At 62.6% G+C, this 57,671-nt stretch carries 48 protein-coding genes and 1 riboswitch (1 of these 49 running past the window's edge); of the genes, 35 read left to right on the top strand and 13 right to left on the bottom strand.

Features of this window, described 5'->3' with window-relative positions; translation table 11 throughout:
* The 8 genes in view from glnE to IB241_RS10210 are tightly spaced (at most 54 nt apart) and all read left to right on the top strand, a layout consistent with a single transcriptional unit that may run on beyond the window.
* Positions 1-1,010, top strand: partial view of a bifunctional [glutamate--ammonia ligase]-adenylyl-L-tyrosine phosphorylase/[glutamate--ammonia-ligase] adenylyltransferase gene (gene glnE / locus IB241_RS10245; protein WP_192298295.1) — the final stretch only. Its footprint begins 1,930 nt before the window's first position; the window shows 1,010 of its 2,940 coding nt (coding positions 1,931-2,940); the start codon falls outside the window, past its left edge; its stop codon occupies positions 1,008-1,010.
* 54 nt (positions 1,011-1,064) lie between these two features.
* Positions 1,065-2,099 carry a lipopolysaccharide heptosyltransferase II gene (gene waaF / locus IB241_RS10240; RefSeq protein WP_192298294.1) on the top strand — a complete coding sequence of 345 codons (1,035 nt, stop codon included), beginning with the start codon at positions 1,065-1,067 and terminating at the stop codon, positions 2,097-2,099.
* Position 2,100: 1 nt separating this feature from the next.
* Positions 2,101-3,162: a lipopolysaccharide heptosyltransferase I gene (gene waaC / locus IB241_RS10235; RefSeq protein WP_192298293.1), complete on the top strand. Its 1,062-nt coding sequence runs from the start codon at positions 2,101-2,103 to the stop codon at positions 3,160-3,162.
* Complete coding sequence (locus IB241_RS10230) at positions 3,162-4,286, top strand: glycosyltransferase family 4 protein (RefSeq protein WP_192298292.1); 1,125 nt, start codon at positions 3,162-3,164, stop codon at positions 4,284-4,286. The genes waaC and IB241_RS10230 overlap by 1 nt, the downstream gene beginning before the upstream one ends.
* Positions 4,283-5,089 carry a lipopolysaccharide core heptose(I) kinase RfaP gene (gene rfaP / locus IB241_RS10225; protein ID WP_192298291.1) on the top strand — a complete coding sequence of 269 codons (807 nt, stop codon included), beginning with the start codon at positions 4,283-4,285 and terminating at the stop codon, positions 5,087-5,089. The genes IB241_RS10230 and rfaP overlap by 4 nt, the downstream gene beginning before the upstream one ends.
* Positions 5,089-5,823, top strand: a complete 735-nt coding sequence (locus IB241_RS10220) for a lipopolysaccharide kinase InaA family protein (RefSeq protein WP_192298290.1) — start codon at positions 5,089-5,091, stop codon at positions 5,821-5,823. Before rfaP ends, IB241_RS10220 begins: the two co-directional genes overlap by 1 nt.
* Positions 5,820-6,572 (top strand): lipopolysaccharide kinase InaA family protein, encoded by a 753-nt coding sequence (locus IB241_RS10215; protein WP_192298289.1) that lies wholly within the window; start codon positions 5,820-5,822, stop codon positions 6,570-6,572. Before IB241_RS10220 ends, IB241_RS10215 begins: the two co-directional genes overlap by 4 nt.
* Complete coding sequence (locus IB241_RS10210) at positions 6,572-8,011, top strand: lipopolysaccharide kinase InaA family protein (RefSeq protein WP_192298288.1); 1,440 nt, start codon at positions 6,572-6,574, stop codon at positions 8,009-8,011. The genes IB241_RS10215 and IB241_RS10210 overlap by 1 nt, the downstream gene beginning before the upstream one ends.
* Positions 8,012-9,588: 1,577 nt before the next feature.
* Here IB241_RS10210 and IB241_RS10205 read toward each other — a convergent pair.
* Positions 9,589-11,676, bottom strand: coding sequence for a TonB-dependent receptor (locus IB241_RS10205; RefSeq protein ID WP_192298287.1), 2,088 nt, complete (start codon positions 11,674-11,676; stop codon positions 9,589-9,591).
* Positions 11,677-11,944: 268 nt separating this feature from the next.
* Here IB241_RS10205 and IB241_RS10200 point away from each other — a divergent pair, with 268 nt between their 5' ends.
* From IB241_RS10200 to IB241_RS10170, 7 genes are read left to right on the top strand one after another with little or no spacing between them, the layout of a single operon-like run.
* Entirely contained in the window at positions 11,945-13,702 is a 1,758-nt protein-coding gene (locus tag IB241_RS10200; protein ID WP_192298286.1) for a carbamoyltransferase, read from the top strand.
* The gene (locus IB241_RS10195) at positions 13,686-14,816 is read left to right on the top strand and encodes a glycosyltransferase (protein WP_192298285.1); all 1,131 of its coding nucleotides are present in this window, start codon (positions 13,686-13,688) and stop codon (positions 14,814-14,816) included. The genes IB241_RS10200 and IB241_RS10195 overlap by 17 nt, the downstream gene beginning before the upstream one ends.
* Positions 14,816-15,712 carry an antimicrobial resistance protein Mig-14 gene (locus IB241_RS10190; RefSeq protein ID WP_192298284.1) on the top strand — a complete coding sequence of 299 codons (897 nt, stop codon included), beginning with the start codon at positions 14,816-14,818 and terminating at the stop codon, positions 15,710-15,712. Before IB241_RS10195 ends, IB241_RS10190 begins: the two co-directional genes overlap by 1 nt.
* Positions 15,709-17,082 carry a PIG-L family deacetylase gene (locus tag IB241_RS10185; protein WP_192298283.1) on the top strand — a complete coding sequence of 458 codons (1,374 nt, stop codon included), beginning with the start codon at positions 15,709-15,711 and terminating at the stop codon, positions 17,080-17,082. Before IB241_RS10190 ends, IB241_RS10185 begins: the two co-directional genes overlap by 4 nt.
* Before the next feature lie 17 nt (positions 17,083-17,099).
* Entirely contained in the window at positions 17,100-18,056 is a 957-nt protein-coding gene (locus IB241_RS10180; protein WP_192298282.1) for a glycosyltransferase, read from the top strand.
* Between the two features lie 46 nt (positions 18,057-18,102).
* Entirely contained in the window at positions 18,103-18,864 is a 762-nt protein-coding gene (locus IB241_RS10175; protein ID WP_192298281.1) for a glycosyltransferase family 2 protein, read from the top strand.
* A gap of 46 nt (positions 18,865-18,910) precedes the next feature.
* A complete protein-coding gene (locus IB241_RS10170; protein WP_192298280.1) occupies positions 18,911-19,996 on the top strand; it encodes a glycosyltransferase in 1,086 nt (361 codons plus the stop codon).
* On the opposite strand, the gene IB241_RS10165 is transcribed toward IB241_RS10170, so the two are convergent.
* Positions 19,985-20,551, bottom strand: coding sequence for a toluene tolerance protein (locus IB241_RS10165; protein WP_192298279.1), 567 nt, complete (start codon positions 20,549-20,551; stop codon positions 19,985-19,987). The genes IB241_RS10170 and IB241_RS10165 overlap by 12 nt on opposite strands.
* Positions 20,552-20,701: 150 nt before the next feature.
* Between IB241_RS10165 and IB241_RS10160 the strand changes: the two genes are divergently transcribed.
* From IB241_RS10160 to IB241_RS10145, 4 genes are all read left to right on the top strand, one after another.
* On the top strand, positions 20,702-21,880 hold the full coding sequence (locus IB241_RS10160) for an O-antigen ligase family protein (protein ID WP_192298278.1): 1,179 nt from the start codon (positions 20,702-20,704) through the stop codon (positions 21,878-21,880).
* A gap of 8 nt (positions 21,881-21,888) precedes the next feature.
* The gene (gene msbA, locus IB241_RS10155; RefSeq protein ID WP_192298277.1) at positions 21,889-23,697 is read left to right on the top strand and encodes a lipid A export permease/ATP-binding protein MsbA; all 1,809 of its coding nucleotides are present in this window, start codon (positions 21,889-21,891) and stop codon (positions 23,695-23,697) included.
* Between the two features lie 147 nt (positions 23,698-23,844).
* Positions 23,845-25,269 (top strand): bifunctional D-glycero-beta-D-manno-heptose-7-phosphate kinase/D-glycero-beta-D-manno-heptose 1-phosphate adenylyltransferase HldE, encoded by a 1,425-nt coding sequence (gene hldE, locus IB241_RS10150; RefSeq protein WP_192298276.1) that lies wholly within the window; start codon positions 23,845-23,847, stop codon positions 25,267-25,269.
* On the top strand, positions 25,262-26,188 hold the full coding sequence (locus IB241_RS10145; RefSeq protein WP_192298275.1) for an NAD-dependent epimerase/dehydratase family protein: 927 nt from the start codon (positions 25,262-25,264) through the stop codon (positions 26,186-26,188). Before hldE ends, IB241_RS10145 begins: the two co-directional genes overlap by 8 nt.
* A 140-nt stretch (positions 26,189-26,328) precedes the next feature.
* Here the strand turns inward: IB241_RS10145 and IB241_RS10140 are convergent, their stop codons facing one another.
* The 4 genes from IB241_RS10140 to IB241_RS10125 are packed head-to-tail and all read right to left on the bottom strand — an operon-like array spanning position 26,329 to position 29,705.
* Positions 26,329-27,288 (bottom strand): metal ABC transporter ATPase, encoded by a 960-nt coding sequence (locus IB241_RS10140; RefSeq protein WP_192298274.1) that lies wholly within the window; start codon positions 27,286-27,288, stop codon positions 26,329-26,331.
* 41 nt (positions 27,289-27,329) lie between these two features.
* Positions 27,330-28,142 (bottom strand): aldo/keto reductase, encoded by an 813-nt coding sequence (locus IB241_RS10135; RefSeq protein WP_192298273.1) that lies wholly within the window; start codon positions 28,140-28,142, stop codon positions 27,330-27,332.
* Positions 28,139-29,314 (bottom strand): NAD(P)/FAD-dependent oxidoreductase, encoded by a 1,176-nt coding sequence (locus tag IB241_RS10130; protein WP_192298272.1) that lies wholly within the window; start codon positions 29,312-29,314, stop codon positions 28,139-28,141. Before IB241_RS10130 ends, IB241_RS10135 begins: the two co-directional genes overlap by 4 nt.
* A 55-nt stretch (positions 29,315-29,369) precedes the next feature.
* A complete protein-coding gene (locus IB241_RS10125; RefSeq protein WP_192298271.1) occupies positions 29,370-29,705 on the bottom strand; it encodes a DMT family transporter in 336 nt (111 codons plus the stop codon).
* 102 nt (positions 29,706-29,807) lie between these two features.
* Between IB241_RS10125 and IB241_RS10120 the strand changes: the two genes are divergently transcribed.
* Positions 29,808-30,698, top strand: a complete 891-nt coding sequence (locus IB241_RS10120) for a LysR family transcriptional regulator (RefSeq protein WP_192298270.1) — start codon at positions 29,808-29,810, stop codon at positions 30,696-30,698.
* Positions 30,699-30,721: 23 nt separating this feature from the next.
* Entirely contained in the window at positions 30,722-31,999 is a 1,278-nt protein-coding gene (gene waaA / locus IB241_RS10115) for a lipid IV(A) 3-deoxy-D-manno-octulosonic acid transferase (protein ID WP_192298269.1), read from the top strand.
* Positions 32,000-32,136: 137 nt separating this feature from the next.
* On the opposite strand, the gene IB241_RS10110 is transcribed toward waaA, so the two are convergent.
* Positions 32,137-33,576, bottom strand: a complete 1,440-nt coding sequence (locus IB241_RS10110) for a TolC family outer membrane protein (RefSeq protein ID WP_192298268.1) — start codon at positions 33,574-33,576, stop codon at positions 32,137-32,139.
* Positions 33,577-33,770: 194 nt separating this feature from the next.
* Positions 33,771-33,876, top strand: a riboswitch (TPP riboswitch).
* A 152-nt stretch (positions 33,877-34,028) separates the two neighbouring features.
* Here IB241_RS10110 and thiC point away from each other — a divergent pair.
* Both thiC and cytX read left to right on the top strand, forming a co-directional pair.
* Positions 34,029-35,918 carry a phosphomethylpyrimidine synthase ThiC gene (gene thiC / locus IB241_RS10105; RefSeq protein WP_192298267.1) on the top strand — a complete coding sequence of 630 codons (1,890 nt, stop codon included), beginning with the start codon at positions 34,029-34,031 and terminating at the stop codon, positions 35,916-35,918.
* A 103-nt stretch (positions 35,919-36,021) separates the two neighbouring features.
* Positions 36,022-37,299 (top strand): putative hydroxymethylpyrimidine transporter CytX, encoded by a 1,278-nt coding sequence (cytX, locus tag IB241_RS10100; protein WP_225595416.1) that lies wholly within the window; start codon positions 36,022-36,024, stop codon positions 37,297-37,299.
* On the opposite strand, the gene IB241_RS10095 is transcribed toward cytX, so the two are convergent.
* Entirely contained in the window at positions 37,268-38,014 is a 747-nt protein-coding gene (locus IB241_RS10095; protein WP_192298266.1) for an RsiV family protein, read from the bottom strand. The genes cytX and IB241_RS10095 overlap by 32 nt on opposite strands.
* A gap of 191 nt (positions 38,015-38,205) precedes the next feature.
* Between IB241_RS10095 and IB241_RS10090 the strand changes: the two genes are divergently transcribed.
* The 8 genes from IB241_RS10090 to IB241_RS10055 all read left to right on the top strand — a co-directional run bounded on the left by IB241_RS10090 (position 38,206) and on the right by IB241_RS10055 (position 47,160).
* Positions 38,206-38,823 carry an NUDIX domain-containing protein gene (locus IB241_RS10090; RefSeq protein ID WP_192298265.1) on the top strand — a complete coding sequence of 206 codons (618 nt, stop codon included), beginning with the start codon at positions 38,206-38,208 and terminating at the stop codon, positions 38,821-38,823.
* Positions 38,814-39,263 carry a DUF1249 domain-containing protein gene (locus tag IB241_RS10085; RefSeq protein WP_017734937.1) on the top strand — a complete coding sequence of 150 codons (450 nt, stop codon included), beginning with the start codon at positions 38,814-38,816 and terminating at the stop codon, positions 39,261-39,263. Before IB241_RS10090 ends, IB241_RS10085 begins: the two co-directional genes overlap by 10 nt.
* Positions 39,264-39,360: 97 nt before the next feature.
* Positions 39,361-40,176 (top strand): 3',5'-cyclic-AMP phosphodiesterase, encoded by an 816-nt coding sequence (cpdA, locus tag IB241_RS10080; protein WP_192298264.1) that lies wholly within the window; start codon positions 39,361-39,363, stop codon positions 40,174-40,176.
* 206 nt (positions 40,177-40,382) lie between these two features.
* The gene (locus tag IB241_RS10075; protein WP_192298263.1) at positions 40,383-40,991 is read left to right on the top strand and encodes a YqiA/YcfP family alpha/beta fold hydrolase; all 609 of its coding nucleotides are present in this window, start codon (positions 40,383-40,385) and stop codon (positions 40,989-40,991) included.
* 45 nt (positions 40,992-41,036) lie between these two features.
* Positions 41,037-42,944 (top strand): DNA topoisomerase IV subunit B, encoded by a 1,908-nt coding sequence (parE, locus tag IB241_RS10070; RefSeq protein ID WP_192298262.1) that lies wholly within the window; start codon positions 41,037-41,039, stop codon positions 42,942-42,944.
* On the top strand, positions 42,944-43,939 hold the full coding sequence (locus IB241_RS10065) for an esterase-like activity of phytase family protein (protein ID WP_192298261.1): 996 nt from the start codon (positions 42,944-42,946) through the stop codon (positions 43,937-43,939). Before parE ends, IB241_RS10065 begins: the two co-directional genes overlap by 1 nt.
* Before the next feature lie 70 nt (positions 43,940-44,009).
* Positions 44,010-46,274, top strand: a complete 2,265-nt coding sequence (gene parC / locus IB241_RS10060) for a DNA topoisomerase IV subunit A (protein WP_192298260.1) — start codon at positions 44,010-44,012, stop codon at positions 46,272-46,274.
* Between the two features lie 175 nt (positions 46,275-46,449).
* Complete coding sequence (locus tag IB241_RS10055; protein ID WP_192298259.1) at positions 46,450-47,160, top strand: membrane integrity-associated transporter subunit PqiC; 711 nt, start codon at positions 46,450-46,452, stop codon at positions 47,158-47,160.
* 207 nt (positions 47,161-47,367) lie between these two features.
* Here IB241_RS10055 and IB241_RS10050 read toward each other — a convergent pair whose 3' ends face one another.
* Entirely contained in the window at positions 47,368-48,873 is a 1,506-nt protein-coding gene (locus IB241_RS10050) for an AhpA/YtjB family protein (RefSeq protein ID WP_192298258.1), read from the bottom strand.
* A 133-nt stretch (positions 48,874-49,006) separates the two neighbouring features.
* Between IB241_RS10050 and serB the strand changes: the two genes are divergently transcribed.
* Positions 49,007-50,221, top strand: coding sequence for a phosphoserine phosphatase SerB (gene serB, locus IB241_RS10045; RefSeq protein WP_038850738.1), 1,215 nt, complete (start codon positions 49,007-49,009; stop codon positions 50,219-50,221).
* Between the two features lie 141 nt (positions 50,222-50,362).
* Here the strand turns inward: serB and asd are convergent, their stop codons facing one another.
* Genes asd through IB241_RS10030 form a run of 3 tightly spaced genes read right to left on the bottom strand, consistent with a single transcriptional unit; the run spans position 50,363 to position 53,648 of the window.
* Positions 50,363-51,223 carry an archaetidylserine decarboxylase gene (asd, locus tag IB241_RS10040; RefSeq protein ID WP_192298257.1) on the bottom strand — a complete coding sequence of 287 codons (861 nt, stop codon included), beginning with the start codon at positions 51,221-51,223 and terminating at the stop codon, positions 50,363-50,365.
* A gap of 16 nt (positions 51,224-51,239) precedes the next feature.
* Positions 51,240-52,055, bottom strand: coding sequence for a rhodanese-like domain-containing protein (locus IB241_RS10035; RefSeq protein ID WP_192298256.1), 816 nt, complete (start codon positions 52,053-52,055; stop codon positions 51,240-51,242).
* A 57-nt stretch (positions 52,056-52,112) separates the two neighbouring features.
* Positions 52,113-53,648 carry an HDOD domain-containing protein gene (locus IB241_RS10030; RefSeq protein ID WP_192298255.1) on the bottom strand — a complete coding sequence of 512 codons (1,536 nt, stop codon included), beginning with the start codon at positions 53,646-53,648 and terminating at the stop codon, positions 52,113-52,115.
* Between the two features lie 167 nt (positions 53,649-53,815).
* On the opposite strand from IB241_RS10030, the gene motA reads away from it, so the two are divergent.
* Complete coding sequence (gene motA, locus IB241_RS10025) at positions 53,816-54,667, top strand: flagellar motor stator protein MotA (protein ID WP_122308461.1); 852 nt, start codon at positions 53,816-53,818, stop codon at positions 54,665-54,667.
* Positions 54,668-54,670: 3 nt separating this feature from the next.
* Positions 54,671-55,687 (top strand): flagellar motor protein MotB, encoded by a 1,017-nt coding sequence (motB, locus tag IB241_RS10020; RefSeq protein WP_192298254.1) that lies wholly within the window; start codon positions 54,671-54,673, stop codon positions 55,685-55,687.
* A 126-nt stretch (positions 55,688-55,813) separates the two neighbouring features.
* On the opposite strand, the gene rsgA is transcribed toward motB, so the two are convergent.
* Complete coding sequence (gene rsgA / locus IB241_RS10015) at positions 55,814-56,845, bottom strand: small ribosomal subunit biogenesis GTPase RsgA (RefSeq protein WP_192298253.1); 1,032 nt, start codon at positions 56,843-56,845, stop codon at positions 55,814-55,816.
* Between the two features lie 108 nt (positions 56,846-56,953).
* Here rsgA and orn point away from each other — a divergent pair, with 108 nt between their 5' ends.
* Entirely contained in the window at positions 56,954-57,496 is a 543-nt protein-coding gene (gene orn, locus IB241_RS10010) for an oligoribonuclease (protein ID WP_003171343.1), read from the top strand.
* Positions 57,497-57,671 lie beyond the last annotated feature (175 nt).

The following is a 57,671-nucleotide window of genomic DNA, read 5'->3' as shown; positions in this document are numbered from 1 at the left end:
CCCACCGCCTGCGCGTCGCGGCCTCGGAAATCGCCGGCAGCCTGCCGTTGATGAAAGTCAGCGACTACCTGACCTGGCTCGCCGAGGCCATCCTCGAACAAGTGCTGGCCCTGGCCTGGCGCCAGACCGTGGCGCGCCACGGCTCACCGCAGCGGGTGGACGGCACCCTGTGCGATCCTGGCTTCATCATTGTCGGTTATGGGAAAGTCGGCGGCATCGAACTGGGGCATGGTTCGGATCTGGACCTGGTGTTCATCCACGACGGTGACCCCCAGGCCGAAACCGATGGCGCCAAGCCGATTGATGGTGCGCAGTTCTTCACGCGCCTGGGCCAGCGCATCATTCACTTGCTGACCACCCAGACCAACTCCGGCCAGTTGTACGAAGTCGATATGCGCCTGCGTCCGTCCGGCGCCTCCGGGCTGCTGGTCAGTTCGTTGGGCGCGTTCGAGCGCTATCAGGAAAACGAAGCCTGGACCTGGGAGCATCAGGCTCTGATTCGCGCGCGGGTGCTGGTGGGTAGCCAGGATGTCGGCCATGCGTTCGAGCAGGTACGGGCCAAGGTGCTGGGGCGTGAGCGCGACCTGACGACGCTGCGCCAGGAGGTCAGCGAGATGCGCGCCAAGATGCGTGACAACCTGGGCACCAAGGGCACGGCGGCCGGTACCGGCGCCAATGCCTTCGACGCCACGGTGGCGTTCGACCTCAAGCAGGACGCCGGAGGTATCGTCGATATTGAATTTATGGTGCAATACGCGGCTTTGGCGTGGTCTGCGCAACATCCATCGTTGCTGCGCTACACCGACAATATCCGCATTCTGGAAGGTCTGGAGCAGGTGGGGTTGATGCCCGCCGCCGATGCCCATCTGCTGCGCGAGGTGTATAAGGCCTACCGTTCCGCCGCGCACCGCCAGGCGTTGCAAAACGAGGCGGGGACGGTGACCGGCGAGCAGTTTGCCGACGAACGGCGCCAGGTGATGCGAATCTGGCAGGAGCTGGGCTTGAGCTGAAACACTATTAGGGCGGGGAGGCATAAGCCTCCCCGCATCGTTTGTGGAAACTACATGAATATTTTGATCGTTGGGCCCAGTTGGGTCGGTGACATGGTGATGGCGCAGACACTGTTCCAGTGCCTGAAACAACGTCATCCCGACTGCCAGATCGACGTGCTCGCCCCCGAGTGGAGCCGACCGATCCTTGAACGCATGCCCGAAGTCCGCCAGGCCTTGAGCTTCCCGCTCGGTCATGGGGCCCTGGAGCTTGCGACCCGTCGTCGCATCGGCAAATCCCTGGCCGGCGCGTACGACCAGGCGATCCTGCTGCCCAACTCGCTGAAGTCCGCGTTGGTGCCGTTTTTTGCCGGTATTCCCAAGCGCACCGGCTGGCGCGGCGAGTTCCGCTACGTGCTGCTCAACGACGTGCGCACGCTCGACAAGACACGCTACCCGCTGATGATCGAACGCTTCATGGCCCTGGCCTACGAGCCGGGTGCCGAGCTGCCCAAGCCGTATCCGCGCCCCAGCTTGCAGATCGACCCGCTGAGCCGCGATGCGGCCCTGGCCAAGTTCGGCCTGAGCCTGGACCGTCCGGTGTTGGCGCTGTGCCCGGGGGCTGAGTTTGGCGAGTCCAAGCGCTGGCCGTCGGAGCATTACGCCAAGGTCGCCGAGATGAAAATCCGCGAAGGCTGGCAGGTGTGGCTGTTTGGTTCGAAGAAGGACCATCCGGTCGGCGAGGATATTCGTCAGCGCCTGATTCCTGGCCTGCGTGAAGAAGCGGTCAACCTGAGTGGCGACACGTCCCTCGCCGAGGCTATCGACCTGCTGTCCTGCGCCGATTCGGTGGTGTCCAACGACTCTGGCCTGATGCACGTCGCCGCCGCGCTGAACCGCCCTCTGGTGGCGGTGTACGGCTCCACGTCCCCTGGCTTCACCCCGCCGCTGGCCGACAAGGTCGAGGTGGTGCGCCTGGGCCTGGAGTGCAGCCCGTGTTTTGATCGCACTTGCCGCTTCGGCCACTACAACTGCATGCGCCAGTTGCTGCCGCAGCCGGTGAACGAGGCCTTGCAGCGCTTGCAGGACTCTGCGGTCGAGGTCCGATAGTTTGCGCGTACTGGTAATCAAGACCTCATCCCTGGGCGACGTGATCCATGCGCTGCCGGCACTCACCGACGCCGCGCGGGCGATCCCCGGCATCCGGTTCGACTGGGTCGTGGAAGAAGGCTTCGCCGAGATTCCGACCTGGCACCCGGCCGTCGACAAGGTGATCCCGGTGGCGATCCGCCGCTGGCGCAAGAACCTCTGGCAGACCATCAAGAGCGGCGAGTGGCGGCGCTTCAAGCAGCAAGTCCAGTCGACCAGATACGACTTGGTGATCGACGCCCAAGGCCTGTTCAAAAGTGCCTGGCTGACCCGCTACGTGCGTGCGCCGATTGCCGGTTTCGACAAAAACTCCGCCCGTGAGCCCATCGCCGCACGCTTCTACTCGCGCCGCCTGGCCGTCGCCCGTGGGCAGCACGCGGTGGAGCGCTTGCGCCAGCTGTTTGCCGTGGCCCTCGGTTATGACCTGCCCAAAGGCTTGGGCGACTACGGTCTGAGCGTCGACAAGCTGCTCGGCCTGCCGCCGAAAAAGCCTTTCGTCCTGCTGCTGCACGGCACCACCTGGGACACCAAGCACTGGCCCGAAGCCTACTGGCGCGAACTTGCCGAGCGCATGGGTCGCCTGGGTGTGGACGTGAAGTTGCCGTGGGGCAACGCCGCCGAAAAAGCCCGCGCCGAGCGCCTGGCCCAAGGCCTGCCAAACGCCGAAGTACTGCCCAGGCTGAACCTGGCCGGCATCGCCCGCGTATTGGCCGGCGCCCGCGCCTGTGTGGCGGTGGACACCGGTCTCGGCCACCTGGCCGCCGCGCTGGATGTGCCGACCATCTCCCTGTTCGGCCCGACCAACCCCGGCCTCACCGGCGCCTACGGCAAGGGCCAGATTCACCTGGGCAGCGACTTCCCGTGCGCGCCGTGCCTGCAAAAACAATGTACCTATCAACCGACGGCCGACGACCAGCGTCGGTTCGACCTCAAGCGCGAGTCGCCCCTGTGTTTCACGCGCCTGAACCCTGAGCGTGTGGCCAGCCGACTGAGCACGTTGTTATTGGCTGAGGAGCTGCACTGATGCAACTGGCTTTCGTTTTGTACAAATACTTCCCCTTCGGCGGCTTGCAGCGCGACTTCATGCGCATCGCCCTGGAGTGCCAGCAGCGCGGCCACCAGATCCGTGTCTACACACTGATCTGGGAAGGCGACATCCCGCCCGGCTTCGAAGTGCTGGTGGCGCCGGTCAAGGCGTTCTTCAACCATCGACGCAACGAGAAACTCAGTGCCTGGATGGCTGCCGACCTGGCCAAGCGCCCGGTGGACCGCCTGATCGGGTTCAACAAAATGCCCGGCCTTGACGTGTACTACGCCGCCGACGGCTGCTTTGAAGATAAGGCGCAGAACCTGCGGCACTCGCTGTACCGCTACTTTGGCCGCTACAAGCACTTCGCCGAGTACGAGCGCGCGGTGTTTGCCAAGGACGCCAAGACCCAGGTTCTGATGATCTCCGAAGTGCAGCAGCCGCTGTTCATCAAGTATTACGACACCCCGCTGGAACGCTTCCATCTGCTGCCGCCAGGCATTGCCCAGGACCGTCGCGCACCGCCGAATGCCGCCGAAATCCGCGAAGGTTTCCGCAAGGAATTCAACCTCGCTGATGACGACCTGCTGCTGGTGCAGATCGGCTCGGGCTTCAAGACCAAGGGCGTCGACCGCAGCCTCAAGGCCGTGGCCGCGCTGCCAGCGGAGCTGAAAAAACGCACGCGCCTGTTTGTAATCGGCCAGGACGACCCCAAGGTATTCCAGCTGCAAAGCGCGACGCTGGGCCTGGGGGATAACGTGCAGTTCCTCAAGGGCCGCAGCGACATCCCGCGTTTCCTGCTGGGCGCCGACCTGTTGATCCACCCGGCGTACAACGAAAACACCGGCACCGTATTGCTCGAAGCCCTGGTCGCCGGGCTGCCGGTGCTGGTCTCGGCGGTATGTGGTTATGCCCATTACATCGCCGAAGCCGATTGCGGCCTTGTGCTGGATGAGCCATTCGAACAAACCCAGCTCAACCGCTACCTGACGCAAATGCTCAGCGACACTGCACAGCGCGCGGCCTGGGGCCGCAATGGGTTGGCCTTCGCCGAGACGGCCGACCTCTACAGCATGCCGCAGCACGCTGCGGATGTGATTCTGGCGGAGCCGAAACGATGAAGTTGATTCTTGCCGAACCGTTCAAGACGTTGTGGGCCGGGCGTGACGCCTTTGCCGAAGTCGAGAAACTGCAAGGCGAAGTATTCCGCGAACTGGCGGCGCGGCGCACATTGCGCACCGTGGTTGAGGGCCGTCCTTATTTCGTGAAGATCCACCGTGGCATCGGCTGGGGCGAGATCTTCAAGAACCTGATCACCGCCAAGCTGCCGGTGCTCGGCGCGGGCCTTGAGTGGGCGGCCATTCACCGCCTGCAGGATCTCGGCGTGCCGACCATGACCGGCGTGGCGTTCGGCGAGAAGGGCAACAATCCAGCGGATCAGCACTCGTTCATCATCACCGAAGAACTGGCGCCGACCCTCAGCCTCGAAGACCTGACCCTCGACTGGGTCGCGCAACCGCCGGCACCGGCGTTGCGCCATGCGCTCACCTTTGAGCTGGCGCGCATGGTCGGCGATATGCACCGTGGCGGCGTGAACCATCGCGACTGCTACCTGTGCCACTTCCTGCTCGACACCTCGCAACCGATCGACGCCAACAACATCAAGCTGTCGGTGATCGACCTGCACCGCGCCCAATTGCGCGCGCATTTGCCGCTGCGCTGGCGCGACAAGGACCTGTCCGCGTTGTACTACTCGGCGCTGGACATCGGCCTGACCCGACGCGACAAGTTGCGCTTCCTCAAGGGCTATTTCCGCCAGCCGCTGCGCCAGGTCCTCGCCGAACAATCGGCGTCGCTGAACCTGATGCAACGCAAGGCCGACAAGCTCTACGCACGCAAACAACGCTACGGAGATGCGATCTGATGGCGGGTTGGAACCTGGAGCCGGCCTACGCCAGCCTGGCGCATGATTTTGGCAGCCTTGAAGCGGTCTTCGCCCTGCAAGGCGAGCAACTGACCCACGACCCGCTGTCGGAAGTGATCCGCGTGGAGCGCGGTGGGGTCAATTACTACGTCAAGCGCTACACCGGCGCCGGCAAGGGCCTGCGCCGCTACCTGGGCAAGCCGCGGGTCAAGTCCGAATGGCAGAACCTCAAGCGTTTCGCCAAATGGGGCATTCCCACCGCCGACGTGGTCGCCTGGGGCCTGGAGCGCAACGGCCTGGCCTATGACCGTGGCGCGATGATCACCCGCGAATTGCCGCGCACCGAAGATTTGTCGGTGCTGGCCGAGCGCGACGATGCACGCCTGCACGATCCGAAGTGGGTCGATGCGGTGAGCCGTCAGCTCGCCGAATACACGCGCACCATGCACGATCACCGCTTCACCCATAACGACTTGAAGTGGCGCAACCTGCTGATCGACGACCAGTCGACCCTGTACCTGATCGATTGCCCCAACGGCGACTTCTGGCGCGGGTTCTGGCTCAAGTACCGCATCACCAAGGACCTGGCGTGCCTGGACAAGGTCGCCAAGTATCACTTGTCGGCCACCCAGCGCCTGCGTTTCTACATGCAGTACCGCCAGCGCCGGCACCTGAGTGCATCGGACAAGCAGCGGATTCGCCACGTGGTGAAGTTTTTTGAGGGGCGCGAATGACTGACTTCCTGGCGGCTGAAGACCGTGCGCTGCTGGAGCGCCATGGTCTCGCCACGTTTGATGCGTTGTGGGCCAAGCAACTCGATGCGGTGGACGAGCCGAACACCAGCCGTGGTGGCTGGAGCAGCGTGTTTCGCCTGGAACTCGACGGCCACGGCTACTACCTCAAGCGCCAGAGCAACTACCTGACGCGCAGCCTGCACCGGCCGTTTGGCGAGCCGAGTTTCTCCCGCGAATTCCGCAATATCAGCCGTTACCGCAAGCTCGGTATCCCGGCATTGCAGGCGGCGTTCTACGGCGAGCGCAAGGTCGCCGGTGAGCATCGTGCAATGCTGCTGACCCGCGCCCTCGACGGCTGGAATGACCTGGATTCACTGCTCGACGAGTGGCCGCAACTGAGCGACGCCCAGCACGGCGCCATCCTGCGCGCCTGCGGTCAATTGGCGCGGCATCTGCACAGCGTCGGCCAGGTGCACGGCTGTTTTTACCCCAAGCATATTTTTTTGCAGGCCACCGGCGACGGCTACGCTGCGCAGCTGATCGACCTGGAGAAGACCCGCCCGCTGCTGTTCGGCTGGCGTGATCGGGTCAAGGATCTGGAGCCGTTGCTGCGTCGCGCGCCGCAATGGTCGGATGCCCACGTGCGCCAACTGTTGGCGGCGTACCTCGATCAGCCTGAGGACAGCGCGCTGGTCGCCACTTGGTATCAGCGCCTGAATGCCCGTCGTAGCCACAAGGAAAACCGTTGATGCGTTTGTCCGAGCTGAAAACCGCCGGCCGTACCCCCGACTTGCCACTGACCCTTGAGCTGGCCGACGCGGCGGGCCCCGGCCAACTGCAACTGCTGAGCCTGTTACGCGTGTTGCCGGGCGAGCGCTATGTGGGCGCGGCGGTTTGGCGCGGGCGTCCGGTACTGGCCAAGTTGCTGGTGGGCAGCAAGGCGGCGCGGCATTTTCAGCGCGAACTCAACGGCGTGCGCCTGCTCGCCGCACAAGGCCTGACCACGCCGCCGTTGCTCGCCGACGGTTTGCAGGAAGGTGAGGGCGGCTGGCTGCTCTTTGAGTTCATCGACGGCGCCGAAAGCCTGGCCGATGCCTGGCAGGCCGTCGAAGACCTGCCACCGTTGGCCGACGAACAAACCGCGGTCCTCGCCGAAGCACTGGGCGCGATTGCGCAGATGCACGCCAAGGGCCTGTGGCAGGAAGATCTGCACCTGGACAACCTGCTGCGCCAGGACGGCAAACTGTATTTGATCGATGGCGCCGGGATTCGCGTGCAAGAGGCGGGCAAGCCGCTGTCGCGTGACCGCGTGCTGGAAAACCTCGGGGTATTTTTCGCCCAGTTGCCGAAAAACCTCGAGCCGTTCACCGAAGAGTTGTTGGTGTATTACCTGCTGAGCAACGGTGAGCACGCCTTGCCGCTGCAAGCCCTGGAAAAACAGGTGCGCAAGGTCAGTGCCTGGCGCCTGAAGGATTTCCTCAACAAGGTCGGCCGCGAGTGCACCCTGTTCAGCGTGCTACGTGGGCCGTTTGCCTTGCGCGCGATCCGTCGCGAAGAAGAGGCCGCGATGCTGCCGGTGCTGGACCAGGCCGACGCGTTGCTCGACAGGGGGCACCTCTTCAAGACCGGAGGCGCGGCCACCGTGGCCAAGGTCGACGTGGCGGGCCGCCCGCTGGTGATCAAGCGCTACAACATCAAGGGTTTCGTCCATTGGCTCAAGCGCTTCTGGCGCCCGAGCCGCGCGTGGCACTCCTGGCGCGAAGGCAATCGCCTGGCGTTCCTCGGCATCGCCACACCCAAACCGCTGGCGGTGTTGGAGAAGCGCTTTTTCTGGCTGCGCAGCCGCGCTTACCTGATCACCGAGCACCTGCCGGGCCCGGACATCATCGAGCGTTTTGCGCCCTATGTTGAACGCGGTGACGCCCCGGAAAGTGAGTTGCTGGCCCTGGATCATTTATTCGCCGAACTGATCCGTGAGCGCATCAGTCATGGTGATTTCAAGGGGCACAACCTGTTCTGGGATAAGGGGCGCTGGTCGCTGATCGACCTCGATGCAATGCGCCAACACAGCAGCAATGCCAGCTTCGCCACGGCCTACGCCAAGGACCGCGCGCGGTTTATGCGCAACTGGGCGCCGGAGAGTGCGCTGTACAAACTCATCGACCAGCGCTTGCCAGTGCAGGTCTGATCGCGCTCAAAAGGTGGAAGCAGATCAATGTGGGAGCGGGCTTGCCCGCGAAGGCGGCGTGTCAGCTTGCACATCAGTGCCTGATGCAACGCTATCGCAGGCAAGCCAGCTCCCACACATGCCAGACCTGCGTCCTGCCGCAAGTTCTTGATACCCAGCCGAACGGCGACAGCCCAGCAACACCAATCAACTGTGGGAGCGGGCTTGCCCGCGAAGGCGGCGTGTCAGTTTGCACATCAGCGCCTGATGCACCGCTATCGCAGGCAAGCCAGCTCCCACACACGCCAGACCTGCGTCCTGCCGCAAGTTCTTGATACCCAGCCGAACGGCGACAGCCCAGCAACACCAATCAACTGTGGGAGCGGGCTTGCCCGCGAAGACGGCGTGTCAGTTTGCACATCAGTGCCTGATACCTGCGTCCTGCCGTAAGTTCTTGATACCCAGCCGAACGGCGACAGCCCTGCAACACCAATCGACTGTGGGAGCGGGCTTGCCCGCGAAGGCGGCGTGTCAGTTTGCACATCAGTGCCTGATACGCCGCTATCGCAGGCAAGCCAGCTCCCACACAAGCCAGACCTGCGTCCTGCCGCAAGTTCTTGATACCCAGCCGAACGGCGACAGCCCAGCAACACCAATCAACTGTGGGAGCGGGCTTGCCCGCGAATACGGCGTGTCAGTTTGCACATCAGTGCCTGATGCACCGCTATCGCAGGCAAGCCAGCTCCCACACACGCCAGACCTGCGTCCTGCCGCAAGTTCTTGATACCCAGCCGAACGGCGACAGCCCAGCAACACCAATCAACTGTGGGAGCGGGCTTGCCCGCGAAGGCGGCGTGTCAGTTTGCACATCAGTGCCTGATGCAACGCTATCGCAGGCAAGCCAGCTCCCACACACGCCAGACCTGCGTCCTGCCGCAAATTCTTGATACCCAGCCGAACGGCGACAGCCCAGCAACACCAATCAACTGTGGGAGCGGGCTTGCCCGCGAAGGCGGCGTGTCAGTTTGCACATCGGTGCCTGATGCACCGCTATCGCAGGCAAGCCAGCTCCCACACAAGCCAGACCTGCGTCCTGCCGCAAGTTCTTGATACCCAGTCGAACGGCGACAGCCCTGCAACACCAATCGACTGTGGGAGCGGGCTTGCCCGCGAAGGCGGCGTGTCAGTTTGCACATCAGCGCCTGATGCAGCGCTATCGCAGGCAAGCCAGCTCCCACACAAGCCAGACCTGCGTCCTGCCGCAAGTTCTTGATACCCAGCCGAACGGCGACAGCCCAGCAACACCAATCAACTGTGGGAGCGGGCTTGCCCGCGAAGGCGGCGTGTCAGTTTGCACATCAGCGCCTGATGCAACGCTATCGCAGGCAAGCCAGCTCCCACACACGCCAGACCTGCGTCCTGCCGCAAGTTCTTGATACCCAGCCGAACGGCGACAGCCCAGCAACACCAATCAACTGTGGGAGCGGGCTTGCCCGCGAAGGCGGCGTGTCAGTTTGCACATCAGTGCCTGATGCAGCGCTATCGCAGGCAAGCCAGCTCCCACATAAGCCAGCTTCAACAGTTGATTTTTGGCGGTTTTAGAATTGGTATTCGGCGCCGGCACCGGCGTACCACGAGCGGCCGGGGGCGGCTTCGTAGTAGCGGTTGTTGCTGTCGCCGACGATCACCGAGCCGACGTACTGACGGTCCAGCAGGTTGTCCAGGCGCAGGGTCTGGTGGAAGGTCCAGTGTTCGACCTTCTGCTCGAAGCGCGCACGCCAGTTGAACACGCTGTAGGCCGGTGCGGCGCGCTCGCTGTTGGTGTCTTCGACATAGACCTTGCTGCGGTACAGGCCTTCGATGGCGGTGCTGACCCAGTCGCGGGGCTTCCAGTTGAGTTCGGCGAACAGGGTGGTTTGGGGCACGCCGGGGAGGTAGTTGCCCTTTTCAATAGCCTTTGCGTTGTTGGTGAAGTCACTGTCGTAGGTGGCTTGCAGGCGGGTGTAGGCGAGGTTGGTGCTCCACTGTTCGCTGAGCTGGCTTTCAATGCCCAGCTCGAAGCCGCGGCGCAGGGTGCGGCCGGCGTTTTGGTAGCTGGTGCGGCCTTGGAGGGATTGGCTGATCACCAGCTCATCTTCTGTGGTTATTTGGAACACAGCAGCGTTGATCCGGGTGTCGTTCAGCTGTGCCTTCAGGCCCATTTCATATTGAGTACTTTCAGACGGTTTTAGGCCGAAGTTGAAGCCTTCGACATTCCCCGGTGCGTAGGCCAATTCAGCCTGGGTAGGCGTTTCAAAGCCTTTACCGGCACTGACGTAGCCGTGCAACTGCGGCGTGAAGGCGTACATCACGCTCATCGACGGGGTGTTTTTCTGATAGGTCTTGTTGCCGCTGGCGTCACCGTTGCTCAGGTATTGATCGTCAACGTCAAGTTCCATGGTGCTATGGCGTACGCCGGCTTGCAGGGTCCAGTTGCCCAGAGCCCAATTGGCTTGAATGTAAGGGTCAAGGCTGCGGGCGGTGTCGATTTCATCACGACGTAGCTCGCCTTTCACACCAAGGGTGGTGCCGCTGTAGTTTTGATAGCCATGGCGACTGTCTTCGCTCTGATCAAAGTCCAGGCCGGTGATGATCATCAGTTCGCCCGGTGCGCTCTCAATGGGTTGCATCCAGCGCACGCTGCCGCCGTAGAATTTGCGGTCGAATTGCACCACGCCGCCGCCGCGCTCGTTGGACGGCGTGCCCTTGGGAATCGACAAGTACTGAATCACACTCCGCCGCCCCGTATACGCATTCACTTGCAGCGTCGCCTCGCCGACATACCGCTCGTAATTCATCCCCAACTGCTGATGATCAATGCTTTTGCGTGTGTTGTACGTCAACGCCCCGGTGGCTACCGAGCGCGGATCAGCCTTGTACGCTTCCCACGTCTGTCCCAGCGGGTCCTGCGTGCCGTCCTGCTCCAAACTGCTGTAGATCAGCGCCAACTTGCTGTCGTCATCCGGCTGGAAATTGAGCTTGGCGAACGTCTGGTCACGCCGTGCGCTGCTGTGGTCGCGGTAGCCGTCGGTGTCCATGCGCGAGGCGTCGAGGACAAAACCGGCGCCGTTGGCCGCGCCTTCGGCGCTCAGGTGGTTTTTGCTCAGGCCGTCGCTGCCCACCAGGGTCTCGGCGCCGATGCGCGGCGGGCCTTCGCCGTTGCGGGAGAACATCTGGATCACGCCACCGGCGTTGCTGCCGTACAGGGTGGCCGCCGGGCCGCGCAGCACTTCGATGCGCTCGGCGGTGTCGAGGTTGAACGTAGCGGCCTGGCCCTGGCCGTCCGGGGTGCTGGCGGGGATGCCGTCGGCGATCAGCTTGAGGCCGCGGACTCCGAACGCCGAGCGGGCGCCGAAGCCACGGGAGGAAATCTGCAGGTCCTGGGCATAGTTCTGGCGGTTCTGCACCACCAGGCCGGGTACGCGGGAGAGGGCTTCGGAAGCGTTGATGCCGAGCTGGCCGTCACTGATCTGCTCGCGGCTGATGGCGTCCACCGAATACGGCAGGTCAAACGTCGGGCTGGCGCTGCGTGAGCCGGTGACGACGCTGGGGTCGAGGACCAGTGGCAAATCGTCGCCCATCGCGAGGCCGCAAAAACCGAGCAAGCCGGCAATAAGAGGGAGGTGAGCAGGACCAGCAATTTTCATCAGATAACCAGGCAGAGTGCGGCAAACGCGGGATTCTAGCGATTCTTTCACTGTTTAACGAATCCTCTGGCTGCGCCTTTGGCTACGTCTGACCTGACTCTAGACGCAATCCTACAGACTGCCCCCATCAGCTTGGCGCTTGCCGCTAACAGCTCCCCACTGGTTTTAAGCTATAATCCCGCCCTTTAGCTGTTTCCTGCCCAGGCGGGAAGCACACTTTTTCGCGGCGTAACCCGCCTGCATGCAGACTAAAAGAGGCTAGACCCCTGTGGCATTGACGATTCTTGGCCTGTCCGGCGCCCTTAGCCATGATCCTTCCGCAGCCCTGTATATCGACGGCAAGCTGATCGCGGCCGCCGAAGAAGAGCGCTTCGTACGCGACAAACATGCAAAGAACCGCATGCCCTACGAATCGGCGAAGTTCTGCCTGGAACAAGCCGGTATCAAGCCCTCCGACGTTGACGTAGTGGCGATCCCGTTCGCCCCGATCAGCCTGTTCGGCGAGGCGCGCTGGCACTACGCCAAGCGTTACTGGTACGCCCCGGACCGCGCCCTCGACGCGATCCTGATGGGCAATCGTCGCTACAAGCGCTATCGCAACAAGATCGTCTGGTGCCTGGAGCAACTGGGCTTCGATCCGAAGAAAATCAAGATCGAGCCGGTTGAACACCACTTGGCCCACGCTTCCAGCGCCTACCACTGCTCCGGCTTCCAGGAGAAAACCGCGATCCTCGGCATCGACGGTAAAGGTGAGTACGCCACCACGTTCTTCGGTTATGGCGAGAACGGCAAGATCCACAAGATCAAGGAATTCTACGATCCGGACTCCCTCGGCGGCCTGTATGGCGCGATCACCGAGTTCCTCGGTTTCGAGATGCTCGACGGCGAGTTCAAGGTCATGGGCATGGCGCCGTACGGCGACGCTAGCAAATACGATTTCTCGCGCCTGGCCTCGTTTGAAAACGGCGAACTGGTGATCAACACCGACTACGCCAACGTCATCGGCCTGCGTCGCTACAAAGAGAAGGGCAAGGGTTTCTACTTCTCGCCGAAACTGATCGAGTGGCTGGGCCCGAAACGCGAAGGCGACATCGCCGACGAGCCGTACATTCACTACGCCGCCAGCATGCAAGCACTGTTCGAAAAGCTGGCCTTGCAGATGATCGACCACTACCTGGGCGACATCCTCAAGGACACCGGCAAGCTGGCCTTCGCCGGCGGTTGCGCGCTGAACGTCAAGCTGAACCAGAAGATCATTGCCCGCGACGACGTGAAAGAGCTGTTCGTGCAGCCGGCGTCCGGCGATGCCGGTACTGCGGTGGGCGCGGCGGCCTACGTGTCCCACGCCCGGGGTGTACCCGTGGAGAAGATGGAACACGTCTACCTCGGCCCGTCCTACAGCAACGAAGACGTGATCGCGGCGTGCGCCAAGCACGCGAGCAAGCCGGTATGGCGCAAGATCGAGAACATGCCTAAACGCATCGCCAAGATCATGGTCGACGGCAACCCGGTGGCCTGGTTCCAGGGCCGCATGGAGTTTGGCCCGCGTGCCCTTGGCGGTCGTTCGATCATCGGTTGCCCAAGCGCCACCGGCGTGGCTGACCGTATCAACCACCAGATCAAGTTCCGCGAGCGCTGGAGGCCTTTCTGCCCGTCGATGCTCGACACCGTGGCCCCGCAGATGATCAAGGTCGATCACCCGGCGCCGTTCATGACCTTCACCTTTGAAGTGTCGGAAGAGTGGAAGACCCGCGTGCCGGAAGTGGTCCATGAAGATGGCACTTCCCGCGCCCAGGTGCTCAAGCGCGAATACAACCCGCGCTACTACGACATGATGAAAGAGCTGGAAGTGCTGACCGGCAACGGCGTGTCGCTGAACACCTCGCTCAACCGTCGTGGCGAAGCGATGATCTGCTCGCCGAAAGACGCGCTGGACATGTTCTTCGGGTCCGACCTGCAGTACCTGATCATGGAAGACATCCTGGTGGTCAAGGACGGCGTGGACCCTTATGACTCGCTCGGCTGATCGCCACGTCCTGCAGTTCTGCCACGGCTATGACGGGCCGTTCCTGGACTGCGCGCGGCAGTACGCCAGTTTGTTCGCAGGCTCCGGCTACAAGGTGACCACGGTGTTTCTCACCGGGGTCGCCGACCCTGAGGTCGCGGCCGGTTGCGCCTCTGATGAAGTGTTGTTCATGGAGTTCAGCTCCAAGGCCATTCGTGGCTTGAAGCTGGGCGCCATCGCCGAGATGCGCAAGATTGCCGCATCGCGCAACTTCAGTTTCTGTATTGCGCACCGCGCCAAGCCGATCTACGTCGCCTTGCTCGCGACGCGTTTGCAGGTGATCGGCGTGCATCACGCCTTTGGTGACTACCAGCGTCGTGGCCGCCGCCTGTTCGCTTCGATTTTCCGCAAGCGCCTGAGCTTGCTGGGTGTCTCCGACGCCGTGCGCGACGACATCCGCCGTTGCCTGCCGAACTGGCCGGCGGCGCGCATCCAGACCTTGTACAACCGCATCGATGTCGAGGCCATGCAGGCCCTGCAAGTCTCGAAGGACGAGGCGCGGGACGCCCTCGGGCTCTCGCCGGATGAGTGGGTGGTCGGCAACGTCGGCCGCCTGCACCCGGACAAGGACCAGGCCACGCTGCTCAAGGGCTTCGCCCTGGCCTTGCCTCGGTTGCCCGCCGAAAGCCGCCTGGCGATCCTCGGCACCGGCCGCCTGGAGCAGGACCTCAAGGAGCTGGCGCGTGAACTGGGGATTGCCGACAAGGTCCTGTTCCTCGGCCAGGTGCCGGATGCGCGTCGCTATTTCCGCGGGTTTGACGTGTTTGCCCTGAGCTCCGACCACGAGCCGTTCGGCATGGTGCTGCTTGAAGCCATGGCCGCCGGCGTACCGTTGCTGGCCACCGCTTGTGGCGGCGCCAAGGAAGTGGTCGAAGGCGTGGGCATCCTGTTCCCCTTCGGCGACGCCGAGCACCTGGCCCAGGGCCTGGGGCACCTGGCCGCGATGGATCAACACCAGCGACGCCAGTGCGCCGAGCTGATGCTGGAGCGTCTGCACGCGCGCTTCTCGGATCAGGCGGTACGCACTGCTTTCTGGCAACTGCCACACGTTATTGAACTGACCGCGAGGGCTTGATGCTCAATCGATTCCAAGGCTGGCGCGAGCGCGGCTGGACCGTCGTCGATGCACCTGCCTACAGCCAGGCCTGGCAGCGTTTTGGCGGCAGCGTCGCGACGCATCCGCAAGTGATCGAACGCCTGGCCGGGCTGGCGGCTATTCCGGTGCGCTACCTGGCCTGGGAACAGGCCGGTGAACTCAAGGCGTGCATTGCCACCTGGGGCCGCGACTTGGCCTTGTCCAAGGACGTGCTCAAGCGCAGCGGCAAGAAAGGCCTGTTCGACCTGGGCAATGCCGAGATCATCCTGCCGGCCGCTGCCGATGCGCAGGCGCCACTGCGCCAGCGTGGGCGTTACCTGTCGGGGCTCAATGAAGGCCGTTTCACGGGGCTCAAGCCCCAGGCCGAGCAGTTGGCCATGGCGCGCACGCCCGAAGACTTGTCGAAGAAATTCCGCTACAACCAGCGCCGCGAACTGCGCCTGCTGGAAGAGGCGGGCGGGGTGGTACGGCCGGTCAGCGAGTTTTCCAGCACTGAGCTGGCGTCGATCTACTGCGACCTGTTCCTGCGTCGCTGGGGCTTTGTCGCAACGGGGGCCGAGCGTTTGGCCGAGGTGATCGAATTGCTGCGCGAGTGGTTGATCGGCTCGGTGATCTTTCTCAACGACGCGCCTATCGCGATCCAGTTGGTGTACCGGGTCGAGTCGCCAGAGTGGATCAGCGTGGAGTACGTCAACGGCGGGGTCGACCCTGAAACCCGTGCCTTCAGCCCCGGCAGCGTGTTGAGCTTTCTCAACACCCAGAGCGCCTGGGAACAGGCCCGTGAAGTCGGCAAGCCGCTGCGCTTTTCGTTTGGGCGTGCCGACCGCGAGTACAAGGACCGCTGGTGCAACCCTGTGCAGGTGTTCAGCTCATGACTCGCAAGCAGCAATTGCTCAAGCGCCATCGGCGCAACAAGCGCATGGCGCTGTTGATTGGTGTGTTGCTGCTGGTGCTGATCGGCATCCTGGTGGCCTGGTGGTTGCCATTGCTGTTGGCCGTGCTGGCCTGGGTCGCTCACGAAGCGTGGTTTGCCGACCACCTGTTTTATGCTCCCAACGAAGACTATCAATACCGCTTCTCGGCCGATGCCGAGTTACCCGGCGTGCGCCTGGAGAACGGGCGCTTGTTGCTCGATCAACCGGTCGCCGCAGACGCCACGCTGGTGCTGGCGATCACAGTCAAAAGCACCTGGCTGGGACGCTTTCTCGACCCGAACATTGCCCTGGGTGACGACCGCCAAACCTTTGAGCGTGGGGTCAACGGCGTGCGTTATCTCAACCTCAGCGGTTTGGCGCTGGATCAGTTGCAGCTGCGTGGTCGCCATTGTCGCCTGCTCGGCACGCCGCGCCTGTGGGCCTGGACCCAGCCGGATTACAGCGCCCAGCGCGTGATGGTCATCGCGCCCCACGCCGACGATGCCGAACTGGCCGCTTTCGGGCTCTACAGCCAGGCCGAAAAGCCGTGGATCGTTACCCTCACGGCGGGCGAAATCGAAGCCGAACACTATCAGCAGATGGGCCTGGACACGGTCGAAGCCGCGCGCATCAAGGGCCGCCTGCGCGCCTGGGACAGCATCGCCGTGCCGCTATGGGCGGGCGTACCCCAGGCACACTGCGTGCAACTGGGTTATTTCTGCCTGCAATTGCAAGCCATGCAGGCCGCGCCAGCCCAGCCCTTCGCCTCCCGTGAAGCCGAGCTGAGCGATGTGCGGCCGTTTCGCCAGTTCAATCCGTTCCCGCTGCCGTCGGATAGCGACGGCTTGCCGACCTGGAATAACCTGCTGGCCGACCTGCGCGCGGTGCTGTTGATGGCGCGCCCTGAAGTGATCGTGCTGCCGTACTCGGCGCTGGACCCGCACCCCGATCATATCTGCGCGCAGAGCGCCGTCATGCAGGCCTTGCAAGGCCTGGAGTGGCAGCCAACCACGCTGCTGGGCTACGCCAATCATCTGCATGACAATGACCGCTGGCCCATGGGCGACGCTGGCAGTGGCATAGCCTTGCCGCCGCTGTTCGATGCAACCCAGGAGCTGCATCCGTGCAGCCTGCCGCTGACGTTGGCGCAACAGCGCGACAAGGCCATGGCACTGGGCATGATGCACGACCTGCAACCCGCGCCACCCTTCAAGCGGCGTGTCCGGCGCTTGTTGCAGCGTGTACTGGCCGGGCGCGCGCGCTCGCCTTACGGGGAGAACGAGTTCTTCCGCAAGGCGGTGCGGCGACATGAGTTGTTCTGGCGTTTGTGACCTGTGAAAGGAAGAGCATGAAAGTTTTATTTCTGGTGCAGAAAGAACAGCGCGCCATCCTCGATCGTCTTTACGAAGGCATCGCCGAGCATTGCGAATGCGATACCCGCTGGCTGAGCAGCGCCGAGCAACGCAACCTGCGCGGCTACTTTCGCCGCGAAGTCGATGTGACCCGCTACGACCGCATCGTGTTCTTCCTGCGTTTCAAGCAGGAAATCCGCCAGGTCGGTTTTATCCGTACGATCCCCAATCTGGTGATCCTCGAACACGATGCCTACCAGAACTACATTCCCTGCAAATACACCGGAAAATTCAGTGCCCATTACCGCCGTTTACCCTGGGCGCGGGTGATCAGCTCGGGCTTCATGGTGACCGAGCGCCTGCGTGCGGAAGGCTTCGACGCGGTGTTCGTGCCCAAGGGCTACGACCAGGCGCTGTTGCAGCCGCAGGCGCGTGAGCGTGACATCGAGCTGGCGTTTGTCGGTAGCACCAATAGCGTGGCCTACAGCGGGCGCAAGGCGTTGCTCGATGAGCTGGCACGGGTCGAGCCGCTGGTGGTGACGCGTACCAAGTCGGGTGAGGAATATTGTGCGACGCTCAACCGGATCCGCTTTTTTGTCAGTGCCGACGTGGGTATGGGCGAATACATGATCAAGAACTTCGAAGCCATGGCCTGTGGTTGCGTGCTGCTGGCGTTTGACCAGGGCGAGGCGGAAAACCAGGCCCTGGGTTTCAAGGACAAGGTCAACGTAGTGTTCTATAAAGACATCCCGCAATTGCAGGAAAAACTCGCCGAGTTGCGCGCCAACCCTCAGTTGGCGGCGGATATTGCGCGTAAAGGCCAGGAGTTGGCTGTCAGCCAGTTTAGCTTTGCACGTATCGGCCAGCGTATTGTCGAAGTGCTGCAGCCACCTCTGCGGCCACGTGCGCCGTTGAGTTTGCTGGAAACGCTGCGCCTGAAACTGGGCGTGTAACCTCTGTCAGGCCGTCGATTGCGGTCATTTTATTGTTGGTGCCCACGTGCGATTTTCCGAACAGAGCGACATCACCCTTGTAGTGACCAGCTGCGGTCGCTTTGATCTGTTAAAGCGCACGCTTGAAAGCTTCGACGTGTTCAACACGGCTGACATCCGCGAGGTGTTCATCACCGAGGACGCCGGTGACGACGCGGTACGCCAGGCGATTCCGGCCCATTGGCAGGAACATTGCACTTTCTTCGTCAACCGCCCGAAGCTGGGGCAGTTGGCATCCATCGACCTGGCCTACGCGTCGGTGAAGACACCCTATATTTTCCATTGTGAAGATGACTGGGAGTTTTACCGCCCGGGGTTTGTCGAGGACTCCAAGACGGTGTTGGAGCTGCGCCCGGATGTGCTCCAGGTGTGGTTGCGCAACTTTGTCTATGACTTGCAGGTGCACAGCCCCTATATCCATCTGGGGCCGCGTGAGCTGATCGGTGGGGTGCCGTGCTACCCGCTGATCTCCGACAAGCCGGAGTGGCAGGCGTTTTCCCTGAACCCCGGTTTGCGCCGCCTCAAGGAGTACGCGTTGTGCGCGCCTTATGCCGGGTTCGAGGGCGAGAAGGGCTTGTCGCGGCGCTATGCGCAGTTGAACTTGATGGCCGTGACCCTTGAGGGCGATGCGGTATTGCACACCGGTTTCGGCTTGCATGTGTCGACCTCGGCCGAGCGCTTGAACAAGGCCAAGCGCAAGCGGCGCGAGCGGATCAAGCTGGTCGCCATGCTGCTGTTGGGCCTCGCCATCGGCTGGCTGGTCAATTGAGTTGCATGCACGCCTCCAGAACACCGCAGAAGGTTCGTATTATTCAATGAGCATCCTCAACGTCATGTGGGCCGGTGGTACTGCATTCGCTTCCGTGCAGAAGGTTCATCAGCAAGTGCTTGGCAGCGTCGACTGCGGTGCAGCCGTGCATACCTGGCTGCTTCAGGGCGGTGCACAAGCTGGAGATGGGGCGCTGGAATGGAATCTCTCATCGGCTCAGCTCAAGGGTCGTCACCTGTGGGCGTTGCTGCTGCCACGCATGCGCGCGCGTTTTCGACGGGCGCTGCCGCAGGACGTGAAGGTCGTGCTGCTCGATGGCGTCGGCGTTGCGCGAGTGTTGTTGCCGGTGCTCAAGACCGTACCCGAGGTACGTGCTGTGGTGCTGTTTCACGGCATGACGCGCCTGCGTCGCACGGATCGCAAGTTGTTCGAGCAATTCTCCGAGACCCGACTGACCGTGGCAGCTGTGTCGCAGACCCTGGCCGACTCGTTGCAGCGCGATTTGCATCGCCCGGTGGCCGTGCTGCGCAGCGCCTTTGACCCCAGCGCGTTTTGCGCCGCGATGCTGTCCCGCGAGCAGGCCCGCGCGCAGTTGGGCCTGGCCGCAGACAGCGCGCCGGTGCTGGGCGCCGTGGGGCGCCTGGTGGGCAGCAAGGGCTTTGCCTGTTTGCTGGATGCGTTTGCCGCCGTGACCTCGCGTCGGCCCGAGGCGCGCTTGGTGATCATTGGCGAAGGCACTGCGCGTGCGGAGCTTGAAGCGCAGATCGAGCACCTTGGCTTGCGCGGCAAAGTCTTCATGCCGGGGCACCTGGCGGACGCGGCGACCCTGTATCGCGCATTTGATTGGGTGGCGATACCGTCTTCGGAGGAGGGGCTTGGGTTGATCGTGCAGGAGGCCGTGATGGCCGGTGTGCCGGTGCTGACCAGCGAGCTGGCGGTGTTCCGCGAGCAATTGGCGGACGCTGGTTGGTATGCACCGGCTGATGCTGTCGACGCCTGGACGCAACTGCTGGAGCGCGCTTTCTCAACCAGCCCGCACGTCGCCGTGGCGGCTCAGTTCGCAGCGCTGGCGCCGGAACAGGCCTGGCAGGACTTCACCGCCACTGCCCGCCGGCTGCTCTCACCCCGGTAGTACGGCTTGTTCGAGCGCTTGCATCGGAAAGCGTTCGTTCAGCTTCTCGCGCGCAATATAGCGGGCGAAGTGCTGCAGGTTGCGCTTGACCAGCGCCGGACTCAGCGGCGCACGCAGGAAGCGCAGGTCGGCCACGTCGATCAGGCCCATCTGGTTGTCCGGTGTCACGACAATGTTGCCCAGGTGCAGGGAGCGGAAGTAGATCCCGGCGCCATGCAGGCGGCGAATCAGCGTCACCAGCGGTTCCAGGTTCTGCTCCCAGTCAAAACCTTCCTTGTTGGCGATCTGGCGCAGCGTCTCGCCCGGTAGCGGGCGATACAGCACGGCGGTCATGCCGGGCGCGTCCAGCTGGAAGCTGTCGAGTACGGTGAGGGTGGGAATGCCGCGTTGTTGCAACCCGAGCGCGTTATCGATGAAACGCTTGGAGTACGGGCGAAACAAGGCGGAAGAAAAAAACCGCTTGCGACGAAACAGTTTAAGGATGTTCCCGTCCGTCAGCAGGTAGACTTTGGGCCCATAGCTGTCCTTCTCCAGGATTCTGGCGCCTTCAATCATCGTGTTTAGAGCGGCTTGGGGAAGCCTTGAACATTGCATCGTCAGGAAGCCTTGTGGGAGTCGCGGGCACATGAGTCGGCAATGATGCCGAAAGTTTTGGGTTTTAACCATGCCGGGGTGGCAGGTTGACCGTAGTATTAGGAGCGGATGATGCAGGCAAGTCGTTGGGCGCAAGGATGGATGGGGTTCGGGTTGCTGTGGTTTTTACTGGCAATCGCCTTTGCGCCGACCAATAAGATCTATCAACAGGGGCTGACGCTGTTCTTGTGGCTGCCGGCCATGGTGTTTGCCTGGTCTGCCCGTGAGCAGCTCAAGCAGGTCTGGCAGGCTCAGCGCTGGGTCTACCTGGCGCTGGGCGTAATGGCGGCCTGGGGCTTGATCAGCCTGCTGTGGACCAATGCCGAGGACCCTTCCCGCGAAGCCAAGCGCCTGCTGTATATCGGCGTATTCCTGCTGTTCTTGCCGGTGCTTGCCCAAGGGCGCACCGAGCAGGTGGTTCGCCTGATGCAGTGGGGCGGCTTTGGCCTGGCGTTGTCGTCGCTGCTGGCGATGGTCAAGTTCTATGGCCTTCAAGGCAATGCCTGGGACGCCCGTCTTGAAGGGTTGGGGCAGCTGTCCCATCCGATCCTGGGTGCGTACGTCATTGGTCTCGCGGCTGTGTGGATGCTGCACTGGATGCCCCGCGGACGCTGGATGCAAGTGGCCTCCCTGGCGGCGATCGGGCTGCTCGGCCTGTTTGTCGTGGCGAGCCAGAGCCGTGGTGCCGCGCTGGCCTTGCTGTTGAGCGTGGTGGCGATGCCGCTGTGGAGCCGCGACCGACGCAGCACGGTGATCGCGATCGCAGCTGCGGTGGCGGCGGTGGTGGTATTCGTGTCGATGCAATCGTTGATGCTGTCCCGTGGCGTGTCGTTCCGGCCGCAGATTTTCATGGCGGCGCTGCAGATGATTGGCGAGCACCCTTGGACCGGTCTGGGCCTGGGTGGTAATTACAACGTGGTCTGGAATGAATTCCGCTTCGACCATTCCCACAACCTGTTCACCCACGTCGCCATCGAACTGGGCCTGCCGGGCCTGCTGCTGTGGTGCGCGGTGTGGTTCGGCGTGCTGTGGCAAGCCTGGAAAGTGCGTGACACCCATTACGGCAAAGGCCTCATCGGCATGTGGGTGTTCTCCACCCTGGCGATGCAGTTCGATGCGGCCAACCTCACCGGCACCCCGCGTGCCGAGTGGTTTATCACCTGGCTGCCGATCGCGCTGGTCAGCGTGTCGGTCTGGGCTCGGGCCAAACCCGGTGCTTGTGATAAAGTTGCCGCCCTACCTAATCAGTGAGCTCAACAATGAGTGACGCACCGCCTAAAGCGGAACAGGAATCCAGCCTGAAAATTTATTTCAGGCTGCTGGGATACGTGAAGCCGTACATCGGCATGTTCCTCGTGAGCATTATCGGGTTTGTGATTTTCGCATCCACCCAGCCCATGCTGGCCGGGATTCTCAAATACTTCGTGGATGGCCTGAGCAACCCGGACGTGGTGTTTTTCCCCAGTGTTCCGTACCTCAAGGATCTGAAACTGCTGATGGCCGTGCCGCTGCTGATCGTGCTGATCGCCGCGTGGCAGGGGCTGGGCTCTTTCCTGGGCAATTACTACCTGGCCAAGGTCTCCCTGGGGCTGGTCCACGATTTGCGGGTGCAGTTGTTCAACAAACTGCTGGTCCTGCCCAACCGCTATTTCGATACCCACAGCTCCGGGCACCTGATTTCCCGCATCACCTTCAACGTGACCATGGTCACCGGCGCCGCCACGGATGCGATCAAGGTCGTGATCCGCGAAGGCCTGACGGTGGTGTTCCTGTTCGGTTACCTGTTGTGGATGAACTGGAAGCTGACCCTGGTGATGCTGGCGATCCTGCCGATCATTGCCATGATGGTCGGCAGCACCAGCAAGAAATTCCGCAAGCAGAGCAAGAAAATCCAGGTGGCGATGGGCGACGTGACCCACGTGGCCTCGGAAACCATCCAGGGTTATCGCGTGGTGCGCAGCTTCGGTGGGGAGACCTACGAAGAGCAGCGTTTCGCCAAGGCGAGCATGAGCAACACCGAAAAGCAGATGCGCATGACCAAGACCGGTGCGGTCTACACGCCCATGCTGCAATTGGTGATCTACACCGCGATGGCGGCGCTGATGTTCCTGGTGCTGTTCCTGCGGGGTGACGCGACCGCCGGCGACCTGGTGGCCTATATCACGGCTGCGGGCCTGCTGCCCAAGCCGATCCGCCAGTTGTCGGAAGTCAGCTCGACGATCCAGAAGGGCGTCGCCGGTGCCGAGAGCATCTTCGAACAGCTGGACGTGGTGCCTGAAGTCGACACCGGCACTGTGGAAAAAGAGCGGGTCAGCGGCCACCTTGAGGTGCGCAACCTGAGCTTCACCTACCCCGGCACCGAGCGCGAAGTGCTCAAGAACATCAGCTTCATCGCAGCGCCAGGCCAGATGGTCGCGCTGGTCGGGCGTTCGGGCAGTGGCAAGTCCACCCTGGCCGCGCTGATTCCGCGTTTCTACCATCATGAAGTCGGCGAGATCCTGCTTGATGAAGTGGAAATCGAGGACTACCGCCTGCGCAACCTGCGCCGTCATGTGGCCCAGGTGACCCAGCACGTGACGCTGTTCAACGACACCGTGGCCAACAACATCGCCTACGGCGACCTGGCCGGCGCGCCGCGTGAAGACGTCGAAAAAGCTGCCCGTGATGCCTACGCCATGGACTTCATCGCCGAGCTGCCCAAGGGCCTGGACACCGAAGTCGGCGAAAACGGCGTGCTGCTCTCCGGCGGTCAGCGCCAGCGTCTGGCGATTGCCCGTGCCTTGCTGAAAAACGCACCGCTGTTGATCCTCGATGAGGCGACCTCGGCGCTGGACACCGAGTCCGAGCGGCATATCCAGGCCGCCCTGGACAAAGTCATGAAGGGCCGTACGACCCTGGTGATTGCGCACCGCTTGTCCACCATCGAGAAGGCTGACCTGATCCTGGTGATGGATCACGGTGAAATCGTCGAGCGTGGCACCCATGCCGATTTGTTGGCCTTGGGTGGCTACTACTCGCGTTTGCACGCCATGGGGCTGGACGAGCCGGCAACGGCCAACATCGTCTGACCGACCGGGGCGCGCAATGCGCCCCGTTTTTGTTCAAAAAGTGAGCAGTTGCGCGGTCGGATGTCTTACAGATAAAGCTCTCGAACTAGGCAGCGCCCACCCTGTGCTAATATCGCGCCCCTGTTCATTTTGTATGTGGGTTGCTCCATGAAGTTGTCCATGCCGCGATTCGATCAAGCCCCTGTCTTGGTGGTCGGCGATGTCATGCTCGACCGTTACTGGCATGGTGGTACCTCACGGATTTCCCCTGAGGCGCCGGTACCGGTAGTCAAGGTCGAGCAAATCGAAGACCGTCCAGGCGGCGCTGCCAACGTTGCCCTCAATATTGCCGCCCTCGGCGCCCCGGCCTCCCTGGTCGGCGTGACCGGCGATGACGAAGCCGCCGACAGCCTGGCCAACAGCCTGCGCGGTGCCGGCGTGCGTGCGCTGTTCCAGCGCATTGCCCATCAGCCGACCATCGTCAAGCTGCGGGTCATGAGTCGTCACCAGCAATTGCTGCGGATCGATTTTGAAGAACCCTTCGCCACCGACGCCCTGGCCCTCAGCGGTCAGGTCGATGCGTTGCTCGAAGGCATCAAGGTGCTGGTGTTGTCCGATTACGGCAAAGGCGCCTTGAAGAACCACCAGGCACTGATCCAGGCCGCCAAGGCCAAGGGCATTCCGGTGCTGGCCGACCCCAAGGGCAAGGATTTCTCGATTTATCGCGGTGCCAGCCTGATCACGCCGAACCTCAGCGAGTTCGAAGCCATCGTCGGCGGCTGCGCCGATGAGCACGAGCTGGTGAGCAAAGGCGCGGCATTGATGGCCGACCTCGACCTTGGCGCCTTGCTGGTGACCCGTGGCGAGCACGGCATGACCCTGCTGCGTCCGGATCATCCGGCGATGCACCTGCCGGCGCGGGCCCGTGAAGTGTTCGACGTCACCGGCGCCGGCGACACCGTGATCTCCACCCTGGCCGCCTCGATTGCGGCCGGCGAAGAACTGCCTCACGCCGTGGCCCTGGCCAACCTGGCGGCGGGCATTGTGGTGGGCAAGTTGGGTACGGCGGCCATCAGTGCACCGGAACTGCGGCGCGCCATCCAGCGCTCCGAAGGTTCGGAACGTGGCGTGCTGGGGATCGAGCAATTGCTGCTGGCGATCGACGATGCCCGTGCCCACAACGAGAGCATTGTGTTCACCAACGGCTGCTTCGACATCCTGCATGCTGGCCACGTGACCTATCTGGAACAGGCGCGCGCCCAAGGCGATCGCCTGATCGTCGCGGTCAACGACGACGCGTCGGTCAGCCGCCTCAAAGGCCCGGGCCGTCCGATCAACAGTGTCGACCGTCGTATGGCGGTCCTGGCTGGCCTGGGCGCAGTGGACTGGGTGATCAGCTTCGCTGAAGGTACCCCGGAAAACCTGCTGGCCCAGGTCAAGCCGGACGTGCTGGTCAAGGGTGGCGATTACTCCGTCGACCAGGTGGTCGGTGCCGACATCGTCAGCGCCTATGGCGGCACGGTCAAAGTGCTGGGGCTGGTTGAAAACAGCTCGACCACGGCCATCGTCGAGAAGATTCGCAACAATGAGTAAGTGTGTCCTGATAACCGGCGGTGCGGGCTTTATCGGCTCGCACCTGGTCGATGCGTTGTTGGCCAAGGGCTACGGCGTGCGCGTGTTGGACAACCTGTCCACCGGCAAGCGCAGCAACCTGCCTTTGGATAATCCGCGGGTCGAGTTGCTTGAGGGTGATGTCGCCGACGCCGAGCTGGTCGCGCGTGCCGCGGTCGGCACGGCGGCGGTGGTGCACCTGGCGGCGGTGGCCTCGGTGCAGGCATCGGTGGATGACCCGGTCAGCACGCACCAGAGCAATTTCGTCGGTACGCTGAATGTGTGCGAAGCCATGCGCAAAGCGGCGGTGAAGCGCGTGGTCTTCGCCTCCAGCGCGGCGGTGTACGGCAACAATGGCGAGGGCGCTTCGATTGACGAAGAGACCACCAAGGCGCCGTTGACGCCCTATGCGTCCGACAAATTGGCCGGCGAGCATTACTTCGACTTTTACCGTCGCCAGCACGGTCTGGAACCGGTGATTTTCCGCTTCTTCAATATCTTCGGGCCGCGCCAGGACCCGTCCTCGCCGTACTCCGGAGTGATCAGCATCTTCAGCGAGCGCGTGCAGCAGGGCGTGCCGATTGCCGTGTTTGGCGATGGCGAGCAGACCCGTGACTTCATGTATGTGGAAGATCTGGTTGACGTGTTGGTGCAAGCCATTGAAGCGCCGGACGCGCCGTTGGGCGCGATCAATGTGGGCTGGAATCGAACGACGACGCTCAAGCAGGTGTTGCAGGCGCTGGAAGAGATTGTCGGCAAGTTGCCAGCGGTGACTTACGGGCCGGCACGTTCGGGGGATATTCGCCACTCGCGGGCGAATAATCAGCGCTTGTTGGCGAGCTTCACACTCCCCGAACCGACCCCGCTGAAGGTTGGCTTGGAACGCTTGCTCAACGGCTGACGCAATTATAAATGTGGGAGCGGGCTTGCTCGCGAAGGCGGTGTACCAGTCTCTGCCTGTGCGGGCTGATCCACCGCTTTCGCGAGCAAGCCCGCTCCCACATTTGGATTTGCGCCGGGCTTGGCATTGGAGTGGAGCCGCTAGCTGCTGGCCTTCTTCTTCGGCGTAATCTTGCGCAGCACCCGCTGGGCCAAACGCTTCAATTTCGATTCTTTCTCCGGCTCCGCCAAGCCTTGCTGGCGCAGCCAATCCTTCCAGCGAATCCGCTCCTCACGCACCAGCCAGCCTTCCTGCTGGGCGAAGCTCTCCGCGAGGAATAAACCCCGGGTGCTGGCCGGGTACAACTGGTCTTTCTTCACGGTGTAGAGCTCAGCGACGGGCTGGCCATCCTTGAGTGGCATCAGGTACAGGTCCGGGCGCTGGCGGTCGAGGCGCGCCACCAACTGGTCGCCTTCCAGGCGCTCGTCCACATGGAACAGGCTCAGGGACTTGGCTTCCTTCGGCACTTCCAGGCGCAAGTCGTAGATCAATTGCAGTGACGCCGTGGGCAGGTGCACATAGGCCCGTGGGCGTTCGATCAGCTGAGTGGTCGCGCAACGCACCGGGCGAGCTGCGCCGGACAACGGGCTGAGGCGAAACGGCAGTGCTTCGCGGTAATGCAGCGCGGCGGAGTAGGGCGCCGGCAGCCAGGTGTCGTTGAAGCGCCCGCCGAGCCAGCCTTCGGGCGTTTCCAGCAGGCACTCTTCGGCGATTTCCTGGATGGCGGTGTGCAGCGGCAGGTTCAGTTCGTGGGCGGGGACGTAGCCGGAGATCAGCTTGAGTACCACGTCGCCACGGTCCTGGCGTCGCTGGCGTACCAGCACCCAGTAGTCCTTGTTTTGCCAGTGCAGGGTCAGTCGTACCGACACGCCGAGGTTCGCCAGTTCCAGCACGAAACGCTCGGGGTCGGCCACCTCCACCGGCTTGCGCCGTTGCAGGGTCTGGGCGAAGTTGAGCGGCATGCCGACGCTCTGGTAGTTCAGTCCTTCGGGGGTGGCTTCGACGTGCAGCGGCAGTGTCTTGAAGTTGCTGGGGTTTTTTCGTATGAGCGTGCGCGCCATGTCGGCTCCTGCTTGCGACTGGGTCGGCCGCGTCGGCGGCATCAGAGTTGACGAATAACCTGGGCAGCGGTCGCCACGTTATGGGCCAGGTGCAGCGGATTGATGGTCCCGACAATAGCACTGGCAACGCCCGTTTGCGCAAACAACAGCATGAAACTGGCACGTATTGGATCCATTCCAGGCTCCAGGCAAACGTGGCCACTGGCCAGGGCTTTTTTCACCAGGATGCCTTTGCCGTGGGCGGCCGCATAGTCAATGACGGCTTTCTCGGCCTGTTCGTTCAAATTGTAGGTGACCATCGCGCAATCGCCCTGCTCCAGAGCCTTCACGCCGCCTTCGACGGTTTTCCCGGAAAAACCGAAACCGCGGATCTTGCCTTCCTGTTTCAGCTCGGCGAGGGTCTGGTAGACCTCGCAGTCGTTGAGGATATGCAGGTCGTTGCCGTCGGAGTGCACCAGCACCAGGTCGATAAAATCCGTTTCCAGTCGTTTCAAGCTGCGTTCAATCGACAGTCGAGTGTGGGCCGCGCTGAAATCGTGGCGGGACACGCCATTGTCGAATTCCTCGCCGACCTTGCTGACAATCACCCAGTCCTTGCGCTGGCCGCGCAGCAGCGGGCCCAGGCGCTCTTCGCTGCGGCCGTAGGCGGGGGCGGTGTCGATCAGGTTGATGCCCAATTGCTGGGCCTGACGCAGCAGCATCCGGGCTGCGTCGTCATCTGGAATCTGGAAGCCGTTGGGGTATTTGACCCCCTGGTCACGGCCCAGCTTGACGGTGCCCAGGCCCAGCGGCGACACCAGCAGGCCGGTGCTGCCCAGGGGGCGATGCAGGTCGTGCAAGGTCGGCAGGCTCATGGCAGCAGTTGCTCCCAGGCCGGTACGCCGATGGCGGGCTTTGGCAGCTCGGGCAGCGGCTCGCTGGCGGCTGGACGGATGCCATCACGTTCGAAGCTGTTGATCACCCGGTCGGCGAAGTCCGGCGCCAGTGCCAGTTTGGTCGGCCAGCCTACCAGCAGGCGGCCGTCCTCAAACACGAAGGCGTTGTCGGGGCGGCTCAGGCCCGTTTGCAGTGGCTCGGCGCGGTCGACGCGCAGGGTGGCCCATTGGGTCTGGCTCATGTCGATCCACGGCAGCAATTGCGCCAGTTCTTTTTGCGCCGTTGCGATCTGTTCTTCAGGCGTACGTGCCACGCCATCGGCCTCGGCAATGTCGCCGCCCATGTACCAGACCCAGTTGCCATCGGCGGCCGGGTGGGTGGTCACGGTGAGGCGCGGCTTGGTGCCGCCGCCCAGGCAGTGGGCGTACAGCGGCTTCAGGCCGGGGCCTTTGGCGATGATCATGTGCAGCGGGCGTTTTTGCATCGCCGGCTTGCTCAAGCCCAGGCTGGTCAGCAGGTCGGCGGTGCCGCCACCGGCGCTCAGCACGATGCGCTGGGCGCGGATCTCGCGGCCATCCACCTTCAGGCCCACCAGCTTGTTGCCGTCCAGCAGCGGCTCGATGTGCTGCCCGGCGAGCAAGCCGTCGCCGGCCAATTGAGCCAGGCGTTCGATCACACTGGGGACGTCCACCACGAGTTCGGCCAGGCGATAGACCTTGCCCTTGAAGCGGCGATCTTGCAGGGCTGGGGGCAGGTCGTCGCCCTTGACCTGGTCGACACGGCCGCGCACGGCCTTGCTGGCGAAGAAGCTGGTGAGGTTGCCGGCGAGCGTGCCGGGGGACCACAGGTAATGGGCCTGGGAGAGCACGCGCACGCCGGTCAGGTCCAGCTCGCCATTGCCCGCCAAGGCTTCACGCCAGCGGCGCGGCATGTCTGCGATGGCTTCGGAGGCGCCGGTGAGGGCGCCGTGCAGGGCGTATTTCGCGCCGCCGTGGATGATCCCTTGGGACTTCACGCTTTGCCCGCCACCCAGGGTAGCGTTTTCCACCAATACCGTGGAAAACCCCTGGCGGCGCAGGCGCGCATTCAGCCAGAGGCCGGCAACCCCGGCGCCGACAATCAGGACGTCGGTGGAAATAACGGATGGCATGGGCGACCTCAGTGTTCAAGACAAGAGGCGCAGTATACAGGCTGTTGCGTGGTGGTCAGTGCCCGGCGGTTTTCGAAAACAACTGGATCACCACCACACCCAGCACAATCAGGCCCATGCCGAGCATCGCCGGCAGGTCGAGTTTCTGCCCGTAGATGAACAGCGCTGCGACGCTCACCATCACGATGCCCATCCCGGCCCACACCGCGTAGGCCACGCCCACCGGCACGGTGCGCACCACCAGGGTCAGCATCCAGAACGCCACGCCGTAGCCGACGATCACCAGTAGCAGTGGGATAGGTGTGCTCCAGCCCTTGATGGCTTTCATCGAAACAGTGGCGATCACTTCCGAGCAGATGGCGATGGCCAGGTAGTAGTAGGCAGGGTTCATGGGTAATCCTCGGTGTGAAGCGCGTTTGATAATGTCGCCATTTTAGGGCCTGGCCAGATGGGGTAAAGTCATTACCTATCTGAATTGGAGATGGGTTGAGCCATGAGCGTGCAATGGAACCTGGAGCAGATGCGCCTGTTTGTCAGCGTCGCCGAGCAGCGTTCGTTTTCGGCGGTGGCACGCGGGCAGCGCAAGGCGCAGTCGGCGGTGAGTAATGGGATTGCGCTGCTGGAGGCCGACCTCGGCGTGAGCCTGTTCGAGCGTAGCAGCGGCCGCCAACCGCGCCTGACCGAGGCTGGCACGGTGTTGCTTGAAGAAGCCCGGGAAGTGCTGCGTCAATGCGAGCGCCTCAATGGCCGGGCGCTGTCGTTGATGCGCGGCGAAGAAGCCTGCCTGCGCCTGGCTCAGGATGAGGCGATGCTGTATCAGCCGGTGCTCGACAGCCTGGACGCGCTCGCCGGGCAGTTTCCCAACCTGGAAGTGCAGATTTCCAGCGCCGCCCAAGGCGATGTCGCACGCAAGCTGGTGGAGCGCAAGGCCGACCTGGGCATGTTGTTCTATCACGATCAGATCCCCGAGGCACTGGAGCGGCGGGTAGTCGGCAGTGTGGAAATGGTCACCGTCTGCGGGCGCAATCACCCGTTGGCTCGGCAGAAAACCGTGGACTGCCAGGGCCTCGCGCAATACCGCCAACTGCTGATGTCGACCCAGACCAGCGTCTACCCCGGCAGTGAAGCTGCCAGCCCACAGGTGTGGCGTGCCGACAGCTTCTACGTGCTGGCCGAATGGCTGACCCGTGGCCTCGGCTGGGCCTGGCTGCCGCGGCATGTGGTGCAATACCCGACCTACCAGAACCAGATGGTCGAACTCGACAGCGAATGGACCCCGCCGGCGTTGGTGGTGGAGTTGGTCTGGCGCCGCGACGAGCCCCTCGGCCCGGCCGCACGCTTTCTGGCAGAACGTTTTGCCGAGTGTCTACGGGCGATTGACTGAAAAAGCCGATAAACTCCGCCGCCATGAATAGAACTCTCTACAGCTGTCTGTTTTACCTGGCGCTGCCGTTGGTGGCTTTACGTCTGTGGCTGCGCGCGCGCAAGGCCCCGGCCTATGCCAAGCGGGTGAGCGAACGTTTCTCCTATGGCTTGCCGGTGTTGCAGCCGGGCGGGATCTGGGTGCATGCGGTGTCGGTGGGCGAGAGCATCGCCGCCGCGCCCATGGTGCGCGGGTTGCTGGAGCGTTATCCGACGCTTGCAATCACCGTGACCTGCATGACGCCCACGGGTTCCGAGCGCATCCAGGCGCTGTTCGCCAACGAGCCGCGCATCCAACACTGCTACCTGCCCTATGATTTGCCTTGCGCCGCCAAGCGCTTTCTTGATCGCGTGCAGCCGAAGCTGGCGGTGATCATGGAAACCGAGTTGTGGCCCAACCACATCCACGCCTGTGCCCAGCGCGGTATTCCCGTGGCGTTGGCCAATGGGCGGCTGTCGGCACGCTCGGCCAAGGGTTACGGGCGTTTCGCCAAGCTCACCGCGCCGATGCTGGCAGAGATGAGTCTGTTGGCCGTTCAGACGCAAACCGAAGCCCAGCGTTTTTTAAGCCTCGGTGCGCGTCCGCAAGCCGTTGAAGTGACCGGCTCGATCAAGTTCGACCTGACCATCGACCCCGAACTGCCGCAGCGCGCCGCCGCTTTGCGCGAACAATGGGGCGCCAGTGAGCGTCCGGTGTGGATCGCCGCCAGTACCCACGAAGGCGAAGATGAAGTGGTGCTCGCCGCCCATCGCCAGTTGCTCGACAGCTATCCCAATGCGTTATTGATCCTGGTGCCGCGCCATCAGGAGCGTTTCGGGCCAATGTTCGAGTTGTGTGGGCAACAGGGATTCGCCACGGTGCGCCGTTCCACGGGCGAACCCGTCACCTCGCAAACCTCGGTGTTGCTCGGCGATACCATGGGCGAATTGCTGTTTCTGTATGCCTTGGCCGACAGTGCCTTTGTCGGCGGCAGCCTGGTGGCGACTGGTGGGCATAACCCGCTGGAGCCGGCGGCGTTGGCCAAGCCGGTGATCATGGGGCCGCACGTATTCAACTTCCTCGAAATCACCGCGATGATGCGTGAAGGCGGGGCGTTGCGGCAGGTGGATGATGCCGAAGGGTTGGCTGAGGCGGTGCGGCAGTTGTTCGAGTTGCCGCAGGATGCGCGCAGGATGGGGCAGGCGGGGCTCAAGGTGATGCAGGCGAACCAAGGTGCTTTGAAGCGTTTGCTGGATGGTTTGAGCAGACTCATCACCCACTGACAATAGAAGTCAAATGTGGGAGCGGGCTTGCTCGCGAAAGCGGTGGGTCAGCCTGCACATGTGGCGACTGATACACCGCCTTCGCGAGCAAGCCCGCTCCCACACAAGCCAGCTCCCACATTGGTTTTGCAGTGTTATCAATATCCCGGTCGGGCTTTTAGCTGCTCGGCGGCTGCCTTGGCCAGATCCGGCGGCAGGAAGTCGCGGTCCGGGTTGTAGTCCGCTTTCAGATAACGCGCCAGATCCTGCAAATCCCCCGGGTTCAACGTCCCCGCCGCCTGCTTCAAACGCAGGTTGTCGAGGATGTAGTCATAGCGGCTGTTGTTGTAGTTGCGCACCGACGAGTACAGCTGGCGCTGCGAATCCAGCACATCGACGATATTGCGCGTACCCACCTGATAGCCGATCTCCGTGGCTTCCACCGCGCTCTGGTTGGAGATGATCGACTGGCGACGTGCCTGCACCTGTTCCACATCGGTGTTCACCGCGCGGTGCAGGTTGCGTGTGTTTTCCACCACCTGGCGACGCAGGCCTTCGCGTTGCTGCTCGGTCTGGTCCAGGCGCGAATAGGATTCGCGCACTTGCGAGCTGGTCAGCCCGCCGCTGTAGAGCGGGATGCTCAGGCGCAGGCCGATGGTGCGTTGGGACACATCGCCGCCGTACGGCACCGGCAATTGGTTGGGGTTGCTGAAGCCGAGCGCATCGTTATCGCCTTTTTCGTACTGCGCCACGGCGTCGAGGGTCGGTGCGTGGCCGGCCTTGCGCTGCTTGAGGGTTTCTTCGGCGGCGGTGACAGCGTAGTTGCTGGCCAGCAGGTTCAGGTTTTGGCGCCCGGCGGTTTCGACCCAGGATTTGGCGTCGTTCGGCAGCGGCGGCAGTACCGGCAGGGTGTGGACGATGCCCTGAATCGAATTGTACTGGCGGTTGGTCAGGGTGATCAGTGCTTCGAACGCGTCCTCCACCTGGCGCTGGGCGAGGATGCGGTTGGCGCGGGCAGTGTCGTAGCTGGCCTGGGATTGCAGCACGTCGGTCTTGTCCGACAGGCCGACGTCGAAGCGTTCGTTGGACTGGTCCAGCTGGCGCTTGAAGGCATTTTCTTCGGCCTTGGTGGAGGCCAGGTTGTCCTGGGCGCGCAGCACGGCGAAGTAGTTTTCGGCGCTTTGCAGGATCAGGTTCTGTTCGGTGGCCGAGAGTTGCAGCGCGGCCTGTTCGTTGACGGCTTCGGCGGCTTGCAGCTGGAACCAGCGGTCGGCGCGGAACAGCGGCTGGCTCAAGGTTGCGCGCCACGAATGCGCATCGCGATTGGCAGTGCCTGATGGCTGCGAGAGCTGGGTGCGCACGTTGTTGCTGTCGGCACCGGCCGACAGGTTCGGCAGCAAACCGGCGCGGGCCTGTGGCACCACTTCTTTTTGCGCGCCGTATTGGGCGCGGGCGGCCGCCAGGTCAGCGTTGTTGTTTACCGCTTCCTGGTAGACGCTGACCAAGTCAGTGTTGGCGGACAAGGGCGCTTCTGCTGCCCAAACCATTCCATTGGTCGCACAAGACACGGCAAGAGCCAGTGAGAGTTTGCGCAGCATGAGGCGTTCCCTGATCAAATATTACGGCGATAATTTGTCGGCCAAGGCTACGGCCGCAGCTTCAGAGCGTCAAGCCTTGGAGCCGTACCGAGTGTAGTGGCGCGATCACGGCACAACAATCCTGCAATTGCGCCATTCATCATGCTGAATGCACCGCCATTGGCAATTTGCCTACGCCATGGTCTAGACTGGCCGCGTTCTTGTCGGGGTGCCTTGTTGGAAGGCTGAGATCGGTAAATACCGGATCCCGTTGAACCTGATCAGGTTAGCGCCTGCGTAGGGAACAAGATTTCTCGTCACCCGGCGAGTCCTCTTGTGCTTCGTCCGGGATGCTGTTCGACGATCGAACAGCCCTCGTGCGCCAAGCACAGCACTGGTTCCAGTGCGTCCGTCCGTCACAGGTTCGCTCCGACAAAAATCCACCGCCTGGATAAAGAGTTGGAGAGCCCGTGATGAGTACAAAACCAAAAAACACCGTGCACCTGAGTGAATCGGCCAAGGTTGATTCCGGCTCCGTGCAACCCTTTACCCGCTCGCAAAAAATCTACGTACAGGGCTCCCGCCCGGACATCCGCGTGCCGATGCGCGAGATCAGCCTGGACGTGACCCCCACCGATTTCGGCGGTGAGATCAACGCGCCGGTCACCGTCTACGACACCTCCGGCCCCTACACCGACCCCAACGTGATCATCGATGTGCGCAAAGGCCTGGGCGACGTGCGCTCGCCGTGGATCGAAGTGCGTGGCGACACCGAACGCCTGCCGGGCCTCAGCTCGCACTTCGGCCAACAGCGCCTCAGCGATGCCGAGCTGACCGCACTGCGCTTCGCCCACGTGAAGAACCCACGCCGCGCCAAGGCCGGCGCCAACGTCACGCAGATGCACTACGCGCGCAAAGGCATCATCACCGCCGAGATGGAATACGTTGCCATCCGCGAAAACATGAAGCTCGAAGAAGCCCGTGCCACTGGCCTGCTTGACCAGCAACACGCCGGCCACAGTTTCGGCGCCAGCGTGCCGAAGATCATCACGCCTGAGTTCGTGCGCGAAGAAATCGCCCGTGGCCGCGCGATCATCCCGGCCAACATCAACCACACCGAACTGGAACCGATGATCATCGGCCGTAACTTCCTGGTGAAGATCAACGGCAACATCGGCAACAGCGCCCTGGGTTCGTCCATCGAAGAAGAAGTGGCAAAACTGACCTGGGGCATTCGCTGGGGTTCGGACACCGTGATGGACTTGTCCACCGGCAAGCACATCCACGAAACCCGCGAGTGGATCATCCGCAACTCGCCAGTACCAATCGGCACCGTGCCGATCTACCAGGCCCTGGAAAAAGTTGGCGGTGCCGCCGAGGACCTGACCTGGGAGCTGTTCCGCGACACCCTGGTGGAGCAGGCCGAGCAAGGCGTCGATTACTTCACCATCCACGCCGGCGTGTTGCTGCGCTACGTGCCGCTGACCGCCAAGCGTGTCACCGGCATCGTCTCCCGTGGCGGCTCGATCATGGCCAAGTGGTGCCTGGCGCACCACAAAGAGAACTTCACCTACACGCATTTCGACGAAATCTGCGAAATCATGAAGGCCTATGACGTCAGCTTCTCCCTCGGCGACGGCCTGCGCCCGGGCTCGATTGCCGATGCCAACGACGCCGCGCAATTCGGCGAGCTGGAAACCCTTGGCGAGCTGACCAAGACCGCCTGGAAGCACGACGTGCAAACCATGATCGAAGGCCCTGGCCACGTGCCGATGCAGTTGATCAAGGAGAACATGGACAAGCAGCTCGAATGCTGCGACGAAGCGCCGTTCTACACCCTCGGCCCGCTGACCACCGACATTGCGCCGGGCTACGACCACATCACCTCGGGCATCGGTGCGGCGATGATCGGCTGGTTCGGCTGCGCGATGCTTTGCTACGTCACACCGAAGGAGCACTTGGGCCTGCCGAACAAGGATGATGTGAAGACCGGGATCATCACCTACAAGATCGCCGCGCATGCGGCTGACCTCGCGAAAGGCCATCCGGGCGCGCAAATCCGTGATAACGCCCTGAGCAAGGCGCGCTTCGAATTCCGTTGGGAGGACCAGTTCAACCTCGGCCTGGACCCGGACACCGCGCGTTCGTACCACGATGAAACGCTGCCGAAGGATTCGGCCAAGGTCGCGCATTTCTGCTCGATGTGCGGGCCGAAGTTCTGCTCGATGAAGATTACCCAGGAAGTGCGCGAGTACGCGGCCAACCAGCGCATTGACGCGGTGGATGTGGAGGTGGCCAAGGGCTTGGCGGAGCAGGCCGAGCGGTTCAAGCAGGAAGGTAGCCAGCTGTACAAGAAGGTGTAAGCGGCAAGCTGCAAGCTGCAAGTTAGAAGCAAAGGCGAATCTGCTTTTTCTTGAAGCTTGAAGCTTGAAGCTTGTAGCCCATGTCCCTCACGAGATTCCTAAATTGAACACCTATTCCCCTGACATCGCGGTCCCCGCCGATAGGCGCGTCTTCGGCGCCCGCGACCTGTTCTCCCTGTGGTTCTCCCTCGGCATCGGCCTGATGGTCCTGCAAACCGGCGCCTTGCTCGCACCGGGCCTGGGCTTGTCCGGCTCGCTGCTGGCGATCTTCCTCGGCACCCTGGTTGGCGTGTTGCTGCTGGCCGCCGTCGGCGTGATCGGTAGCGACACCGGCCTGTCTGCCATGGCCGCGCTGAAACTCAGCCTCGGCGCCAAGGGCGCGAGCCTGCCGGCGTTGCTCAACCTGCTGCAGCTGATCGGCTGGGGCTCGTTCGAAATCATCGTGATGCGCGACGCCGCCAGCCTGTTGGGCACGCGGGCGCTCAGCGAAGGCAGCCTGCTGGCCAGTCCGTTGGTGTGGACGCTGTTTTTCGGTGGCCTGGCGACCTTGCTGGCCGTCAGTGGGCCGCTGACCTTTGTGCGCCAGATCCTGCGCAAATGGGGCATCTGGCTGCTGCTCGCCGCCTGCCTGTGGCTGACCTGGAACCTGTTCGCCAAGGCCGATCTTGGCGCACTGTGGGCCCAGGCCGGCGATGGCTCGATGCCGTTTGCGGTGGGTTTCGACATTGCCATCGCCATGCCGCTGTCGTGGCTGCCGCTGATTGCCGATTACTCACGCTTCGGCAAGCGCGCCAAAAGCGTATTCGGCGGCACCGCGCTGGGCTTTTTTATCGGTAATTTCTGGCTGATGAGCCTGGGCGTGGCCTACACCCTGGCGTTTGCGCCGAGCGCTGAAGTGAATGCGCTGCTGTTGGCCTTGGCCGGTGCGGGCCTGGGGATTCCGCTGTTGCTGATCCTGCTGGATGAGTCGGAAAACGCCTTTGCCGATATTCACTCGGCGGCGGTGTCCAGCGGCATCCTATTGCGCCTGAAAGTCGAGCACCTGGCCCTGGCGATTGGCGTGATCTGTACGCTGATCGCCTGCTTCGCGCCTTTGGCCCAGTACCAGAATTTCCTGCTGCTGATCGGTTCAGTGTTTGCGCCGCTGTTCGGCGTGGTGCTGGTGGATCACTTCATTCTGCGCCGTCGTGGCCCGGGTCTGGTCGCCGCTCTGCGTTGGCCGGCGCTGCTGGCGTGGTTGGGGGGCATCGGCACTTACCACCTGCTGGCCAACCTGTATCCGGATGTCGGCGCAACCCTGCCGGCGCTGCTGCTGGCAGGGCTGTTGCAGTTCATCCTCGGGCGCGTGTTCAGCGGCGCGCAGGCACCCATTCAGGCTTGAGGATACCGTCCAGGCGCGAGTAGGGGATTTGCAACTCGACGTGGCCCAGGGCGTAAGGCGCGATGGTGGAGGTGGGGTACTTGAGGATCACCCCACCGTAGGTCAGTGCCACGTTCGGGGTTTTCTGGAAGGGGTAGGTCTTCACGAACTCCGGTTCCAGGCTCAGGCGGGTACTGATCAGCCAGCTGTTGTGGGCCACCTGGGCGGCTTTCCAGAACGCGTCCTCTTTGCCGGGCAGCAGCATGTCGGTCAACGTCAGGGCCTTTTGTTGCTGGCGCGAATAGTTGATGAAGCCGCGGCCCGGCTCGCCGTGGGTAACGCCCTGGTCCAGGTAGCTGGACAGCTCGATGATCACCAAGCCGTCATGCTGCTCACGTACCTTGGCCTGCAAGTACATGCTGTTGCGCGGCGCGGCGGTGCGCAGGAATTGCTCGCGATAGGTCTCAAGGCTGGTCGGCAGCGGGTCGTTCGCGTTGGTGCGGGTCATTTCCAGCAGGCGCTGTTCGATCAGGGCGTCCAGCTTGGGCTCCTTGGCGAAGTGCACGGTGTCGATGTTCACCAGTGGGCAATCGGCGCTGGCACAACCGGCCTGGCTTTGCTCAGTGGTGTCGCGGGTGGCTTCCAGCGGCGTGCGCCAGCTGGGTTGGAACAGGCTTTGACAGGCGCCGAGGGTCAGTGCGATGCAGGCCACGGAGGCGATTTTTAAAAGCGACATGGATGTCCTTCGTCTATCGATAAGAGCGAAATTGTGCAGGTTCGACTACCGGCATGGCCGTCAGTTCGCCACTAAGCTGAATAGAGTGAGTTTGACGTTCGCCGTCTATCCCGGCAACTGGAAAGGGGCTGCACCAACGGGCGCGAGCGCGTTAGGATGGCGCGAATTGCACAGGCTTAACGAGGCAGGATATGACGGATACAGCGAAATCGACGCCGAGCGCGGTCGAGATTGTTCAGCGCGACAATGCCTATCAGGGCTTCTACAAGCTTGATCGGGTGCAATTGCGCCATGAAAAATTCGACGGTGGCATGAGCCGTGTGATCAACCGCGAAGTTTTCGTTCGTCATGACGCCGTGTGTGTATTGCCCTACGACCCCCAGCGCGACGAAGTGGTGTTGATCGAACAGTTCCGCGTCGGCGCCCTGGGCCGTACCGACAACCCCTGGCTGATCGAGATGGTCGCCGGCCTGATCGACAAGGATGAGGAGCCGGAGGAGGTTGCACACCGCGAAGCCGAGGAGGAAGCTGGGCTGACATTCTCCGCGCTGTGGCCGATCACCAAATATTTCCCATCGCCTGGCGGCAGTACCGAATTTGTCCACTTGTTCCTGGGCCGTTGCGACAGCTCGGGCGCCGGTGGCGTCCATGGATTGGAAGAAGAGGCAGAAGACATCCGCGTCACCGTCTGGGCTTTTGAAGACGCCCTGCAAGCGGTGCGCGACGGCAGGATTTCCAACGCAGCCAGCATCATCGCCCTGCAATGGCTTGCGCTTAATCGCGCGGAAGTGAGGGGGTTATGGCAGTAAAGGCACGGGAACGTTATCGCGTCGACCTGATCGGGCTGCAAGCAGCCTGCGAGGCCAACTATGCGCGGTTGATGCGTCTGCTCCCCGACATGCGCCACGCCCCGGCGGCCAGGCGCATCGGCGTGACCCATGGCGACCAGATGCTTGGCGTGCTGACCCTGGAAGTCATCGTCAATTGCCCGTACACCACTACCCTGCGCGTGCGCCAGGAGCACAGCCTGCCGTGGCTGCCGGTGCCGCAACTGGAAGTGCAGGTGTACCACGACGCGCGCATGGCCGAAGTGATCAGCGCCGAACATGCGCGGCGCTTTCGCAGCATCTACCCTTACCCGAACGTGTTCATGCACCAGCCCGATGAGAAAGCACAGCTCAATGTGTTCCTCGGTGAATGGTTGAGTCACTGCCTGGCCCTGGGCCATGAGTTCGAAGCGGTGCGGTAGATGTGAACTGCGTCTGCTTCCCCTGGTTTCCTCTTTGTGTCCTGCCCAGCATAATCACGCCAACTGTCCATTCCTGTGATTGCCTTGGGAGAGCGCCTTGCCGAGCGTATCCACCGTGAACCCCGATGCGCCGGCGCTGCTGGTGCAACTGTCCGACAGCCACCTGTTTGCCGAGGCCGACGGCACGCTGCTGGGCATGAACACCCGTGAAAGCCTGCAACAGGTGATCGCGTTGGTGCGCACGCAACAACCGCAGATCGACCTGATGCTGGCCACTGGCGATCTGTCCCAGGACGGCACGCTGGCGTCGTACCAGCAATTTCGCGACATGACCCGGCAGATCGATGCGCCGGCACGCTGGATTCCCGGCAACCATGACGAACCCCAGATCATGGCCCACGCTGCCGTGCACAGTGATCTGTTGGAACCGGTGGTCGATGTCGGCCACTGGCGCATCATCCTGCTGGACTCCGCCGTGCCGGGCTCGGTGCCCGGTTACTTGCAGGATCAGCAACTGCAACTGCTCGTCCAGGCGTTGAGTGAAGCGCCGAATCGCCATCATTTGGTGTGTTTCCACCATCACCCGGTGTCCATTGGCTGTGCCTGGATGGAGCCCATCGGCCTGCGCAATCCCGACGCGCTGTTTGCCGTGCTGGATCGCTTCCCGCAGGTCAAGGCAGTGCTCTGGGGGCATGTGCACCAGGAAATCGACCGCGAGCGCAACGGCGTGCGGTTGTTGGCCTCGCCGTCGACCTGCATCCAGTTCGCGCCGGGCAGCGAGGATTTCCAGGTCAGCGAGCAGGCGCCGGGGTATCGCTGGTTGCGATTGCATGCCGACGGGCGGTTGGAAACTGGCGTGGAGCGGGTCCAGGACTTCGAATTTACGGTGGATTACGGCAGCAACGGCTATTAAACGCTGCAAACACTGATCATAAATGTGGGAGCGGGCTTGCTCGCGAATGCGGTGGCTCAGTAACAGATGCAGTGACTGACCCACCGCATTCGCGAGCAAGCCCGCTCCCACATTGGTTCTTCGGTGTCCTGTGGATTGAGGTCATCACACAGGGCCGCTATCCCTGTAAACTGCGCCTCTTTGGCCCACGTCACGGAGAGCCCGGCATGTCCGCTTCGATCCTGTATATCCACGGTTTCAACAGCGCGCCGGCGTCCAACAAGGCCAGCCAGCTGATCACCGTGATGGACGCCCTCGGCCTGGCCGACCAGTTGCGTGTGCCGGCCCTGCATCACCACCCGCGTCAGGCAATTCCCCAACTGGAAGCGGCGATCGCTGAACTGGGGCGGCCACTGCTGGTCGGCAGCTCACTCGGCGGCTACTATGCAACCCATCTTGCCGAACGCCATGGCCTCAAGGCGCTGCTGGTCAACCCGGCGGTCAGCCCCCATCGGATGTTCGACGGTTACCTGGGCACCCAGAAGAACCTCTACACCGATGAAACCTGGGAATTGACCCACGACCACGTCGCGGCCCTGGCCGAACTGGAAGTGGCGGCGCCCCAGGACGCCGCGCGTTACCAGGTGTGGTTGCAGACCGGCGATGAAACGCTGGACTACCGCCTCGCCCAACAGTATTACCGTGCCTGCGCCTTGCGCATCCAGGCCGGTGGCGACCATGGTTACCAGGGGTTCGCCAGGCAATTGCCGGCGTTGTTGAGCTTTGCCGGGATTGGCGCAGATCAGTATCAATCCTTCGATTTTTCGTCATTGTAAAAATCGCAGGTCATTTTTTAATCGAACGACTCACGACGAGACACCATGGCCACTCCCAGCGCTAGCTCTTATAACGCCGACGCCATCGAAGTCCTCTCGGGCCTCGACCCGGTGCGCAAACGCCCCGGCATGTACACCGACACCAGCCGGCCGAACCACCTTGCCCAGGAAGTCATCGACAACAGCGTCGACGAAGCCCTGGCCGGTCACGCCAAGTCGGTGCATGTCATTCTCCACGCTGACCACTCCCTGGAAGTGTCCGACGACGGCCGCGGCATGCCGGTGGACATTCACCCGGAAGAGGGTGTGCCAGGCGTCGAGTTGATCCTCACCAAGCTCCATGCGGGCGGCAAGTTCTCCAACAAGAACTACCAGTTCTCCGGCGGCCTGCACGGCGTGGGCATTTCGGTGGTCAACGCCCTGTCCACGCTGGTGCGGGTCAGGGTCAAGCGCGATGGCAACGAATACGAGATGACCTTCGCCGATGGCTACAAGGCCACCGACCTGGCAGTCATCGGCACCGTTGGCAAGCGCAACACCGGCACCAGCGTGTACTTCGCGCCGGACCCGAAATACTTCGATTCGCCGAAATTCTCCATCAGCCGCCTCAAGCACGTGCTCAAGGCCAAGGCCGTGCTGTGTCCGGGCCTGCTCGTCACCTTTGAAGACAAAGGCACCGGCGAGAAGGTCGAGTGGCACTATGAAGACGGCCTGCGCTCCTACCTGGAAGACTCCGTCAGCGATTTCGAACGCCTGCCCAACGAGCCGTTCTGCGGCAGCCTTGCCGGTAATAAAGAAGCCGTCGACTGGGCGCTGTTGTGGCTGCCCGAAGGCGGCGACAGCGTGCAGGAAAGCTACGTCAACCTGATCCCCACGGCGCAGGGCGGCACCCACGTCAACGGTTTGCGCCAGGGTTTGCTGGATGCCATGCGCGAATTCTGCGAGTACCGCAGCCTGCTGCCGCGCGGCGTGAAGCTGGCGCCGGAAGACGTGTGGGAGCGCATCGCGTTCGTGCTGTCGATGAAGATGCAGGAGCCACAGTTCTCCGGCCAGACCAAGGAGCGCCTGTCGTCCCGCGAGGCGGCCGCGTTTGTCTCCGGCGTGGTCAAGGACGCCTTCAGCCTGTGGCTCAACGAACACCCGGAACTCGGCCTGGCCTTGGCCGAACTGGCGATCAACAACGCCGGCCGTCGCTTGAAGGCCAGCAAGAAGGTCGAGCGCAAGCGCATCACCGCCGGCCCGGCACTGCCGGGCAAACTGGCCGATTGCGCCGGGCAAGACCCGATGCGCTCCGAACTGTTCCTGGTGGAAGGTGATTCCGCCGGCGGTTCCGCCAAGCAAGCGCGGGATAAAGAGTTCCAGGCGATCCTGCCGTTGCGCGGCAAGATCCTCAACACCTGGGAAGTCGATGGCAGCGAAGTCCTCGCCAGCCAGGAAGTGCACAACATCGCCGTGGCCATCGGCGTCGATCCCGGCGCGGCGGACATGAGCCAACTGCGCTACGGCAAGATCTGTATCCTCGCCGACGCCGACTCCGACGGCCTGCACATCGCCACCTTGCTGTGCGCGCTGTTCGTGCAGCACTTCCGTCCGTTGGTGGATGCCGGTCACGTCTACGTCGCCATGCCGCCGCTGTACCGGATCGACCTGGGCAAAGAGATTTTCTACGCCCTCGACGAAGCCGAGCGCGATGGCATCCTCGACCGCCTGGTGGCCGAGAAGAAGCGCGGCAAGCCGCAGGTCACGCGATTCAAAGGCCTGGGTGAGATGAACCCGCCGCAGCTGCGCGAAACCACTATGGACCCGAACACCCGGCGCCTGGTGCAACTGACCCTGGGCGATGACTTCGCCGCGACGTCGGAAATGATGGACATGCTGCTGGCGAAGAAACGCGCGCCAGACCGCAAGTCCTGGCTGGAATCCAAAGGCAACCTCGCCGAGGTCCTGGGCTGATGCGCACAGGTTTCGCCCTGGCGATCCTGGTGTTGAGCGGGTTGGCGGCTGCCTCGGTGGCTGCTGCGCCCGTGGCTGAACTCAAGTTGGTATCCGAACACCCGGTAGACGGCATGCGCGGCGGCAACCTGTCGGGCCTGGCGTTATGTGGCAAGGAGCTGTGGACCGTTTCTGATCGCGACGACGACCAGATCTATCGCCTGGACATCAGCGCGCCGACCTGGAAGGCCGAAACGGTGAAGATCGACGTGCCGCCGGTGCCGGAGTCCGGTTTGCCTTGGGGGCTGCGTTCGCGCACCAAGGCCGCGTCGTTCATTCGCGGTGGCGACCTGGATTTTGAAGGCATCAGCTGCGACGCCGCGGGCAACCGCTACATTGTCAGCGAAGCCCATGCTGCGGTGCTGCAAGTGCCGGCCAGTGGGGCGCCCGAGTGGTTGCGGATCGCCCCGGGCATGGTGCGCGAGGCGCGGGCCAGTGGCCTATTGCTGCACTTCAATGCGTTGTTTGAAGGCTTGGCGATAAATCCTGAAGGCAATCAGATTTGGCTCGCGGCCGAGCGCGAGCGGCGCGGCCTAATCTCGATCAAGCGTCCGCAAAGCCTGTGGGATTGCGACGGCCCGTGTGTGTTGCTGAGCGAGGCCGGCCAGGAAGTGCAGCCCGCCCAGTTCTCCAATGCCAAGGCGGTGTCCAAGGACTTTTCCGACCTGGCGCTGTTCAATGGCAAGCTGTTTACCCTTGAGCGCAATGCGTTCCAGATCTGCCGGCGCGATGCGGTCACGGCCAAAGTCGAGCTGTGCTGGTCGTTTGCCGACGAGACCCTGACCCCAGCGCGGCGCTACCCTCAGGCCTATGGCCTGGCCGAAGCTCTGGTGGTGGATGCCGACGGTGCCTGGTTGGGCATCGACAACAACTTCGGCCCGCGTGCCGATGGTGAAAAACGCCCGGTGGTTTATCGTTTCGCCGCCCCGGCCGGTGGCTGGAGTGCTCAGCCATGAATTTTGATTATTTTGAATTGACCCGGCGCCGCGGCATTTCCGCTGTGCCTTACCCAATGATGAGGCCCGCATGAGTGACATCCTCGCAGACAGCTTAGATGGCGTAGAACGCCGTTCGCTGGCTGACTTCACCGAAAATGCCTACCTCAACTACTCCATGTACGTGATCATGGACCGTGCCTTGCCGCATATCGGCGACGGCCTGAAGCCCGTACAGCGGCGCATCATTTACGCCATGAGTGAGTTGGGCCTGGACGCTGACTCCAAACACAAGAAGTCGGCGCGTACCGTCGGTGACGTGCTCGGTAAGTTCCACCCCCACGGCGATTCGGCCTGCTATGAAGCCATGGTGCTGATGGCGCAGCCGTTCAGCTACCGCTACACGCTGGTGGACGGCCAGGGCAACTGGGGTGCGCCGGATGATCCGAAGTCGTTCGCCGCCATGCGATACACCGAGGCGCGTTTGTCGCGTTACTCGGAAGTATTGCTCAGCGAACTGGGGCAGGGCACCGCCGACTGGGGCCCGAACTTTGACGGTACCCTCGACGAACCCCTGGTATTGCCGGCACGTTTGCCGAATATCCTCCTCAATGGCACCACCGGCATCGCCGTGGGCATGGCCACCGACGTGCCGCCGCACAACCTGCGCGAAGTCGCCACGGCCTGCGTGCGCCTGCTCGATGAGCCAAAGGCCACGGTCGAGCAGCTCTGCGAGCATATCCAGGGCCCGGACTACCCGACCGAAGCGGAAATCATCACGCCGCGCGCCGACCTGCTGAAGATGTACGAAACCGGCAAGGGCTCGGTGCGCATGCGCGCCGTGTACCACGTCGAAGATGGCGACATCATTGTCACCGCGCTGCCGCACCAGGTGTCCGGCGCCAAGGTGCTGGAGCAGATCGCGGCGCTGATGCAGGCCAAACCGTCGAAGCTGCCGCAGGTTGCCGACCTGCGTGACGAGTCCGATCACGAAAACCCATGCCGTATCGTGATCATTCCGACCAACAGCCGGGTCGACCATGAAGTGCTGATGCAGCATCTGTTTGCCAGCACCGACCTGGAGTCGAGCTACCGGGTCAACGTCAACATCATCGGCCTGGACGGCAAGCCGCAGCTGAAAAACCTGCGCAACCTGCTGGTGGAGTGGCTGGAGTTCCGCGTGCAGACCGTGCGTCGCCGCCTGCAATTCCGCCTCGACAAGGTCGAGCGCCGCCTGCACCTGTTGGATGGCTTGCTGATTGCCTATCTCAATCTGGACCGGGTGATCCACATCATCCGTACTGCCGAACATCCCAAGGCTGAGCTGATCGCCGAGTTCCAGCTGAGCGAGATCCAGGCCGATTACATCCTCGATACTCGCTTGCGCCAGTTGGCACGCCTGGAAGAAATGAAGCTGCGCGACGAACAAGACGCGCTGCTCAAGGAACAAGCCAAGCTGCAAGCCCTTCTGGGCAGTGAAGCCAAGCTGAAGAAGCTGGTGCGCACCGAGCTGATCAAAGACGCCGAAACCTATGGCGACGACCGCCGCTCGCCCATCGTGCAGCGCGCTGAAGCCAAGGCGCTGACAGAGACCGAGCTGCTGCCAAACGAGAAAATTACCGTCGTTCTGTCGGAAAAGGGTTGGGTTCGATCGGCCAAGGGGCATGATATTGACGCCACTGGTCTGTCGTACAAGGCTGGCGACGGCTTCAAGACCGCTGCGGCTGGGCGTTCCAACCAGTTTGCGGTGTTTATCGACTCGACCGGGCGCAGTTATTCGGTGCCGGCCCATACCCTGCCGTCTGCACGGGGCCAGGGCGAGCCGCTGACCGGGCGTCTGACGCCGCCGCCAGGGGCGAATTTCGAGTGTGTGCTGCTGCCGGAGGATGATGCGCTGTACGTGATCGCGTCCGACGCGGGTTACGGTTTCGTGGTCAAGGGTGAAGACCTGCAGGCCAAGAACAAGGCGGGCAAGGCGCTGTTGAGCCTGCCGAACAACGCCAAGGTGATCCTGCCGCGACCGGTGGACGATCGTGAGAGCAACTGGCTGGCGTCGGTGACCACCGAAGGCCGCCTGCTGGTGTTCAAGATCAGCGACCTGCCGCAGCTGGGCAAAGGCAAGGGCAACAAGATCATCGGGATTCCTGGCGAGCGAGTGGCCAGTCGCGAAGAGTATGTGACCGACATCGCGGTGATTCCGGAGGGCGCGACGCTGGTGCTGCAAGCCGGCAAGCGCACGCTGTCGCTGCGCCCTGACGACCTTGAGCATTACAAAGGCGAGCGCGGCCGGCGCGGTAACAAACTGCCACGGGGCTTCCAGCGGGTGGATGCTTTGCTGGTGGAAGCGCCGGTTTAACGCGCATTAGAGCCCTCGATCTACGATTTAACGCGTAGATCGACGCTTTGGCGCTGGAGTCATAGCGCATATTCACGGATGATATGGCCTTTCCAGCGCCGGCGTGGCCGCGCGTGTTTAGGGTATTTTTAGTATTAGTTGTGGTTAGCCTTGTGGCAGCCACCTGGATGGGATGATGACCGCTCCACGCGTGCCTTTATTTTTGATGCTCGCTGGCCTTTTGGGGCTGGCGGGTTGCAGCACACACCAGCCGGTGTCGCTGTACCAGCTGGACAGCGGAAGTCCGGCGCAGCCCGCCCAGGCTGCCGGTATGGCCGTTTTGCTCGGCCCTGTGGTCGTGGCTGACTACCTGCAACGCGAAACCCTGCTGCAACGTCAGAACGACGGCAGCCTGCAAGGTTCCATCGATGGTCGTTGGGCGGGCAGTTTGTCGTCCGACATCAACCAGCTGATGCTGCGCCAGGTGGCGGGTCACCTGGACAGCCAGCGCGTGGTGCTGTCGCCGGCACCGACGGGCTTCAGCCCGGATGTACAGGTGTTGTTGACCATCACGCGCCTTGACTCCGGCAAGTCGCAGCCAGCGATCCTCGATGCGCAGTGGCGCTTGATCGACCGTCGTGGCCAAGTGCGTGACAGCCGCATCGTGCACTTGCAGGAAGAACATGCCGGCACCACTGCGTCCCAGGTCCAGGCCCAGGGCGTGTTGTTGCAGCATTTGGCCGAGCAGTTGTCGGTGGCCCTCAAGCCATTGGCCAACCAACCGCCGATTGCCGAGGCGCCGCGCAAACAGGCACCGGTGCAGGCGGCCAAGCCGGCAGAACCGCAGAAGCCAAAGATGCCGATGGCAACGCCGATCCGTACGGATATGGAAGTGTTCAGGTTCTGAGCTGAATCACCGACACAAAAAAAGGCCCGCTGACTCAGCGGGCCTTTTTGTTTGTGCGCGATGTGGGGAGCACTGAAGATCAATTGTGGGAGCGGGCTTGCTCGCGAATGCGGTGATTCAGTCATTGATGTATCGACTGACACTCCGTATTCGCGAGCAAGCCCGCTCCCACACAAGCCCACTCCACAGTGGATGTTGCAGTGTTGCTTAGGGCTTGCGGGTCTCGTGCATCCGGGCCAACTGGCGCTCCAGCATCGACGGGTACGGCTCCATCAACCGCTCTACACAGCTCGCGCCTTCAGGGCTGGCAATCGGGCGGATACGTGCGCGCTGGCGGATCAGCGTGTCTTCGCTGATCTTGCGCTCCACCAGCAGCAGGTTGCGGCTGTGCTGCGACAAGGCCAGGGCATCCTGGGCGATTTCGGTGAGCAGCAGGTCGATCTGGCTCATGCCGAACAGATCATCACCCACCGTCAGGCCCAGTTGCAGTTGCAAGGTGATGCCGCTGTCCGCCACTTCGATCTGCAAGGCATGGCCCAGGGCACGCAGCAACTCGCCGCAGCAGATGGCGTTGGTCAGGTAGTCTTCGCCGCTGTCTTCGCTGTGGAACAGCATCAGCGTGCTGCCGTCGTTCAGGGTGTGCAGTTCGCTCTGGTACAGCGACGCGGCCTGGTCGAGGCAGTCGCGGTAGCGTTCCAGCAGTTCCGTCAGGCGGGTGCGGGGCAGGCGGCGCAGTTGATCCTGGGAGCCCAGTTGCACAGCCAGCACCGCACTGTGCTGGGGTTCGGCGTTTTTGACCGGGGCAGGCTTCGGCGCGATGGCCGGGCTGTCGGACGCCGTGTCGCGCAGGTCGGCGAACGGGTCTTCGTCGTCCAGTTCGTCTTCTTCGGCCCGGATCGCCTTGCGGGTGGCAGGCTTGAGGCCGGCGACCGGTGCGCTTTCGGCAAAGCCTGGCTCGCCCACGTCGAACTCGGGCTCGTCGTCGTATTCCGGCTCGGGCTCAGGTTCGCGCACGACCGGCTCCGGGGCGAAGCTGGCATGCAGTTGGCGGGCAAGGTCACCGATTTCATCCTGGCGGTCGGTGGCCGGGGTGTGTTCGTCGATGTCCCGCAGCCAGATGCGCAGTTGCATCAGAGGCGTGGAGATATGCCGACCCAGGCGCAGGCTCAGGGCCAACGCCAGGGCCAGCAGGATCGCGCTGAGGATGCCCATGCTTTGCAGGCTGATGGTCATTGGCTGCTGGAATTGCTGCATGTCCAGGCTGATGCGCAATTGGCCGGCCTTCACGTCCTGGAACGTGATGTTGCTCTGGTACAAGCCTTCGGCCTCACCCAGCAGGCCGTTTTTCGGGCGCTGCCCGGCTTCGGCCATGATCCGGTTGTCCACGCTGTAGATGGCGGCGTGGGCCACCAGCGGGTTCTTGGTCAGGTTGTTGAGCAGCACGTTGAGGCTGAGGATGTCGTTGGACACCAAAAGCTCAGTCGCCGAGGTGGCGGTTTGCGTGGTCAGGCTCTCGCCCAGGGCGTCGGCTTGCTCGTGCATGGCCTGCTTGAACTGCAAACCCATCACGCAGGCGTAGATCACCAGGGCCAGGGCGACCAGGATCACGTTATGGCTGGCGATGCGTAATGCGATCGGTACACGGCGATGGCGCAGTGCCCGGAAGATCAGCAGGAAGAAGTTGTCGGTTTTTACTGGCGTGGGCCGGTTCACTTGCGCTCGGCTCTTGGTCCGTGAAGTTGACGCGCAGTATAGCGACAGGCCCCAGAGCGTCAAAGCGCTGGCTGTGCCCGATGGTCACTGAAAGTGGGTAGAATGCGGTTTTTTTCCAGCCTGGGGGTGCGCCTTGCGCGAAATTGTCCTGATTAACATCACTGGTGAAGATCGCCCGGGTCTCACCGCCGCCATTACCGGTGTTCTGGCCCAGGGTGGTGTGAACATTCTCGACATCGGCCAGGCGGTGATCCACGACACGTTGTCATTCGGCATCCTGGTTGAGATCCCGAGCACTGAACAGGCGTCTTCGGTACTCAAGGACATCCTGTTTACCGCGTACAAGCTCGATCAACAGGTGCGTTTCACCCCGGTATCGGAAGAGGACTACCAGCACTGGGTCGCCGGCCAGGGCAAGAAGCGCCATATCGTCACCCTGCTGACCCGCAAGGTCACGGCCGAGCAACTGCAGCGCGTCAGCTCGATCACGGCGCAGTATGGCTTGAATATCGACCATATCGACCGTCTGTCGGGGCGCATGCCGTTGGACACCCCGGCCGACAAAGGCAAGGGCTGCATCGAATTCTCCGTGCGCGGTGAGCCGGCCGACCCGCAAGCCCTGCGCGCCGAGTTCCTCAGCGTGGCCCAGGAGCTGAATGTCGACATCGCCTTCCAGGAAGACTCGCTGTTCCGCCGTAACCGCCGCCTGGCGGTGTTCGACATGGACTCGACGCTGATCGAAGCCGAAGTCATCGACGAACTGGCCAAGGCGGCCGGCGTGGGGGAGCAGGTCTCCGAGATCACTGAGCGCGCCATGGCCGGTGAGCTGGACTTCCGCGCCAGCTTCAAGGAGCGCCTGGCGCTGCTCAAGGGCCTGGACGTGAGCGTGCTGGACTCCATCGGTGCCTCGCTGCGCCTGACGGAAGGCGCCGAAACCCTGTTCGCCGAACTCAAGCGCCTGGGCTACAAGACCGCGATCCTGTCCGGCGGCTTCACCTATTTCGCCAAGCAGCTGCAGGCCAAGTTGGGCATCGACTATGTATTCGCCAACGAGCTGGAAGTGGTGGATGGCAAGGTGACTGGCGTGGCGGTCGAGCCGATTGTCGACGCACAGCGCAAGGCGGACTTGCTGAAGGAATTGGCCCATAAGGAAGGTTTGCGTCTGGAGCAGACCATTGCGGTCGGCGACGGTGCAAATGACTTGCCGATGCTGGCGATTGCCGGGTTGGGTGTGGCGTTCCGGGCGAAGCCATTGGTGAAACAGTCGGCGAAGCAGGCGATTTCGACGTTGGGGTTGGATGGGGTGTTGTATCTGCTGGGCTTTCGCGACCGCGACGGTCAGCTGTAGTAGCTGAAAAAATGCGGTCAAAAATGTGGGAGCGGGCTTGCTCGCGAAGGCGGTGGATCAGTCACTGATGTATCAACTGACACTCCGCATTCGCGAGCAAGCCCGCTCCCACACAAGCCCGCTCCCACATTGGGTTTTGCGTCAGGCTTTAGGTGCTGCGATACCCTGGCCCATCTGCACTGGTGTGCCCGCAGCCAACTCTTCGGCCCACTTCACCTGATCCGGCCCGAACAGCACGATCGCCGTCGAACCCAGCTTGAAGCGGCCCAGCTCGGCACCTTTCTCCAGATGAATCGGCGCACGTGCGGCTTCGTCATAGCGGAAGGTTTTCAACTCGCGCTTGGGCGGTGTCACCAAGCCAGCCCACACGGTTTCAATCGACGCGACGATCATCGCGCCCACCAATATCACCGCCATCGGGCCGCGTTCGGTGTCGAAAATGCAGGCAACGCGTTCGTTACGTGCGAACAGCTCCGGTACGTTTTCGGCGGTGGTCTGGTTGACCGAGAAGATGCGCCCCGGGATATAGATCATCTCGCGCAGGGTGCCGGCCAGCGGCATGTGCACGCGGTGGTAATCCTTCGGCGACAGGTAGACCGTCGCGAAGTCGCCGCCCATGAACGGTGCCGCCACGGCGGAATCACCCCCCAGCAACTCCAGCACGCTGAAGCTGTGGCCCTTGGCCTGGAACACGCGGCCATGCTCGATCGGGCCCAACTGGCTGACGGCGCCATCGGCCGGGCTGAGTACCGCGCCTGGGGTTTGATCCAGCGGGCGCGCGCCGTCTTTCAGGGCGCGGGTGAAGAAGGCGTTGAAGTGCTCATAGGCGGTCACGTCTTCTACCAGGGCCTGGGACATGTCCACTTGATAGCGCTTGGCGAACCAGCTGGTGAACGCGTTCTTGAACCAGCGCACGCGGCACTCGGCAATGCAGCCGGCCAAGCGCGAGAGCAAGTGGTGCGGCAGCAAGTACTGGCTGAGGATAAACAACTGCTTTTTCATTTACTGTCCTTAAACCTTAAATCTCAACGGGGGTGTCGGGGTGGTTGCCCCATTCGCCCCAGGAACCGGCATAACCTTTGACTCGCGGATAACCGAGCGCCTTGGCCACCAGATAGGTGAAGCCAGAGCGGTGGTGAGTCTGGCAGTGGGTGATGATTTCTTTGTCGCGGGTCAGCCCGAGGTTTTCGAGGATCTGCGGCATGTCGCGGCGGATGCGCAGGTTGCGCGCAGGGTCCATGCCGGCGGTCCATTCGAAGTTCACGGCGCCGGGGATGTGCCCACCTTTGGCGGCGAGGACTTTCTCGCCGGAATACTCCAGCGGGCCGCGTGCGTCCCAGATGCCCAGGTCGGCAGCGCCGAGGCGGCTTTGCAGGTATTCGCGGGTGGCGGTGGGGCCGTCGTGCAGCGTCAGGCTGACCGGGCCGCCGACGGGCGCGGGGACCTCGGTGGAGACGGGGTGTTGGCCTTCCAGCCAGGCCAGCAGGCCGCCGTCGAGGTAGTGATACTTCTGGTGGCCGATCACGTCGAGCATCCAGATGAAGCGGCCGGCCCAGCCACCGCCTTCGTCGTCGTAGACCACGTAGGTCGCGTCCTGGGTGTGACCCAGTTCGCCGAAGAGTTTTTCCAGGTCTGCCTTGTTGGGCAGCAGCCCCGGTGCAGGCGCCTGGCCCAGTTGGGTGCGCTTGGGGTCAACGAAATGCGCGCCGGGGATATGCCCCTGGGCGTAGCGGGCGGCACTGGTGAGGTCCACCAGTATCAGGTGTTCGGCATCGAGGCGACCTTGCAGGTCGCTGGATTCGATCACCAGCGGCAAGCCAGAGAAGTCAGGCATGTGAGGTCTCCTGGGCACAAATGTTGGCGATAAAGGACCGCGATTGTAGCGCAAGCATCAGGCGCTGCGGTTGGTAAAGCAGTGCAGGGCTTTCTCGATGCATTGGGCGGTTTTGCCGAAGGCTTGCACGGTGGTTTCCGAGAACGGCCCGCCGCCCTGGTCGGCCACCATCAGCATCACCACCTTGCCGTTGCAGCTCAGGGAGCGCAGCAGCAGGTGCTCGCCGTTGAACAGGCGACGCAGGATCGGCGGCAACAAGGCCGAGAACTGCGCGTGGTTGTCCGGGTTGAGGCGCACCTGGGCGGATTTTTCCAGCAGGCGCTGCAGCAAGGTGCTGTTGGTCACATCAAGGCTCAGGTTGGCGGCGTCCTTTGGCAGGCCGTCGGCCTGGTGCACACGCAAGGTGCTTTGGGCGCGGTCGGTCATCAGCAGCATGACCCGTTGCATGCCGCTGGCCACCAGTGCCTCTTTGGCGCAGGTGGTCAGGTGCATGGCGTTGGCGAAGCGGCTCGGTTCCACCAGCAACTCGGTGCAGCGGCTGCGCCACAGGGCCAGTGCTTCGGCGGTGGGCGGTGGTGCCGGCAGCAGGCCGCGATGGATTTTTTGCACATGCCACGGCCAGATCAGCGACAGCGCCGGGTGCCAGAGGTCGGGCATCAAGGTGCTGCGGGCGCTGGTCACGGCTTGCTGGTGCACCTGTTGCTGCACATCGCCCAGCGGCTGTTGCAGGTACAGGGCGGTGAGGTATTGCCAGCGCTCGGTGTGCGGGCAAGTCCAGGATTCCTGGGCCGACATCGCCAGGCCGTTGGCCAGCAGCACGGTGTTGGCCGGCTGGTTCAGCCAGCGTCGCAGGTTGGGTTCGGCGTCGAGCAATTGCTGGTGGCGCAGCGCGTCGTCCTCGCGGGCGATGCGCAGGGCCTTGACCAGCAAGCGCTGCTCTTTGAGCAGCAGGTTGTAGCCCTGGGACACCCAGATCGGCAGGTGCCAGGTTTCGGTCAAGCCCAGGCACAGGTCGAGCAGGCGCACGCCGAACAGTTCCTGTTCGACCTGGCGCGCGGACTGGCCTTTGTGGATCACCCGCAGCTCCCATTCTTCAAGGAGCTTGGGGTAGGCGACGGCCATCGGCCACAGCGGCGACAGGAACAACAGGCTGCCCCAGTGGATGTCCTGCCACAACCGCGCCAGGCGGCTGGCGAACAAACCGTTGGCCTGCTGCGAGGCGTGCTGGCTGACCAGCAACAGTTGGCGCAAGGCCACCGGTATTTCCTGGGCCGGCACCGACGGCAGGCGCGCCAGTAGCTCTTCGGCGCGCTTGAGGCCGAGGCGGTTGAGCGCCACTTCGAGGTTTTCCGCCGGTTCCGTGAAGCTGCCATGGGTATGGCTGTTGGCCTCGCGAATCACGCTGAGCACCAGCGCCGGGCTGTTTTGCATCAGCTCGGCAATATCGCGCAACGAACTGCGGTTATCGCGGATGGCTTTGCACACGCGCTCGTGACTGGCCTGGGGGACGGGCAGCAGCACATCGTCCAGGCGCTTGATCCAAGCGGCGAGAGAATTGGGTTTTGCAGTTGGGACTGTCGTTTCATTAGCCATGATTGGGGCGCGATCATCACTTGCGGTCAACACGCCCGGAGCGGGCCGAACTGGCTTTTCGCCTTAACGGGCTATAGTCTGGCGCAGTTTTGCCGATAAGTAGAACAAGAGTTTTTCAGTTCCACCAAATATGTCCATGAACCCGACGGCGCAAGTACTCATCCCCTATGGCTAAAATTATCGGCATCATCGTCGTCTTCGCAAGCGTGCTCGGTGGGTACGTCCTGTCCCACGGTAAAATTGCCGCGCTGATTCAACCCTTCGAGGTGATGATTATCGGTGGCGCCGCACTGGGCGCATTCCTGCAGGCGAACCCCGGCTACATGACCATGCACGTGGTCAAGAAATCCCTGGCGATGTTCGGTTCGCGCTTTACCCACACCTTCTATCTTGAAGTGCTGGGCCTGGTGTATGAGATCCTCAACAAGAGCCGCCGCGAAGGCATGATGGCCATCGAGGCCGACATCGAAGACGCTGCCGCCAGCCCGATTTTCGCCAAGTACCCGGCGGTGCTCAAAGACGAGCGCATGACCGCCTACATCTGCGATTACCTGCGCATCATGTCCTCCGGCAACATGGCCCCCCATGAGCTGGAAGGCTTGTTCGACATGGAGTTGTTCAGCCTCAAGGAAGAACTGGAGCATCCGTCCCACGCCGTGACCGGCATCGCCGACGGCATGCCCGGCTTCGGTATCGTTGCGGCGGTACTCGGTATCGTGGTGACCATGGCTTCCCTGGGCGAAGGCGACCAGGCGGCCATCGGCATGCACGTAGGTGCGGCGCTGGTGGGTACGTTCTTCGGTATCCTCGCGGCCTACGGCTTCTTCGGCCCGCTGGCCACCTCCCTGGCCCACGATGCCAAGGAAGAAATCAACCTGTACGAATCGATCAAGGCCAGCCTGGTAGCGTCCGCTTCCGGCATGCCGCCATCGCTGGCGGTGGAGTTCGGTCGTAAAGTGTTGTACCCGAAACATCGCCCAAGCTTCGCCGAGCTGGAACAAGCGGTTCGCGGTCGCTAAGCCATGGAAAACAACCAGCCGATAATCATCAAGCGCGTCAAGCGCTTCGCTGCGGGGCACCATGGCGGTGCCTGGAAAATCGCCTTCGCTGACTTTGCCACGGCGATGATGGCGTTCTTCCTGGTGCTGTGGCTGATGTCCACCGCCACGCCGGAACAGAAGATCGCCATCGCCGGTTACTTCAAGGACCCGATCGGCTTCTCGGAAAGCGGCACGCCTTTCGTGATCGACCTGGGCGGCTCGCCGCAGTTGGCGCCGGAGCGCACCATCAACCCGGAGGTCAAGACCGAAGCGCCGCAGGAACATATCCCGATCGAGCGCGACACCGTCGAAGCCATGGCCGAGCAGGTCGAGCAGGAACGCCTGGAACTGTTGCTGCAAGAGTTGCAGACCAAGGTCGAGGAGAACCCGCAACTGCTGAAGTTCAAGGATCAGATCTCGTTTGAGATCACCCCGGACGGCCTGCGCATCCAGATCACCGACGCGGCCAACCGGCCGATGTTCGACTCCGGCAGCGCGCGCCTGAAGCCTTACTTCGAAGACATCCTGCTGGCCATGGCCGACACCATCAAGGCGGTGCCGAACAAGATCAGTATCAGCGGCCACACCGACGCCAAGCCGTACGCGGGCCAAGGCGACTTCGGCAACTGGGAACTCTCCGCCAACCGTGCCAACGCCGCTCGCCGCGCGCTGGTGGCCGGCAGCTACCCGGACCCGCAAGTGGCGCGCGTGGTGGGCTTTGCCTCCTCGCAGCTGTTTGATCCCAAAGACCCGTTCAACCCGATCAACCGGCGGATCGACATCGTCGTGCTGACCAAAAAGGCCCAGCGTGCGATTGAAGGTGATCAACCCAAGCCGGCGCCGACCTCAGGTGCGGGCTCGCCCGGTGAAGTACCGGCCGACCCGAACGCCCTCCCGCCAGGGCAGGAGCCGTTGCCGGCCCATGAGCTGCGGCAGAAGCTGAACCTGTTTGACGATGGTGGGGTGAAAGATCCTACGGTGCCTAAAGCTGGTTCTTAAGCTGCACACGCAAAAAGGCCGCGATGATCGCGGCCTTTTTGTTCCTGCCCTGCGGCGCAGCTTTCTATGCTGCGCAGCAGTCACCGACTTTTTTAGGGGCGCTGCGCACCCCAGCGCAAGCAAGGGTCAGTAACTGCTTTCAGGAAGACTCGCAATAATCGACCGATAGCTGTTCATCCGCTGCTGTTGCACGCGTCCATCTTCCAGCGCCTTGAGCAACGCACAGCCCGGCTCGCGGTCGTGTTTGCAATCGCGGAAGCGGCAAGTGCCGATGAGGTCGTTGAACTCGATGAAGCCCGCTTCCACATCGCTGCGGCTGACGTGGCCGAGGCCGAATTCGCGGATGCCCGGGGAGTCGATCAGTTCGCCGCCGCCGGGGAAGTGGAACAACCGCGCGGTGGTGGTGGTGTGGGTGCCCTGCCCGGACAGTTCCGACAACGGGCCTACACGGGTTTCGACTTCCGGCAGCAGGCTGTTGACCAGCGAGGATTTACCCACGCCCGATTGGCCGACAAACACGCTGATGCGTCCATCCAACTGCTGTTGCAGTTGCTCCATGCCGTTGCCGTGGTGCGCCGACACTTCCAGCACCGGGTAACCCAGGGTGCGGTAGACCGCCAGCAGCGCATTGAGCGCCGGGGCGTTCTGCTCGTCGATCAGGTCGAATTTGTTCAGCAGCAGCAGCGGGCGGATGCCGGCGTGCTCGGCTGCCACCAGGTAGCGGTCGATCAGGTTGGCGTGGGGCTCGGGCAGCGGCGCAAACACGATCACGATCATGTCGACGTTGGCCGCCACCGGCTTGAGCTGGCCGCGACTGTCCGGGCGGCGCAGTTCAGTGGTGCGCGGCAACTGGGCGACGATCACGCCGATGCCCTGGTTGCCGGCACGCCATACCACCTTGTCGCCGGTGACCAGCGCAGGCAGGTTGGCGCGCAGGTGGCAACGGAATACCTGGCCTGTGAGTTCGCCTTCCAGCGCCTCGACTTCGACCTGCACACCAAAGTGCGCGATCACCAGGCCCGTTTGCTCGGGGCCCAGGTCGCCGCCCTCGAGCGCTTCCACGGCGGAGGATTCACGTTTGGCGGCGCGAGCAGCGCGTTCACCTTGAATCTTTTCGATGCGCCAGTTTTGGCGACGATTGAGCTGGCGTTTGGCCATTGGTGTTCCGTGTCGATAATGCAAAGGTTGGGTAAAACGGTCGCGAGTCTAGCACGGCCCCGCCTGCTAAACTGCGCAGCTACGCCAAGGTGCCAAGAGAATAGAGCCATGCAAAACCCACAGAACCTGATTTGGATCGATCTGGAAATGACCGGTCTGAACCCCGACACCGACGTCATCATCGAGATGGCCACCATTGTCACCGACAGCAACCTCAATACCCTGGCCGAAGGTCCGGTGATCGCCATCCATCACAGCGACGCCGTGCTGGCCACCATGGACGAATGGAACACCCGCACCCACGGCAACTCCGGCCTGACCCAGCGCGTGCGCGACAGCCGCATCAGCATGGCCGAAGCCGAAGCCGAGACCATCGCGTTCCTGGAAAAGTGGGTGCCCAAGGGCAAGTCGCCGATCTGCGGCAATAGCATCTGCCAGGACCGCCGCTTCCTCTATACCCACATGAAGGGGCTGGAGAGCTACTTCCACTACCGCAACCTGGATGTGTCCACCTTGAAAGAGCTGGCCGCGCGTTGGGCGCCGGAAGTCAAAGACAGCTTCCATAAAGGCAGCACCCATCTGGCGCTGGATGATATTCGCGAGTCGATCGCCGAGTTGCAGCATTACCGCAAGCATTTCATCAAGGCTTGAGCCAACCCCTGCGATGAGCGCCTATCTCTTTCTGTAGTGAGCGGGCTTGCCCCGGTACAAACCGGGGACATCGTTTACATATCTAACCGGGGACATGGTTTACAGGTTAATACGCATGATCAGGAGGTAACTGATCATGCCCTGGAACCAAGAGTCTCCCATGGATCAACGAATC

Source organism: Pseudomonas sp. PDM05, assembly GCF_014851685.1.
Classification (GTDB): Bacteria; Pseudomonadota; Gammaproteobacteria; order Pseudomonadales; family Pseudomonadaceae; genus Aquipseudomonas.
The sequence above is the reverse complement of the archived record's forward strand: the minus strand, read 5'-3'. Positions and strand labels throughout refer to the sequence as shown.

Coding starts and splice junctions, on each gene's coding strand:
- IB241_RS10195 (WP_192298285.1), top strand. CDS start 13,686: ATGACTCGCTCGGCTGATCGCCACGTCCTGCAGTTCTGCCACGGCTAT.
- waaF (WP_192298294.1), top strand. CDS start 1,065: ATGAATATTTTGATCGTTGGGCCCAGTTGGGTCGGTGACATGGTGATG.
- IB241_RS10145 (WP_192298275.1), top strand. CDS start 25,262: ATGAGTAAGTGTGTCCTGATAACCGGCGGTGCGGGCTTTATCGGCTCG.
- IB241_RS10055 (WP_192298259.1), top strand. CDS start 46,450: ATGACCGCTCCACGCGTGCCTTTATTTTTGATGCTCGCTGGCCTTTTG.
- IB241_RS10220 (WP_192298290.1), top strand. CDS start 5,089: ATGGCGGGTTGGAACCTGGAGCCGGCCTACGCCAGCCTGGCGCATGAT.
- IB241_RS10230 (WP_192298292.1), top strand. CDS start 3,162: ATGCAACTGGCTTTCGTTTTGTACAAATACTTCCCCTTCGGCGGCTTG.
- IB241_RS10165 (WP_192298279.1), bottom strand. CDS start 20,551: ATGATTGAAGGCGCCAGAATCCTGGAGAAGGACAGCTATGGGCCCAAA.
- IB241_RS10095 (WP_192298266.1), bottom strand. CDS start 38,014: ATGTCGCTTTTAAAAATCGCCTCCGTGGCCTGCATCGCACTGACCCTC.
- IB241_RS10065 (WP_192298261.1), top strand. CDS start 42,944: ATGCGCACAGGTTTCGCCCTGGCGATCCTGGTGTTGAGCGGGTTGGCG.
- msbA (WP_192298277.1), top strand. CDS start 21,889: ATGAGTGACGCACCGCCTAAAGCGGAACAGGAATCCAGCCTGAAAATT.
- IB241_RS10130 (WP_192298272.1), bottom strand. CDS start 29,314: ATGCCATCCGTTATTTCCACCGACGTCCTGATTGTCGGCGCCGGGGTT.
- IB241_RS10140 (WP_192298274.1), bottom strand. CDS start 27,288: ATGGCGCGCACGCTCATACGAAAAAACCCCAGCAACTTCAAGACACTG.
- IB241_RS10035 (WP_192298256.1), bottom strand. CDS start 52,055: ATGCCTGACTTCTCTGGCTTGCCGCTGGTGATCGAATCCAGCGACCTG.
- IB241_RS10215 (WP_192298289.1), top strand. CDS start 5,820: ATGACTGACTTCCTGGCGGCTGAAGACCGTGCGCTGCTGGAGCGCCAT.
- motA (WP_122308461.1), top strand. CDS start 53,816: ATGGCTAAAATTATCGGCATCATCGTCGTCTTCGCAAGCGTGCTCGGT.
- rsgA (WP_192298253.1), bottom strand. CDS start 56,845: ATGGCCAAACGCCAGCTCAATCGTCGCCAAAACTGGCGCATCGAAAAG.
- IB241_RS10125 (WP_192298271.1), bottom strand. CDS start 29,705: ATGAACCCTGCCTACTACTACCTGGCCATCGCCATCTGCTCGGAAGTG.
- orn (WP_003171343.1), top strand. CDS start 56,954: ATGCAAAACCCACAGAACCTGATTTGGATCGATCTGGAAATGACCGGT.
- hldE (WP_192298276.1), top strand. CDS start 23,845: ATGAAGTTGTCCATGCCGCGATTCGATCAAGCCCCTGTCTTGGTGGTC.
- IB241_RS10110 (WP_192298268.1), bottom strand. CDS start 33,576: ATGCTGCGCAAACTCTCACTGGCTCTTGCCGTGTCTTGTGCGACCAAT.
- IB241_RS10030 (WP_192298255.1), bottom strand. CDS start 53,648: ATGGCTAATGAAACGACAGTCCCAACTGCAAAACCCAATTCTCTCGCC.
- thiC (WP_192298267.1), top strand. CDS start 34,029: ATGAGTACAAAACCAAAAAACACCGTGCACCTGAGTGAATCGGCCAAG.
- IB241_RS10190 (WP_192298284.1), top strand. CDS start 14,816: ATGCTCAATCGATTCCAAGGCTGGCGCGAGCGCGGCTGGACCGTCGTC.
- waaA (WP_192298269.1), top strand. CDS start 30,722: ATGAATAGAACTCTCTACAGCTGTCTGTTTTACCTGGCGCTGCCGTTG.
- asd (WP_192298257.1), bottom strand. CDS start 51,223: ATGAAAAAGCAGTTGTTTATCCTCAGCCAGTACTTGCTGCCGCACCAC.
- IB241_RS10210 (WP_192298288.1), top strand. CDS start 6,572: ATGCGTTTGTCCGAGCTGAAAACCGCCGGCCGTACCCCCGACTTGCCA.
- IB241_RS10185 (WP_192298283.1), top strand. CDS start 15,709: ATGACTCGCAAGCAGCAATTGCTCAAGCGCCATCGGCGCAACAAGCGC.
- rfaP (WP_192298291.1), top strand. CDS start 4,283: ATGAAGTTGATTCTTGCCGAACCGTTCAAGACGTTGTGGGCCGGGCGT.
- motB (WP_192298254.1), top strand. CDS start 54,671: ATGGAAAACAACCAGCCGATAATCATCAAGCGCGTCAAGCGCTTCGCT.
- parC (WP_192298260.1), top strand. CDS start 44,010: ATGAGTGACATCCTCGCAGACAGCTTAGATGGCGTAGAACGCCGTTCG.
- IB241_RS10160 (WP_192298278.1), top strand. CDS start 20,702: ATGCAGGCAAGTCGTTGGGCGCAAGGATGGATGGGGTTCGGGTTGCTG.
- IB241_RS10085 (WP_017734937.1), top strand. CDS start 38,814: ATGGCAGTAAAGGCACGGGAACGTTATCGCGTCGACCTGATCGGGCTG.
- IB241_RS10135 (WP_192298273.1), bottom strand. CDS start 28,142: ATGAGCCTGCCGACCTTGCACGACCTGCATCGCCCCCTGGGCAGCACC.
- IB241_RS10090 (WP_192298265.1), top strand. CDS start 38,206: ATGACGGATACAGCGAAATCGACGCCGAGCGCGGTCGAGATTGTTCAG.
- IB241_RS10180 (WP_192298282.1), top strand. CDS start 17,100: ATGAAAGTTTTATTTCTGGTGCAGAAAGAACAGCGCGCCATCCTCGAT.
- IB241_RS10205 (WP_192298287.1), bottom strand. CDS start 11,676: ATGAAAATTGCTGGTCCTGCTCACCTCCCTCTTATTGCCGGCTTGCTC.
- IB241_RS10075 (WP_192298263.1), top strand. CDS start 40,383: ATGTCCGCTTCGATCCTGTATATCCACGGTTTCAACAGCGCGCCGGCG.
- IB241_RS10170 (WP_192298280.1), top strand. CDS start 18,911: ATGAGCATCCTCAACGTCATGTGGGCCGGTGGTACTGCATTCGCTTCC.
- IB241_RS10120 (WP_192298270.1), top strand. CDS start 29,808: ATGAGCGTGCAATGGAACCTGGAGCAGATGCGCCTGTTTGTCAGCGTC.
- parE (WP_192298262.1), top strand. CDS start 41,037: ATGGCCACTCCCAGCGCTAGCTCTTATAACGCCGACGCCATCGAAGTC.